This window comes from Virgibacillus ainsalahensis (genome assembly GCF_055380755.1).
Genome location: NZ_AP043943.1, coordinates 1,787,811 through 1,845,481 on the forward strand (window position 1 = coordinate 1,787,811; position 57,671 = coordinate 1,845,481).

Genomic DNA, 57,671 nt, shown 5'->3' on the forward strand with positions numbered 1-57,671 from the left:
GAAGCTTGCCAACGACATCAACGGCACTGAACCCCTCAATATCGTGGCGTTCCAACATGGTGACAATTTTACCATCTTTTAAAAATGCAAAGGAAGGTGAAGAAGGCGGATACCCTTCAAAATACGTTCTTGCTTTCTCTGTTGCATCACGGTCCTGGCCTGCGAATACAGTGACCAAGTGATCAGGACGTTTATCATAATGAATGGAGTTCGCAGCTGCAGGACGTGCAATACCTCCTGCACAACCGCAAGTTGAATTAATCATTACTAAAGTTGTACCATCACGGGTTAAAGCTTTATCTACATCTTCGGAGCTTGAGAGCTCTTCGTAACCGGCTTCACGTATATCTTTTCGCGCAGCATCTACAACATCATTCATGAATAAATTAAAATCCATCGAATATCTATCCCCTTTATTAATATAAGATTTGAATACTTATTAAATAGCTTATCAACTTTTTTTTATTATTTCAATTCTTAATAACTATAACAGGAGTTATTAATATACATTTGTGTTATCTGCGCTAATATTTTCTAAGATTTCCTTGACTCTTGCCAGAAACTTTCCACAAATAAGGCCATCTAAAATTCGGTGGTCTAATGATAAGGATAAGTTAACCATTTCCCTTGCAGCAAACATATCGTTTATAATAACAGGGCGTTTTACAATGGACTCAATTTGCAGAATTGCAGCCTGTGGGTGGTTAATTACACCCATGGAGTGTATGGATCCGAATGACCCCGTGTTATTCACGGTAAATGTACCGCCTTGCATGTCATCAGAAGTGAGCTTCCCTGTACGTGCTTTCATAGCCAGTTCATTTATATCTTTTGCAATACCTTTGATGCTCTTCTCATCTGCGTGCTTAATTACTGGTACGAAAAGTTCCTCATCTTTTGCAACAGCTATGGATAGGTTAATATCTTTCCGCTGTATTATTTTATCTTCTGCCCATGTACTGTTAAGCTTTGGATATTCCTTTAATGCCTGTGCCACTGCTTTTACAAAGAAAGCAAAAAAAGTGAGGCTAAAGCCTTCCTTGTGTTTAAAATCATCTTTAATCTTGTTTCTGTAACCAACAAGATTTGTTACGTCAGCTTCCACCGTCATCCAGGCATGTGGTATTTCCTGAGTTGACCTTACCATATTTTGAGCGATTGCTTTTCGTACACCGGTAACAGGGATTTCAATATCTCCCGATTGAGTTGCTGAATTGGATGCAGTTTGTTCCATGACCGCATCTTTTTGGCTTTCTTCAGTTTCTTTTGGAATATCACCCGAAGCAAGGATTTTTTCTATATCCTTACGAGTAATTCGTCCTCCAAGACCAGTTCCGTTAACAAGTGTTAAATCAATCTCATTTTCCTGTGCCATTCGAAGTACCGCAGGAGAATATCGTTTTTTCATCGGTTGATTTTCTTCTGCTGGTTCTTTTGATTCGGTTTTTTCCATGGTTTGTTCTTTGTTATTTGAATTAGCTGCTTCAACGGGAGAGGCGTTCTCATCGTCTGTCTCGATATAACACATCAGTTCACCAACAGCTATTGTTTCACCTTCTTGTGCAATTATTTCTTTTATAACACCGGTAAACGAGGATGGGACTTCTGCGTTAACCTTATCTGTCATTACTTCTGCTATTGGATCATATTTATTAACATAATCCCCCGCCTTAACAAGCCATGAACTAATAGTGCCTTCTGTGACACTTTCACCTAACTGCGGCATATTAATTTTTTCGGCAGCCATATTGGATCCCTCCCTGATTTAAAACTTTGCTAATTCCCGCATTGCGTTTTCCACTTTATCCGGATTTATCAAAAAGAATTTTTCCATATTTGGTGCATATGGCATGGAAGGAATATCAGGTCCTGCCAGGCGCTGGATTGGTGCATCCAAGTCAAATAAGCAGTTCTCTGCAATTATTGCAGCCACTTCACCGATGATACTTCCTTCTTTATTATCTTCCGTGATTAATAACACTTTTCCTGTCTTTTTCGCTGCTTCGATAATTGCTTCTTTATCCATTGGGTACACTGTTCTTAAGTCAAGAATATGTGCGTCGATTTCTTCTTCTGCGAGTTTCTCAGCAGCTTGAAGAGCAAAGTGGACAGCCAGACCATACGTAATAATTGTGATGTCGGAACCTTCACGTTTCACATCTGCTTTTCCAATCGGTAAAACATAGTCATCCTCTGGAACTTCATCTTTAAGTAGACGATAAGCACGTTTATGCTCGAAGAAAAGGACCGGGTCATTATCACGAATTGCAGCCTTCAGTAGTCCTTTTGCATCGTAGGGGGTTGATGGCATAACTATTTTCAACCCTGGTTGATTGGCAAAAACCGCCTCTACCGATTGCGAATGGTACAGTGCGCCATGGACTCCTCCACCATATGGTGCACGTATCGTTATAGGAGCATTCCAATCATTGTTCGAACGATAACGTATTTTTGCTGCTTCTGAAATGATTTGGTTTACAGCAGGCATAATAAAATCAGCAAATTGCATTTCGGCAACCGGACGCATCCCGTACATAGCTGCGCCAATTCCAACCCCGGCAATTGCAGATTCAGCAAGTGGTGTATCCAACACACGGTCTTCACCAAACTCCTCATACAATCCAACGGTAGCTTGAAAAACTCCACCCTTTTTACCGACATCTTCTCCTAGAATAAAAACCTTTTCATCCCGTTGCATTTCTTCTCTCAATCCGGCTGTTATTGCTTGTATATATGTCAATACTGGCATTTTTCTCCCTCCCTACTCTTCATAAACATATTTTAATGCATCTTCAGCCTTTGCATATGCAGCATTTTCGGCGTAATCGGTTGCCTCATTTACAATCGTTGCAGTTTCATCGTTTAATGTTTTCTCTATTTCGTCCGTTAAAATTCCATTCTCTTTCAAATAAGCTGCAAACGTAATAATGGAATCCTTTTTCTTCGCTTCTTCTACCTCATCGCTCTTGCGATACTGCCGATCGTCATCATCACTGGAATGTGCAGTAAATCGATAGGTGACCGCTTCAATCAACGTCGGACCGTCTCCATTTACAGCTCGTTCTCTAGCAGCTTTTACAACTTCATAAACGGCCAGCGGGTCATTCCCATCAACTTTGTATCCCGGCATGCCATAGCTCGTCGCACGATCCGCAACAGTTTCACTTGCCAATTGTTTTTCCACATGAACTGAGATCGCATACTTATTATTCTCAACCATTGTAATAACAGGTAACTTATGAACACCCGCAAAATTCAAGCCTTCATGAAAATCACCCTGGTTTGATGACCCTTCGCCTAAAGTAGTCAGTGAAACAAAGTCTTTTCTTTCCATCTTAGCAGCTAGTGCTATACCTACAGCGTGAGGCAGTTGCGTAGTAACCGGTGAAGAACCAGTAAGTATCCTGTTTTTCTTTTGCCCAAAATGTCCAGGCATCTGCCTTCCACCGGAATTAGGATCTTCTGCTTTTGCAAAACTTGAAAGCATCAGTTCTTTTGCTGTCATACCAAATGCCAGAACAACTCCCATATCACGATAATATGGAGCAACATAATCTTTCTCCAGGTTCATAGCGAATGATGCTCCCACTTGAGCGGCTTCCTGGCCTTGACATGAAATAACAAACGGTATCTTCCCAGCGCGGTTTAACAGCCACATTCTTTCATCTAACTTTCTTGCCAAGAACATCGTTTTGAACATTTTCAGAGCCTGCTCATCTGATAACCCAAGTGTTTCATGACGATTTGTTGGCATAACAAAGTCCCTCCCTTTTCTTATCCATGAATCTGTTTACCTTCCACAGCCAGCGCTGCTTCACCCATTATTTCTGATATTGTGGGGTGTGGATGAATGGTTTCCGCTAATTCCCACGGTGTAGCATCAAGCACTTTTGCAAGTCCTGCTTCAGATATCATATCTGTGACATGAGGCCCGACCATATGAACACCGAGTAAATCTTCTGTTTTTTTATCAGCTATTATTTTTACAAATCCGTCCGTTTCACCATAGACAAGCGCTTTTCCAATTGCTTTGAATGGAAAAATACCAATTTTAACTTCAAACTCCTTTTCTCTTGCTTGTTTCTCAGTTAAACCTACGCTGGCAACTTCAGGATTTGAATAGATACATGATGGAACATTCGCATAATCGATTGGTTCTGGATTTTTATCAGCCATATGTTCGACTGCCACAATCCCCTCGTGGGAGGCAACATGAGCCAGTTGCATACCTCCAATCACATCACCTATCGCATAAATATGAGTTTCTTTTGTCTGGAAGAACTGATTTGTCAGAATAAAGTTTTTCTCGACGACAATATCCGTGTTCTCTATTCCGATATTTGTTGTATTTGCTTCACGACCAACGGATACTAACAGTTTTTCAGCATGGAATGTTTCATTCTTTCCATTTATTACAGCTTCAATCGTTACATTATTTTCTGTAGAAAGTGTTTCCGTTAAGAGTTTTGCCTTTTTAACAAAGGTAATCCCTTTCTTCACCAACAGTTTTTCAACTTCAGTTGCTACTGCTTCATCTTCTGATGGCAAAATTCGATCCAAATATTCTACCACAGTTACTTCCACACCAAAATCAGCCAACATGGAGGCCCATTCGATTCCAATTACTCCACCTCCGATGATTAGCATGGATGTTGGTAATTCTTCCATATTTAAAGCTTCGTCAGAGTTCATTACGTTTATTCCATCAATTTCCAATCCCGGGAGTGACTTCGGTCTGGAACCGGTAGCGATCAATACATTCTTAGGAACAAGCATTGTATTTTCATCACCATTATCGTACTCGATCGAAATTGTACCAGGCATTGGAGAAAAGATACTTGGCCCGAGGATACGTCCGAATCCATAATAAACATCTATTTTTCCTTTTTTCATTAATCCTTGAACACCTTGATGTAGTGTATGGACAATGTCTTCTTTTCTTTTCTGTACCTTGCTAAAATTTAATACAGCACCTTCCGTATCTATGCCAAAATGACTTGACTCTTTTGTTTGCCGGTAGACCTCTGCACTTCTTAACAAGGCTTTTGATGGAATGCACCCTCGATGCAGACAGGTACCCCCGAGATCTTCTTTTTCAACAATAGCAACCTGCATTCCCAATTGCGTGGCACGAATTGCAGCGACATAACCCCCGGTACCACCACCGAGTATTACCAGATCATAGTCTTTTGTCATATGTAATAAGCTCCTTTATGAATTAATATTACGGGTATATTTTAACTTTTTCTTGATCACGTAATACCCTTAAAGCCCCTTCATTCAATGCCTGTAATTCATCTTCACCTGGATAGACAAGTATATCAGCTATCCATTTTACACGTTTGGTTATCTTATCAACAAATGATTTAGAGTAAGCAAGTTCCCCAGTTAATACAATCGCATCTACTTTTCCCGATAACACCGAACTCATTGAGCCAATTTCTTTAGCAATCTGATAGGCCATTGCATCATATACAATTGCTGCATTAGGATTTCCTTTTTTGTTTCTTCCCTCTATTTCACTACCATCATTTGTATGAAGATATGCACTTAAACCGCCACGGCCAACTATCTTTCTCATGATTTCCTTCTGAGAGTACAAACCGGAAAAGCAGAGTGAAACTAAATCCCCGGCCGGGACAGTTCCTGCACGTTCCAGAGAGAAAGGACCGTCTCCATGAAGACCGTTGTTCACATCAATCACTTTTCCGTGTTTGTGAGCACCAACTGTAATCCCATCACCCATATGTGTAATAATCATGTTTAAATGATTGTATTCTTCTTTTAATTCATGTGCAGCTTTTCTTGCAGCTGCTTTTTGATTTAAGGTATGAAAAATACTTTTTCGAGGGATTTCTGGGAATCCTGAAAATCTGGCTAACTCCTCCAGTTCATCCACCACAACTGGATCAGTGATATATGCAGGAATATTCAAGCTATAGGCAATCTCATATGCTAAAATACCTCCTAGATTGGAAGGATGTTCCCCATTATGATTGCTACTTTTTAAATCGTTCAGCATTGATTGATTTACCTCATACGTTCCACCTTCAATCGGTTTTAACAGTCCACCCCTGGCGCAGACTGCACTTAGTTTGGAGATATTAATACCTACGTAATTCAAATATTCCAGAATTACGTTTTTACGAAAATGGTTTTGGTCTACAATTCGCTTAAAAGGCTCTAAATCATCCAAATGGTGTTGGATTGTTTTCTCGAATATACATACTTCTTCATTATAGATCCCAATTTCAGTCGTTGTCCTCCCGGGATTAATAACCAGAATACGATGGTACTGCAATTTACTGACCTCCGTTGTAAATGTCGACTATTTTCTTCTGCTTAGGATATGATGGCCATTTAGAAGAAATTGATTTCTGGATTTTCTTACAGACTCAATTCTTTCCTCTGCCATCCGATTAGCTGCAACATATGAAGGAATTTGGTCACGCCGGGAAATTTCAAATACTCTATTTAAACTGTCATAAATTGTTTCAACTTTTCTCATAGCCCTCTCCTGATTATAACCATCTAATTCATCAGCAACATTTATTACACCACCAGAATTAATGACATAATCCGGTGCGTAGACAATCCCTTTTTCATGGATAATATCACCATGTTCAGATGATTTTAGCTGGTTGTTTGCTGACCCTGCAATCACTTTCGCCTTCAATCTTGAAATGGTATCATGATTTATCGTAGCTCCGAGTGCACATGGGGAATAAATGTCACAATCAACATCATAGATCGCATCCGGCTCGCAAGCCTTTGCTCCAAAAGCTTCCACAGCACGATTTACTGCTTCTTTATTGATATCTGAAACAATTAGGTTCGCCCCCTCTTGATTCAAATACTCACATAGTTTATAAGCCACACTCCCGACACCTTGAATAGCAATTGTTTTCCCCTCCAACGAATCGTCACCATATGCTTCTTTTGCAGCTGCTTTCATCCCGCGGTAAACACCATAGGCCGTCACAGGAGAAGGGTCACCAGATGAACCGGAATCTGCTGAAACGCCCGTCACGAAATCTGTTTCCATATGAATCAACCCCATGTCATTTACGGTAGTTCCTACATCTTCTGCAGTGATATAGCGGCCATTAAGCCCTTGTATATATCGGCCGAATGCTCGGAACATTTCTGGATTTTTATCTTTTTTAGGGTCTCCCATAATCACCGTTTTTCCCCCGCCTAAGTTCAGCCCTGCAGCCGCATTTTTATATGTCATTCCCTTCGCTAACCGTAACGCATCTTCAATTGCTTCTTCCTCCGTATCGTATGTCCACATTCTTGTACCGCCTAAAGCTGGCCCTAAAGTTGTGTCATGAATTGCAATAATTGCTTTTAATCCTGAATTTTTATCTTGACATATTACCATCTGTTCATAATCATATTCTTCCATATAAGTAAAAATTTCCATATCTATTCCTCCTTGTTATTTATCTTAATCTTTCGATGAAATCTGGAATTAATTGACGATCCAGACGCCCCACTAATTAATAATTGAACCAAAAGGAAAAAATCAGCCAATATAATATAGAACATAAAACGTCCCCGATAAAAATTCCTTTCGTTAATTATATAGCAAAACCCATGCCAATTCCCACATCATGAAAGCGCTTTATTATATTGTGGTTCCCCTATGCAAATTGTTGCAATCATGCAGATTATTGCATGCTATTCTTATCTATATTGTACTTCTGCATCTTATAGTAAAGATTTCGTATCGATATATTCAATACGTGAGCAGTTTTGGTTTTATTGAAGTTGTTTTTTTGGTATACATCAGAGATAAATTCTTTCTCATATTTTTCCACTGCATTTTGCAGGTTTGTTTCTGTATTTGGCGATGGATTATCACAGGTCTTTTTAGCAGTTGAATAATATTTGAGATCAGGTAGATGCTTTTTCCTAATCATTTCTTCATTCATATCCATGTATATCATCGCACGGCCAATAACGTTTTCCAATTCTCTAATATTACCAGGCCAATGATATGTCTGAAGATAATTTAAAGCCTCGTCATCAATAAAATGGACATTTCTTCCATAGTCTTCATTGATTTTTGGAATAATATGGCCAATCAAATCAGACAAATCAATCAAACGTTCCTGTAAAGGCGGTATAAAAATTGGCAAACGATTTAACCGGTAATACAAATCTTCCCGGAAAGTCTTATTCATTATAGCTTTTTCCAAGTTAATATTTGTAGCTGCAATAATACGCACATCTAACGAAACAGGCTCTGTACCACCGACGCGGACAATTTCATTTTCCTGTAAAACACGAAGCAATTTTGCCTGCATTTTTAAAGAGAGTTCGCCGATTTCATCCAAAAAGACACTCCCCATATTCGCTTCTTCAAACAGCCCTCTTTTTCCTCCATGCTTTGCTCCTGTGAATGCACCTTCCTCATAGCCAAAAAGTTCACTTTCTAAAATGGATTCTGCAATAGCTGCACAATTAACCCTAATAAATTTATTGTGTTTCCGGTCACTTTCATTATGAATTGCATGGGCAAAAAGCTCTTTTCCTGTTCCGGAACCCCCTCGCAAAAGGACTGTGGCTGGAGTTCTGGCACCTACTTTAGCTTGTCCCAATGCTAATTTCATCTCAGGGGAGGATCCAATAATATCATTGAATGTATATTTCGCTTCCAAATTACGAATAATTTGCCTGGCTTGTTTTAGTTCATTGGTCAGGGATTGTATTTCGGAAACATCATGTAATACACCCACACTCCCTTTTAATCTTCCATCAACGATGACAGGTGCCACATTGACAACTACTTCTTTTCTCCCTCTTCCCAGTTTCATACGCACACCACGAACTGGTCTTCGAGTCTGCAACACCTTCATATGCATGCTTTCGCCTTCGGAAATATCTGTGGTAGCAGGACGCCCAATGATGTCACTTTCTTTAAGCCCGGTTATTCGAGTATAAGCAGGGTTGATTATAAGACCATTTCCATTTTCGTCAGCAACACTTATAGCATCATCAGAAGAGTGGATAATGGCTTCCAGCATTGTCTTTATTTCTTTTAAATCCGTATTTTCTTCTGCCAAATTCATGACTTCTGTTATATCTTTAAAAACAGCAAATGCGCCAACTAAATGATTTTCCGAATCGATTATAGGAATTCTTGTTGTTATCACTTTTTTTCCATTTTCCAGAAATAATTTTTGATTTATTTCTTTTCTTTCACTACGAAGAACATGTGGCAATCTTGTATCCGGGATGACTTCTTTAATGTTTTTCCCTTCAAACTCTTTTTTTGCACGGCCAACAATTCTTTCAGCACTTTTATTGACAAATTGAACCATATCCTGATGGTTGATTACAATCATACCGTCACGAATGTTATTTAAAACCAGATGCTGATTATTCATTTGGTGTTTAATTTGACTCAATAAGTTTTCTTTCTCCTCAATTAATTCGGAAATGATGTATGCCACGGAGCCGGGGATAATAACTGTACTTCTGTTCCTTTTTTTAATCAAATCGCTCAGAACATCCTCACTTCCGGTTGCTTCAACAATTATGTCCGTACCATCTATCCACTCCCGCCAATCGGTATCTGTTGGAATACCGTATTTTTCCGCTATACCTAAGCCGGCTGCCTCTTTATTATGATCAATAACAGCAATAATTTTCATTCGTTTTGTAGCATATAAAATCCTCAAAAGTGCTGTTCCGCCTCTACCTGCTCCGACAATCAGTACGCGTTTCATTCCATCCCACCTTGCACTTTTTTGCATGCTTTTATCATACGATATTGTGCATTTATTAGCAAACGCCTGATTCGTTCCTATTTAAAATATTTTTTGTTATAATTAAAGAACCTTTATACAGTAAGAGAGGATAGACTATGATCAGAATTATTGCCGTATCACTATTATTAATTCCCGGAATCATTGCAGCAATTGGAATTAAGCTCATGCGCGATACATTATTCGATGACTTTCACCCAATTTTTCTGCATGAAGGCATTCAGTTTATTGCCGGCGGGTTACTTTTCCTCGGAGGAGTTGCATTTATAGCTGGTTTCATCGTATATCGTGACAGAAAAAAGCAACAATACAGAAAACAAAATAATCAACTTAAAAAAAAGATGGAAAATTAAATTCCATCTTTTTTTCGCCCCCTTTAATGAAGGAATTAAATAATAAAGGAATTTTCAAGTGGCAGATAAGGCAGGTTTTCTTGCTATCGCTTAAACTAGATTGAAATGTATGTTATGATGTAAAAATAAAAATGTAAAAATAAAAATATTCAGGGGGATTTTTGATGAAAGTAGCAAAATTTGGAGGTAGTTCGGTTGCTAATGCAATCCAGTTAAGAAAAGTTGGAGATATTATTCAATCAGATGAAAGGCGTAAATTTATAGTCGTTTCCGCTCCAGGTAAAAGACACAAGGAGGATTTTAAAGTTACAGATAGCCTGATACAGTTAGGGGACGCTTTTAAAAACAATAAGCCCTACGACGCATATTTAAAAGTTGTATTGGAGCGATTTGAAGAAATTATTAACGACCTGGAACTTTCTCATTCTATTTTAGAAGATATTGAAGGTTCCATTCATTCAACCTTAAAAAGTGAGCGTTCATTGGAATTAAAACTGGATGCATTAAAAGCTGTCGGAGAGGATAGTTCCGCTAAGATACTGAGCGCACATTTAAATTCAATTGGAGTAGATGCAAGTTACATAAATCCACAAGATGCTGGAATCATTGTCAGTAATGAACCTGGCAACGCACATATCCTACCCGAAAGTTTCCAGAAAATTTATGCGTTGCGTGAACAACAAGGGATTCTTGTTATTCCAGGTTTCTTTGGATATACCGAGGCTGGTGAGTTGATGACTTTTTCCAGAGGAGGTTCAGATATAACCGGATCAATTATTGCGGCAGGAATTGAAGCTGATTTGTATGAAAACTTTACAGATGTGGATTCTGTATTTACGGTTAACCCGACCCTTGTGGAAAATCCTAAAGAAATAACCACATTAACATATGAAGAAATGCGCGAATTGTCCTATGCTGGATTTTCGGTGTTTCACGATGAAGCCTTAATACCTGCTTTTAAACAAGGTATACCAGTCCAAATCAAAAACACAAATAATCCAAAAGCTACGGGCACAAATATCGTAGCGGATAAGCAGGAAAGTGAAAAATGCGTAGTCGGGATTGCAAGTGACACCGGTTTCTGCAGTATATATGTCAGTAAATATTTAATGAACAGGGAAGTTGGTTTTGGACGAAAATTATTTCAGATTCTTGAGGATGAAGGGATATCATTTGAGCATGCTCCATCTGGAATAGATGATATGTCCATTATTATCCGTGAGGAATTCTTAACACCTGAAAAAGAAAATCATATCATTGAACGGATTAAAAATGAACTAAATCCGGAGAAAGTAGATATACACCGTGATTTAGCGATGATTATGGTGGTCGGTGAAGGGTTAGTAAGCACGATCGGTATAGCTCAAAGAGCGGCTACAGCAATTTCTACCGCAAATGTAAATATTGAAATGATTAATCAGGGATCATCTGAAGTTTCGATGATGTTTGGTATCGAAGCAGAAGGGCTACAGCGTGCGCTTCAGTCATTATATACTGCTTTCTTTGAATAAAATCAAAAGCGCATGGAAGCTGTGTCAGATAATCTAATTTAATTATTTCATGCCATAATTATAGACTTTCTTATTTTGTACCAAATAATATACCTGTATACGTAAAACTTTCGTATACAGGTATATTATTTTATTTTTGGTTACGTATTAGCTCGCTCTGTGTTCAAGCCTTAGTCTGTCAGCGACCATCGCTATGAACTCACTGTTAGTTGGCTTCGCTTTTGATATATTTACGGTGTAGCCGAATAACGCTGAAATGGAATCGATGTTTCCTCTGCTCCACGCAACCTCTATCGCATGTCGAATTGCCCTTTCTACACGAGATGCTGTTGTATTAAATTTTTTGGCAATATCAGGATAAAGCACTTTTGTTACAGATCCTAAAAGTTCGATATCATTATATACCATTGTAATTGCCTCCCGCAGATACATATATCCTTTTATATGGGCGGGCACGCCAATCTCATGAATGATATTTGTAATGCTTGCCTCAATATCTTTTACTTGCTTTTCTTTTCGGCCGACATTTCTTGTGCCCGTAGATATTGCATTACTTCCTTTTACCTGACGGATCTGATCAGCAAGGTTATCTAAATCAAACGGTTTAAGAATAAAATAGGAAGCCCCTAAAGCAACCGCCTTTTTCATGACCTCTTCCTGTCCGAAAGCGGTCAGCATAATAACATTTGGAACACTTTTTCTTTCAGTTGATCTCAATGTATTTAAAACCGCCAGCCCATCAATATGAGGCATTATAATATCTACTACTAATACATCAGGTTCCAAATCCTCCATCATGGTTAAACAATCTCTGCCATTATATGCTGTTCCAATAACTTCAATGTCCTCTTGATCATCAAAGTAGTCCTCCATTAATTGTACCAATTCCTTATTGTCATCGACTAAACAAACTGAGATTTTATCCAATAAAAAAATCCTCCTTTTATGTAATATTGTCAATTATCCACTTTACCTATTCAACAAAAGTTTGGTATATCCTTCTTTTTTTGAAAAAACTTTATGTTTTTCAAGGATATCGTTATTTTCCTCCTTAATCCGCCTAATTTCGATAATGTTTGAAAAAACAAAAGTTGTTTTGTCGAAAAATATTTCTAATTAGATTGTATCACAATTTTTCGATAATTAAACATTGAAATTTTATATTTTTTTGACAAATTTAAGTATTGATTATTTTAAATCATAAAGTAGAATCAAAGCTCGAGGCGCCTTGACCCTAATGCAAGAGGAAGCTCGACTAAGAATCACATCCGTTGCAACGCCGAACTGCGATAAAGTTATGGCGCATTTTACATCTTTTGTGTAAAAGCAACAAGTCTTTTCGATGGGACGAGTAATCGCAGTCCCAAGTCTTTTCGATGGGACGAGTAATCACAGTCCCAAATCTTTTCGGTGGGACGAGTAATCGCAGTCCCCCAAATCTTTTCTGTGGTGAAAGCTGATGCCGGCATGCTCTTAGCCGCCATATTGGTTTCTTAACTGCTAAAAAAGACTTGCAATGGAAAATCTATCCATAGCAAGTCTTCTTGTTAGCCAGCTTTATTTTCTTCATAAATATCTATTCCGGCCTCTTGCAACATCCACTCAATGTGAACACCATATCCTGATGTTGGATCATTAACAAATACATGTGTAACTGCTCCAATAATTTTCCCATTTTGAATAATCGGACTTCCGCTCATTCCTTGAACAATACCGCCTGTTTCCTCGAGCAATTCAGGGTCTGTTATTTGAACCACCATACCTTTTGTAGCCGGGAATTTTTGCGGAACACTACTCACTACTTCGACTTCAAATTCCTCCACTTCTTCGTCATTCACCACAGTTAAAATTTTTGCCGGCCCTTCCTCTACTTCATGCGACATTGCAATAGGTAAAGGCTCATCATAGCTTCCATTGTTAATGGGATTGTTTAATTTTCCGAAGATACCAAACGGACTGTTTTTTGTAATCGTTCCAATCTCATTTTCAGCTAACGAAAAATCCGCTTGTTTTTCTCCAGGTGTTCCATTGTTTCCCTTTTCTATAGATGTTACAGAAGATTTAACGATTGTTCCGTCGTTGATTTCAATTGGCTTCTTTGTATCCATATCTGAAATAACATGCCCCAACGCTCCGTAATTATTTGATTCAGGGTCATGAAAAGTCATCGTTCCAATTCCAGCAGCCGAGTCCCTGATATAGATTCCGATTTTATAATCCTTTTCTTTCTTATCCAACACTGGCTGAAGCACTGTTTCAATCGTCTCTTCTCCTCTTTTAATTGTTACTTGTAATTTTTCACCTTGTTCCCCTGCCTCTTCTACTAAGGGTTTGACTTCCTCCAGCTCTTTTATTTCTTCACCATTTATTTTTTCGATAATATCTCCAACCTTTATCTCTGCATCTTCGCCTGGTGATTCAGCTCCATTTTCACCATTAACACGATGATGACCAACTACTAGAACTCCCATTGTATTCAGTTGAACACCGATGGATTGCCCTCCAGGAATTACTTTTACGTCATCCAATACAGATAAGTTCACTTTTTTTACTGGAAGACCGGCTAATTCATAAATCAATTCGCTTTCACCGGGCTCATTTGCATAAAATGAAGAAGAATCGATTGCCTGAATATTTTCATCTGTCGTATTGATTTCTACACTCTTCCCTAAAGCTGGTACCTCTATTGGGGTTTGATTATCAAAGGTTACAATGTCAGTAGGAATGGAGATGTACTTTTGAATCGGGGCAAAAAAAGGAACAGCCAATAACACCATCAAGAGTAAAACACCTGTATAAATACGCAGGTTATTATTTTGTCTCTTTTTCACTCATTTCACTCTCCTCGTTCCTTACCCATACCAATTTTTATTTCTGTATTTCTAATTTGACCTAATGCATGGTGTTTTAAACTGGTGAAACTTAAGAAAGATGTGTAACATTTCCTTTTATAAAATGATTATAGAAGGTATAATCACCGATATAATAAGAACAAGGACATAAAATATGTTCTCAAATAAAAAAAACCAGATATACTATATTCTGGCTTTTTACATTATTTTATCCATGTATTTTGTACTTAAATGTTGAGGCTAAATCAAGAAGTTCTTTTGCATGGTCTTTTGCAGTTTCAGTTAACTTCGTCCCAGTTATCATTCTGCTTAGTTCTTCGATCTGTTCAACCTCTGATAATTCTGAAACGATGGTAGCTGTTCGTTTATTTTTTTCTTTTTTCTCAATAAATTTATGAATGTCGGCCATTGCCGCAACTTGTGGTAAATGGGTAATACATAACACCTGCGACCCACTGGATATTTGAACGATTTTTTCGGCAATTGCTTGTGCTACACGTCCACTGACGCCAGTATCAACTTCATCAAAAATAACACTGGTAATGCCTTGATGTTGTGCGAAGATTTTTTTTAAAACCAGCATGATTCTGGAGAGTTCCCCGCCGGAAGCTATTTTATTTAATTCTTTCAATGGCTCTCCTGGGTTTGTGGAAATTAAAAAGCGAATGCGATCCATCCCGTTTTTGTGCAGATCGGTTATGGCGTTTTCAAAATCCGGCTCATTATTAAAAGAAATAGAGAAAGTGGCTTTTTCCAAATATAGCGTTTGTAATTCACGGTGAACATCTTCTGTTAATGACTCCGCCGCTTTTATTCGGATATCATGTAGTTGTTTCGCTTCAAGGTATGCGTCTTTGCTTAGTTCATTTATCTGGTCGGTTAAATTTGTTAAGTGTGAATCTTTATTCTTAATTTCATCTATCTCTTCTTCGATTTTCGCCATATATTCAAGTATTTCATTTACGGTGGGGCCATATTTTTTCTTTAATCTGTTTATTTCATTCAGACGGGCTTCTACTTCATTTAGACGTTCCGGATTATATTGCAGGGTTTCAATCTGGTTACGTAACTCATAGGATAGTTCTTCCAGCGCAAAGTAATTATTTGAGACTTCCTCTGCTTTTTGAGCAATAAAATCATCATAATTCTTATTATCCTGTAATGCCAACTGTGCTTTATTTAACCAATCAAGCCCTTTTTGTTCCCCATATAAGGAATTGTAGGCATCGTACAAACCTTTATATATCCGTTCATAATTAGCTAAAGAATTTCTCTCCTCTTCCAGGATTACATCTTCATCGGGAACTAAATTAGCCTGTTCTAATTCATTCATTTGAAATTCCAATAAATCCAAGCGATGTGCCATTTCCTGTTCATTTTCGCTTAATTTTTTATATCGGCTTTTAAGCGTGGATAATTTATTAAATAAATATGTAAATTCACCTTTGGCTTTTGGGATTAATTTTGGTTCATAAAGATCCAATAATTCTATATGGCTTTCCGGATCCATGAGTGACTGCGTTTCATGCTGACTGTGTATATCAATTAATGTCTTTCCAAATTCCCGTAAAATAGCCAGTGTCACTAATTTGCTGTTTACTCTGCAAATACTTTTTCCATTTCCGGTTATTACGCGTTGTAAAACAACCTGTTCATCTTGTATTTCGATACCGTACTGTTCGCATTTTTCGTAAATCGGATGGTCTCCGCGTTCAATCGAAAATAATCCTTCGATTTCTGCTTTTTTGGCTCCATGTCTGACAAACTCTACAGACCCGCGGCCGCCTGCCAAAAGCTGAACTGCATCGATAATAATCGATTTCCCAGCTCCTGTTTCACCGGTTAAAACGGTCAGTCCTTCATTAAAAGTAATTGCTATCTCATCAATAATAGCAAAATCGCGAATAGACAATTCTGTTAGCATGTTAGCATTCACCTCTAAACGTTGAAAAGTTACAGCATTTGCAAAAAGCGGTCTTTAATTTCCTGTGTATCTTCTTCTGTTCTACAAATAATTAAACAAGTGTCATCCCCACATATTGTCCCCATTATTTCTTCCCAATTTAAGTTATCGATTAATGCACCTACCGCATGTGCGTTTCCAGGTAAGGTATTTAAAACAATAAAGTGACTGGCATGATCAATTTTCACAAATGCATCCATAATTAACCGTTTCAGTTTTTCTAAAGGATTAAATCGCTGATCTGCTGGCAGGCTATACTTATATTTTCCATTTGTAGTAGAAGGGACTTTAACGAGGTGCAACTCTTTTATATCACGGGAAACCGTTGCTTGTGTCACATTATAGCCAAGGTTTTTCAAAAGTTCCACAAGCTCATCTTGTGTATCAATTTCGTTATCTGTAATCAATTCACGTATTTTAATATGGCGCTGAATTTTACTCATAAGATCACCCCCGCTCTCTGCAAATTATCATTAAAGTAACCGTTGCTTGTGTTGTTCTAATTACTTAGCTGATTTCAACTCATCATGAGCTTCCTCAACTATTTTCTCCAATGCAGCCTTTGTAAACTTATCTCCCCTATTTTCCTTTTTCCAGCCAAGATGTGCAAGGAATTCAATATTTCCGTCTCCGCCGGTTATAGGGGAATGTGTTAGGCCAAATAGTTCATATCCTTCAATTTCTGCAAATGCAATAATTTGTTCCAACACATCATAATGAACAGTCTTGTCACGTATAATGCCTTTAGCACCAACTTGTTCCCGATTTGCTTCAAATTGTGGTTTAATTAAAACAATAACGTCACTATCAGAAGCTAATAAATGTTTTAGAACAGGAAGTATTTTTTTTAAGGAAATAAAAGATACATCAATGAATGCCATGTCAGGTATTCCGTGTAAAAGCATATCAGGCGTAACATAACGAAAGTTTGTACGTTCCATCACAATGACACGGTTATCATTTCTCAGTTTCCAATCCAGTTGATTATAACCGACATCTATCGCATAACTGAGCTTGGCACCATTTTTTAGAGCGCAATCAGTAAATCCGCCGGTTGATGAACCTATATCTACTACCGTTTTACCCTCTGCAGATACCGCAAATGTTTGTAAAGCCTTCTCCAGCTTCAGCCCCCCACGGCCCACATAAGGAATGCTTTTACCTTTAATGGAAAGAGGCATACTCTCATCTATTTTCATACCCGGTTTATCCATACGTGTTTGTTCTGAAAAAACCAACCCGGCCATTATAAAGCGCTTGGCTTTTTCATTTGTTTCTGCTAACTTTCGTTCGACTAAAAGCTCATCCAGACGTTTTTTACCCATTCTATCTTTTCCTTTGTGTCATCCTTTAGATGAATTTTTTGTATTCTCCATACGTTTTTTATTATACGTTGGAAAAATGCGTATTTTAAGTTTATTTTCTGTTAAAGCGATGATTTTACCAACAAAAAATATTATATTTGTTGAGGAATGAATTGCCAAAGTTTTACCGACTGCCTTTCCTCCAACTGTCAGCGCGGCAACAAAGCTCGTCAAGGCTGTAGACAGAACAAGCTGTAAAGAGGATCCTTCCCCATCACCGAATATATTTGCTATTTGCAAGACCACGATAGCACTGGCTGTACCACTGACAATACCCGATATATCTCCAATTACATCATTACAAAAACTGGCAAACCTATCTGCATTTCTTGTAATTATAACAGCTTCCCTGGCACCAGTAACTTTTTCCGCTGCCATTGCGTGGAATGGTTTTTCATCTGCAGCAGTAGCTGCTATTCCCAGCATATCAAATACAACGCCAATTAATACAATGATCAAAACTATAAATAAACCAACAATCCACATCACATCATTTAAGATAGATGAAGACACAACTGAAAAAATAGCCGCTAACACAAAAGTGATAACGGCAATGGTTAAACTAAATTTTAGTGATTTCTTAAGTTTGTTATCCATGATCAACCTCGAGTTAAAATTATGTAAGGGGGAATGGTCATTTAAATAGTTAAAACTGCGGCTTAGGTCCAGTAGGTTTTCCCAAACAGATACCCCATGTTGCCATGCAGGCGGTTCCCCTTTAAATCCATCTGAACTCCGTCTCCGGAAGCTCGACTGGATTACCACTTAGTCCACACTATAATCCCATTTAAATGTCATGGAACAGTCTAGGAGATTTCCTCCACAGCCTTTAACCGTCTCCTAGCCTCTTTTGCAGTGTTGATTTCATAGAGATAGAAATAGTCATTCCAGTGGCCACCTGAATCTGACATTTTTAGACTCTAATCCCCTCAACACCACTCAAGGCAGGCTACGCTGCCAACAAGGCTATCCCTTTCCTTGCTGCGCAGGTTCATACCCCATTCCATAATGTTTCCTAGGCTTAGTCAACACGACAGAGATGGGCCTCCGCGGAAATCGGGTCAACGCCCACATGCCTTTGTGGATCGCCCGATAACCTTAACTCCCAGCATAGACCCAAGGCTGGGCGCCTCAAGCCTACACAAGGAACTTCATCGATATGCCCTTTGGCGGATTTTTAGGCCCGCCTTCAGAAACGGAGGACTGACTAGAATACTGCACCATTCCCCTATTAATTATATTATAACATATTTCATGAAACAGTTCTATAAAACATTAATGATCCCGTTGACCGAAATATTCCGTCAATTCGCTAAGATAAGAATTTTGTGCATCTGCTTGAATTAATGCCTCTTTTGCAAACCTAACATATTTATTTTTTTGCTCTATTGCACCTTCCAAACCGAGTAATTTGGGATACGTGCTTTTCTCATTACTTTCATCACTGCCTATGGATTTACCAATTTTACTCTCATCGCCTGTAATATCAAGGATATCATCCTGAACCTGAAAAATTAAGCCTAAATAATAGGCAAATTGTTGCAGGTGCTTCAACTGTTCTTTTGATGCACCACCCAGAAAAGCACCTGCGAATACAGCAAATCTTAATAACCTGCCCGTTTTCAATGCATGGATGCTTTCCAGCTGTTTAATTGTAACCGGTTTGTTTTCCGCTTCCATATCTAATAGTTGTCCCCCGACCATTCCTGCAGGTCCACTCGAATGTGACAACATTTTAATCAGTTCTACTTTTTGTCTGTCCTCTAACATTGGGTCATTCGATATGATTTCAAAACTATATGTTAAAAGGGCGTCCCCTGCCAAAATAGCTGTTGCTTCATCAAAAACGATATGATTTGTCGGCTTTCCTCTGCGTAAGTCGTCATCATCCATTGCAGGAAGATCATCATGGATTAAGGAATATGTATGAACCATCTCTAAAGCGACTGCTGAGGAGAGAACTTTGCTGACATTCTCTGCATACGTTTCATAACTCGCCAATATTAATATCGGCCGGAGTCTTTTCCCACCTACATCCATTGAATAAAGCATAGATTTTTTTAGATTTTCAGGAATATCCAGTATCTGGAGATGTTTGCTTATCTCTTCGTGGATCAGATTTTTATGATTATTGATATATGTTGCAAGAGTTTCTTCCACTCTATTCTTCCTCCTGTATGTCAAACTGTTCCAAATCTCCTTGTTCATTCATAATTTTCGTCATTTTGGTTTGGACACTATTCAGTTTATCATTACACAATTTTGTAAGGACCATTCCTTCTTGATAATAATTAATCGCTTTCTCCAGCGGAACGTCTGCTTCTTCCAATTTCCCAACAATTTCCTCCAGTTTTCTCATCGCTTCTTCAAAACTCATTTCTTCTTCAGCCATTATTAACCTCCTCTACATCCAATACTCGGCAACTCAGATTACCATCGGTTAAACTGACAGTAATTACATCTTTTTCTTGCACTTGCTTTCTAGTTCGAATAATATCCCCATCTGATGTATAAGGTAAGGCAAAGCCCCGTTTCATCGTTTCCAGGGGGTTTAATAAATTTAATTTATCTACGGCTTGAGCCAGGCGCATTGTATTTCGTTCAACAGTTTGTGCCATATAGTTATTTTGTTGTTTTGTCAGTTGAATTAGCTGTCTTTTTGATTCGTGTAATTGTTTTTTGGGGTGCTGCGTTAATAATCGCTTATGCAGATTAGCATATGCTTTATCCTTTTGATCTGCATGGTTCATAACCGCTCTTTGGAGACTCTCCACATGTTTATCCAGTTCCTGTTCTTTTTGTTTAACAAGCTGTTCAGGATAACGAAAGGCATAAGAATGTTTAATCTGTTGAAGGTTCTGATTGAATTTTGTGATTAATGTATTCAATTCTTTCGTTAATGTACGATTAAGTGAATTGACTCTTTCTGTCAGTTCCATTTGTGAAGGTACAGCAAGTTCCGCTGCTCCGGTCGGTGTAGGCGCTCTGAGGTCTGCAATATAATCGCTTATGGTAGTATCTGTTTCATGCCCAACTGCAGAAATGACAGGAATATGGGAGTGAAAAATAGCACGTGCTACCCGCTCATCATTAAACCCCCATAATTCCTCGATCGATCCACCCCCACGCCCCAATATTAGAACATCAAAACTTCCATTTTCATTCGCTATTTCAATTGCATTCTTTATTGATACCGGTGCATTTTCCCCTTGTACGAGAACAGGTATTACTGTCCGATCCACAATCGGATATCTCCTTTTTATTGTCGTCAGGATATCACGTACCGCAGCACCAGTCGGGGAAGTGATGATACCTATGTGTTTTGGATATAAAGGGATTTCTTTTTTATGGATATCATCGAATAATCCCTGTTTACTCAACTTCTCTTTTAACTGTTCAAATGCTAAATAAAGAGAGCCAATTCCATCAGGTTCCATTTGTTGAACATATAATTGGTATTGGCCATATGGCTCAAAAACACTAATTTCTCCTCTAATCAACACATTCATCCCGTTTTCGGGGATGAATTTAAGATATCGATTACTACCGGCGAACATTACTGCCTGGATTCGGGAATGTTTATCTTTTATCGTCATATACATATGACCACGGCTGTGGTGTTTAAAATTGGAAATTTCCCCTTTAAGCCATATTGTTCGTAAATGAGGGTCTGTATCAAATTTGCGTTTAATATATTTTGTCAATGCAGTGACAGTCAGATAATTATCCTTCACTTTTCAGACAGTCCTTTGGCAGCCTTTATCGTATTTTTTAATAACATGGTTATCGTCATAGGACCTACCCCTCTTGGAACCGGAGTAATATAAGCTACTTTTTCTTTGGCACGATCGAAATCTACATCTCCAGTTAACGATCCATCTTCCAGGCGGTTAATTCCCACATCAACCACGACTGCCCCTTGTTTAAGATAGCTCTCGTCAAGCGCGTTCGGTTTACCAACAGCTGCAATCAGAATATCAGCATCTAATGTGAATTTTTTTAAATCTTCTGTCTTGGAATGACAATATGTAACAGTGGCATTTTCATTAAGCAATAATTGTCCCACTGGCTTTCCGACTATGTTACTCCTGCCAATAATGACAGCATGCTTTCCTTCGATTTCGATATCTTTTGATTTAAGCATGGTGATGATGCCATAAGGAGTACATGGAAGAAATGTATCTTCCCCAGTCATCATTCGTCCGATATTAACCGGATGAAACCCATCCACATCCTTTTCTGGATCAATTGCAACGATAACATGCTCTTCTTTGATATGATCCGGCAGGGGTAGCTGAACAAGAATACCATGAACAGAAGAATTATGATTAAGTTCTTCAATTAATTGAAGCAGCTGATCTTCAGATGTTGAAGCTGGTAACTCAATAAGTTCAGAAGAAATTCCAACTTCATCGGACGCCTTTTGCTTTCCCTTAACATAAGACTTTGATGCTGGGTTGTCCCCTACGATTACAACAGTTAAATGTGGTATTAAACCACTATTATTTTTTAACTGCAGTACTTCCTCCTTCATCTCTTGCTTTAGTGTATGTGCTAATTCCTTACCATTAATGATTTCAGCCGACAAAATGATCAAACTCCTTTAGTCTATAATTCTTGATAAGACGCCATTGATGAATTTACCTGATTTCTCGTCCCCATACAAATTTCCCAATTCAATCGCTTCATTTATTGAAACATTTGTCGGGATATCCTCTTTATATTTTATTTCATACGTGGCAATACGTAATATCGTTTTTTCAACTGAAGCAATACGGTCCAGTGACCAATTTTCCAGTTTCTCCGAAATAATATTGTCAATTTGAGATTTAAAATTGGTTACATCTTTCACCAGTTTGGTTAAAAACGGATCATTTTCCTCTGTTTCAAGGAATTCTTCAATTGCCGTCATCGGATCATTATCATTTATATCCAATTGAAAAAGGATTTGAAATGCCTTCTCTCTTGCTGTATGTCGATTCATCTGCCATAACTCCTCTTTAGCTCATCTGCTACACATGATACCATGATTTTTCGACCAATGCTAGAAAATAAAGTGAGGTCAAAAGACGGACTCTTTTGACCTCCAGTTTATTCGTTTAAATCTTCTACACCCTCGTTGTCATCCATCTGGATACCTACAACATGGATATTAATTTCATCAATCTCGAGGGCAGTCATGGTTTTTAATGTTTGCCTGATAGTTGATTGAATGTCTTGTGCTACCTGCGGGATAGAAACACCAAAATTTAATATGACATACAGGTCAATCACTATTCCATTATCGGACAATTCTACCTTTACCCCTTTGTTATGGGCTGTTTTCCCAAAGCGTTCAGCGACACCTGAAGCAAAATTCCCCCGCATTGCAAACAAACCTTCCACTTCAGAAGAAGCCAGCCCTGCAATAATTTCAATTACTTCTGGTGCTATTTCGACGGTTCCTAAACTTGTATCATCACTTACATTTAGTAATGGCTGTTCACTCATGTCTTCACTCCTCGTATTTGTACTTTATTAAAATACGAACCTAAATCATTGAAACCAGTGAAAATGATCTAATCATTCATCTCCATAATAGGATTGTCTTTGAGAAAGTTTGTATTGAAATCTCCTTTTTTAAATACTTCATTCTCCATAATTAATCGCTGAAAAGGAATCGTTGTGTGTACACCCTCCACTATAAATTCCCCCAGTGAACGTTTCATTCGTTTTATTGCTTCTTCACGGGTAGCACCATACGTAATCAGTTTGGCAACCATTGAATCGTAATAAGGAGGTATCCTATATCCAGGATATGCCGCAGAATCCACTCTTACTCCCAATCCTCCAGGGGGCAGATACATTTCTATCTCCCCGGCAGAAGGCATGAAATTTTTAAAGGGATTTTCTGCATTAATTCTGCACTCAATCGCCCAACCATCAAATTCGATATCCTCTTGTGTAAATGAAAGTTTTTCGTTGTTTGCAATTTTAATTTGCTCTTTAATTAAATCAACACCTGTAACCATTTCAGTAACTGGATGTTCCACCTGAATCCTTGTATTCATTTCCATAAAATAGAATTCCTTGCTTCTTCTGTCAAAAATATATTCGATTGTACCAGCACCTTCATAGCCAACTGCTTCTGCGGCCTTAACCGATGCTTTCCCCATTTCTTTTCTTATATCAGGTGTTAATGCTGGAGAAGGGCTTTCTTCAATTAGTTTTTGCAGTCTCCTTTGGATTGTGCAATCCCTCTCTCCTAAATGTATTACATTTCCATGTTTATCTGCTAAAACCTGGATTTCAACATGGCGAAAGTCTTCAATGTATTTTTCAATATATACACCTGGATTTCCAAATGCTGTTTCCGCCTCTTTTTGGGTTATCCTAATTCCTTTTATTAGTTCTTCTTCCGTTTTGGCGACACGAATACCTTTGCCACCGCCACCGGCTGTAGCTTTTATAATCACCGGATAACCTATTGATTCCGCTATTTCAATTGCCTGCTCTTCATTTTCAACAATACCATCAGAACCAGGAACAATAGGTACATTTGCTTCCTTCATCGTATCTCTTGCAACATCTTTTATCCCCATTTTCTGTATTGCATCGGATGTAGGACCAACGAAGATTATATTGCAGGCTTTGCATATTTCAGCAAAATCGGCATTTTCAGCAAGGAACCCATAGCCCGGATGTATCGCATCAACTCCCGTTAATGTTGCAACACTCATGATATTAGTAAAATTAAGGTAGCTGTCCTTACTATTTACAGGACCGATACAATAGGCTTCATCAGCTAATTGTACATGCAGCGCTTCTTTATCTGCTTCAGAATATACACCTACTGTTTCAATACCAAGTTCATTACATGCTCTTATAATTCGAACCGCTATTTCTCCTCTGTTAGCAATTAACAGTTTTTTCATCACCCGTTCCATCCCCTTACTGCTTTTTCACTCTAAATAATGGCTGTCCGTATTCAACCAGTTCTCCATCTTCAGCCATTATTTCAACAATTTCACCAGTGACTTCTGCTTCAATTTCATTAAACAATTTCATAGCTTCAACGATACAAACGACAGTATCATTTTCTACCTTGCTTCCCTGCTCGACATACGAATCACTTTCAGGATTTGGAGCTATGTAGAGTGTACCAACCATCGGTGACACAATTTCATAATCATAATCTGTATTCGGTGTTTCCTGTTTCGGTTCAGATTCTGGTTTTGCGGGTTGTGATACCGTTGTTGGTTGAGGTTCTTCTCTAGCAACCAACGGTGTTCGGTCCTCTATCGCATTAGCAGCTTTTTCCTGCACTTGCACCCCATTATTCGCTGTTGTTTTTTTCATTGAGACGGTTGTTCCATCCGTTTCATAAGTAAATTCGTCAATAGATGATTGATCAATTAATTTAATTATTTCCCTTAATTCCTGTACTTTTAACATTTTTTGCACCCCTTCTTTATACAAAAATAATAAATACGTACGAATTGCTTCTCCTAACATTTTACGATAAACATAAGCAATATATCAACAAAAATTCAATAAACAACGTTTGCATGATGTATATCATTTTAGTTCAATATTTCAATCATTAATTATACCAATGTTTCAGCAGAAATGCGAATAGATGTAATAGAAGTGCGAACAAAGGATCGGGACGCCTTGAACACCCGGGGCAGACCTGAAGCTGGACGCAGCTTATATTGCAACCAAAATATATACTGCCACATTTATATGCTTTCTTTCCTTTTAAAAAAAATAAACCCGGACGAATATGAGCGTCCGGATTGACCTGAATTTATTCACTTTCGACCGGTTGAAAATTCACATCAACGGTTACCTCTCCAAATTCATCTCTAACCAGTTGCATGATATTAACGACTTCAGTTCTTGACAGCTCATTAACTTTCACATGTACGTGTACGGTATCATCACTTGCTCGTACTAACACATCCTGGTACTCAGCATCATCAGCCTGTATCATTTCCTCTAAAACACTCTCTTTTGTATCTGCTTCTTCGATTACATCAATATCCTGTAATGCTTGGTCTTTTTCTTCTGGCGATGCCGTACTGGATGCTACTATTTCGTTTAAGCGTTCTTTTTCCATACTCCTGTCATCTTGAAGTTCCATTCGTAATGTCGTGAATAATTCATCTTTTCCTAAATTAGCTATTTCGTCAACTTCAGCATCCCCTGTTGCCTCTGATTGATCTGTAGCTACCGTTTCATCTGCGCTATTTTCACCAGTATCGATATAGGCCAAATCTTCACTGTCTGAAGTCATATAATAAACACTCAACACAATCATTAAACTAAGCATTGTTAACAGCCAAACCGTTTGCTTTTTTAACATATTTATCCTCCTTAATTCTTTGGCATTACAGAAACTTTATGTGTCGGAACATCAAGTACACGGGATACTGCTTCAACAATCCACTTTTTTACCGAAGCGTGGTCAGCGCCATTTGCCACGACAAACACCCCTCTCACTTCAGGTTTTTCCGTTTGTGTTAATAATGGAACTTCCTTATCCCCCTGTCTGACCAAAACGATTTGAGATTCTTCCGTAACGTCCTCTACTTTTCGTGTCCCCCCATTTCTATCATTTTCATCTGTTGTCTGTTGCCCTTTTATTAAATTTTTTTCATAAACTTTAACATTTGACGAGTCCAGGTTAATCATCACTTCTGCTTCGGAGACCCCTTGTATTTTATTTAGCATTTTTTCCATGTCTGTTTTAAAACTTTTTTCCAGCTCATCTACATCCATAGTGGAGGATACTTCTTCTACAGCGGTTTCCTCTGTGTCGGGTTCCATTTGTTGTTCAAAATCTGTTTCTGTATCGGATTCATCCGATGATGGAGAAAATACATTTCCCAGCACAAGCAGCAGAAGTCCTACAAGAGCAAGAACAATAATATACCCTGTTTTATTGGATGGAGTTTTCTTTTTATCTTCATTCGATTTTTTTTGGAACAATTTTTCTAATTTTTGTTTCAAGATCTCCCTCCCTCCCAAATTATCGTGATTTTTTTGTTATCAAGCTCCCACACTTCTCTTAGCAGCCTTTGTATTTCCTCCGTGTCTTGTCCTTCTTCATCCGTTGCTTGTTCATCCGTATTAATTACGACATCGTCAACTAAACTCACTGCTCCCTCCCCATCTTCTATTTCTTGCAAATAAACAATGACTTCTTCCAAACTGTCAAAGGTGTAATCCTCTTCTGATGAAAATAGAAAGTTAATATTCATGATTTCTGCATGATATTCTTCCATTAAGGGGTCTTTTGCTATATCTGTTAGTTGGACAGCCATTTGTTCTAAAATATATGCATCTTGTGAGCCTTCTATTTCACTTTTTTGCATTTCTATCAAATTTTCCACCGATTCGTTGTCTGTATCAGCTTCCGTAAGACGTGAAATGGAGGTTTTCAGTGTTTGTTCAATATTTATATTGAATACATAAAAAATCGGTTGTAATAACAGTAGAATCAAAATTAAACCAACAACTAATTTTATATATTTTTTCATGTCTGTAGCAGGGATTAATAAATCAATAATGGCGGCCAGCAATAAAAACAGTATAATTTGTGTAACCCATTGGATAAGCATATCCATCATAATCATCCTATCGTAAGAGCAGTGTAATATTACTCGCTGCAACAATAATCACTATGGCCAGGAAAAACATGAAGGAGACAGCCAACAAGCATGCCAATATATAGACAATATATTTACTGATTGTATTTAAACTCGAAATGACCGGCCCATCTCCAATTGGCTGTAATACCGCAGCTGCTATTTTATAAATAACAGCAATCGCAAAAATTTTAATCGCGGGAAATAAGGCGATAAAGAAAATAATGATGAGTCCAACGATTCCTACAGCATTTTTCAACAATAACGTTGCGCTTAAGATCGTATCTGCTGCATCGGTAAATGTCCTGCCGACAATTGGGATGAAATTGCCTGTAATAAACTTTGCTGTTTTCATCGCCACACCGTCCTGGACGGCACTTGCCGCCCCCTGTACGGACATCACACCAAGGAAAATTGTTAAAAAGACTCCTAGCGTCCCCATACCGACTGTCTTAAATAAATCGGCTAAATGGGTGACTTTATAATTATCATTTAGACTGCTGACAATTAATAATAATGCTGATAAAAATAAGAGTGGTAAGATAAAACCGGAAACCAGAAGTCCACTAAGGTGTATTAGAAATATGATAATCGGGTGAAAAAAAGACACTGCTATAACATTTCCAAAAGTAGCCATCAATCCCAGAACCAGTGGTATGAGAGAAATCATGAAGCTGCTCATTGCATCTATTGCTTCTTTTGCGTAGGAAACAGCCAGATAAAAGCTGTTTAAAGCAATAAACAAAAGAACAATATATACAACAAAGTAAGCAATTTTACTGACTGCACTGCGTTCAAATGCATTATGCATTGTTTGCAGAACAATCGAAAATAATGTCAACATTACCAGCAGACCAAGTAATCTTCCATTTTGAATAAGTTCATGAAACAAAAATTCTACAAGCCCAATAAAGGTATTTTCTAATGATAATGACCCTCTGTCTTTTATAAAATCAAAGAGACTAGTTTTTTCCAGTTCAGGCAAGTAGCCTCCATAATCATCTATTAACGTATTCCAATAACCTTGTACTCCTTCTAACGAAATTTCTTCGAGTAAATCTTCCTCGATCTCATCTGATTGAGATTCAGCAGATACAAAAGGTTGTCCAAAAAAGAAGGAAAAAGTGAAAAAAATGATGAACAGCATTTTATTGGTATTTGTTTTCATTCACTATAATTTCCCCCTTTGGTTAAGCAGCAGGCAAAAAGGTTATTATTGCTTCGATAACAGCAGTAATAATCGGAACAGCCAGTAATAATATAAAAATTTTACCCGCAAGTTCAATTTTCACTGCTACCGAACCTAGTCCTGCATCCTTCGTTATACTGGCACCAATCTCTGCAATGTAAGCTATTCCGATAATTTTTAAAATGGTTTCCATGTACATTCCTTCAATATTAGCTTTTTGTCCCAGTGATTCAATTAATTGGAAAATAGTTGCTATATGCTGGATGATAACCAAAAATATTATAATTACTGTTATAACAATCAAAAAAAATGCAAAGGAAGAATTAATATCTTTCAAAACAATATATAAAATACTTGCAATAATCCCCAACGTGACAATCTGTAAAATATCCATCTATACTACCCCTGGAAAAGAAATACTGATCGAATCTGTTGAAATAAATCAGCAAGCCCATTTATGACAACAGCAAGAACGATAATAAAGCCTAATAATGTAACGAACTGGGCAATTTCTTCTTTACCCATCTGTTTCAGGATGGTGTGAATAATTGCCACAATAATTCCAATTCCAGCAATTTGAAATAAAAGGCCTGCATCGGTAAACATTGATGTACCCCTTTCCAGCTAAAGCTAAATGAACAACAATACAATAAATAAACCACTTAATAGTCCTAAACTTTTTGCCATTTTGCTATATTTATATTGGTTATCCCGGGCTTCTTCTAATTCCCTTTCAAGGTGGGTGACTGTTAATTGAATATGTTTCTGCTGTTGGGAAAAATCATGCTGCCCAAGTGTTTGTCCAAATTGCTTCAGAATTTCCCCTTCGTTAAGTTCTAAGCATGATTCTTTCAGAAGCTCATCAACATTTTTATTCCACAGGTTTGCCAATTGATCATCTTCTTCCCGCATGCTAGTACTAAGTTTCCTAAAAAAAGACTTCATAGGTTGGGGGATCTGCTTTGCAATTACTGTAAATGCATCCTGTAGTGGTAGTTGACTGTACACCATCTCTGCTTCCAATATTTGTAGCGCATTTTTTAATTGTCTGATATGTTTTGGTCTTTTGCTTAATCTTTGACTCCAGTCAAATCCTGCCCACGTCGTTGTACCGATGAAAAGAAGTGCTCCAATCCACTTCATCCGGTTTGCCCCCCGATTTTTGAAAAATCTTATCGCCATTCTGATTGTATACCTGCTTTATTTGTCCAGGACTCCTTTGCTTCTCCAAAAGTATAATTCTCTCAAAGACCTTATGCTGAAATAAGGGTTGTAAGGAGGGCCTTTTTTTAAGTTCCTCGATGGTTCTTCCATGTATCGTACAGATAACTATAACTCCTGCATTGACTGCCTCCATTAATGCTTCAACGTCATCTTTACTTCCTATCTCGTCTACGATAAGCACATCGGGCGACATCGAACGAATCATCATCATCATGCCTTCCGCTTTCGGACAAGCGTCCATTACATCCGTTCTAAGTCCCAAATCATGCTGTGGCATTCCATTTAGAGACCCCCCTATCTCAGATCGCTCATCAATAACTGCAACCTTCTGAGCTCCTATATTTCTCCAACCTGTAGCTATTAGTCTTGTAACATCTCTTATTATTGTTGTTTTTCCTGTCTGCGGGGGCCCGACAAAAAGGGTATTGACATACTTCCTTGTTTGATGCAGATATGGAATAAACGCTAGGCCAGCTCCTATTTTTTCTTTGGCAATTCGTATATTTAAAAAAGTAATATATTGAATCGCCTTGACTGAACCGTTGAGTGTATTGACTTTGCCTGCCAATCCTACTCGATGACCGCCTTCAATTGTAATATAGCCTTTTTGTAATTCATCTTCCATCCGATATAGAGAGAATTCACTTAACTGATTAATCATATAGATGGCATCTTTCTTAGCTGGTCTGATTTTTTCCAGCCATTGGGTTTGTTTATCAAAAATCAGCTCTACAGGACGGGACAATCGAAAGCGTATCTCCTGTAAAAGTTCCCATCGATCTGCTATTTCCAATTCAATGGCTTGTCTCATTTCAGCAGGAAATAATCGTAATATTTCTTTCATAACATACCCTCACTTCTACGTAACCTCACTAGTAAATGTATGTATGATTGGAAATAATATGACTGAAGGAATTTCTCGAACAAAAGCTCAGGTTGCGGCTTGAACACCTTAAGGCAAGAGGAAATTTGAGTAAGAGCACTACTAATACGTGAGCAACGCTGAACTGATCCACGTCGTGTGGATTATCTTCCTAACCCATGAAAAAAAACAGTTCTCAAACGAGAACTGTTTTTTCTGCTATTTATTCAGCTGATTAATTACGCACGTGATATATATTTACCATCCGTTGTATTTATTACCAATACCTCACCCTGATTTATGAAAAATGGAACTTGCACCGTGTGGCCGGTTTCTAATGTTGCTGGTTTTGAACCACCGCTTGCAGTATCTCCTTTGATGCCTGGTTCTGTTTCCACTACTTCAAGCTCAACATTTTTTGGCAGATCCACACCAAGAATTTCTCCTTCATATGTGATAACGTTGAGTTCCATACTTTCTTTCATGAATTTTAATTCGTTTTCAATCTGCTGTGTCGTTAACTCAATTTGTTCATATGTGTTAGTATCCATAAATGCATGCGTATCACCTGATGCGTATAAATATTGCATTTTTCTATTTTCAATATGTGCCTTACCTACTTTTTCTCCACCGCGAAAGGTTTTCTCCTGTATGTTTCCATTTCTTAAATTACGAAGTTTCGAGCGAACAAAAGCTGCACCCTTTCCGGGCTTGACATGCTGAAACTCCATAACCTGCCAAATATCATTGTCTACCTCGATTGTTAAACCTGTTTTAAAGTCATTAACTGAAATCATTTTTCTTATCCTCCCTTAACCTGAAACCATTTGTCTATAGTTGAATGAATTCCTTTGTGCAGGTTGTTAGACGTTCATTTCCCGCTTCTGTTAGTACAATGTCATCTTCAATTCTGCAGCCACCGACTCCCGGAACATAAATGCCTGGCTCAACGGTTACAACCATACCGGTTTCCAATTTCCTGTCGGACCTGAATGAGAGTCCGGGTCCTTCATGTACTTCCAATCCTAATCCATGTCCTGTGGAATGTCCGAATTTATCCCCATAGCCTTTTTCTTTAATATAATCTCGTGTTAAAGCATCCGCTTCTTTTCCAGTAATCCCTGGTTTAATTCCCTCTATACCTCGTAATTGTGCTTCTAGAACAGTATCGTATATCGTTCTCAATTTATTATCGATATCTCCAACAGCCAGGGTTCTTGTAATATCTGAACAATATCCATTATATAATGCACCATAATCAAGTGTCACCAATTCTCCAGACCTGATCTCTTTTTCGGAAGCAACACCATGAGGGAGAGCAGAACGATCACCAGAAGCAACGATTATATCAAAACTTGAAGATGTCGCACCTTGCTTTCTCATGAAAAATTCCAGTTCGTTAGAAACATCAATCTCCTTAATTCCCGGTTTAATGTATCCTTGAATATGTTCATATGCATCATCCGCTATTTTCGCCGCTTTTTTCATGATGTCTAATTCATCATTTGTTTTGATTAAACGGATTTCTTCTACCAGACCGCTTACCGGTACTAATTCTGCATCAATAACTTTATCGTATTTTTCATACTGGCTATAAGTAATATAATCCTTCTCAAATCCCAGGCGCTTCACGTTCATATCCTTTAGTTGTTCATTGATTTCTAATTCAAGCAACTGTTTATGTTCAATAACATCAAAACCCTGTGCTTGTGCTGTGGCCTGTTCCGTATACCGAAAATCAGTGATAAACCGAGTAGTGCTTTCACTGATAATTGCCGCACCCGCAGTTCCTGTGAAACCGGTAATATACCTTCTATTAATAGCACTGGTAATTAAAATTGCATCCACATTGTTAGCTGCAAGCCTATTTCTCAACGTATTTATTTTATCCATTTTTCCTCCCCCTTGTTTTCTATAGGAATCAGTACATGATACTCTATGTATCTTTACATTTTATCATAAACCACATGAATTTGAATTACAATATCGTACAAAGAGCATCGTTCAAACTAGTTGTTTTTTTCTTTTTCCTTGCTTGCCTTGACTTTTGTGTCATTGTAATCATAAGAGATTGAGTATCCAATAAAAGTTCCATATAAAATAAATAGACAAATCGTTGAGATAATTGTATTAAAACTTAACTCGGCCAATGGTGGTATATTGGTAAATATTGGCTGTAGCATAAAAAAGATAATCAGCCAAAGGATAATGCCATAAGCTGCCCCCATCCACATGGAGTTCACCTTTTTGAAGATACCATAGTAAATTAGCGCTGCTGCAATAGAGATCAGTCCGACCATCAGAATAGAAATGATATCACCCAACCACCCGTCTGTCCATTTTGCAGTATTCCATGATCGTAAGAGATAATGTTTGGGCCCAATTTCTGTGAAATTGAAGTAATACATAATTACCCCTAATACACTCCATAAAATCCCGCCAATAAACCCTGTCAATAACGATCGGGATAACAGCGATCCAATATGCTCTTTTTTATTTTGTTCTAATTGCTGACTATTTTCATTCATCTAGACACCTCCAGCCCATATTATTGCCAACTATCCCAAAAGCTATCAAATTTATATATATGATTGAATATTATAAATTCTTAGCTGGTTATTATTTGATTTCTCTAGTAAAATATAAGTAAGAAGGGTTATAATAAATTTATAATGATATTTCACTCAAGTAATAAGAACATGAATAATTTACGTAGAAAAGGAAATAATGCAAAATAGAGGTTCACAATAATTTAAGATTTTTAGGATAGAGTGATATAAATCTTGAATTTTGTGGTATATAAAGTAATAAGGTACTAATAAACCATTATAAATGAAAAGGAGGAAATCAGAATGGGGCGTAATAAAATTTCCATACTGGTTTATGTACTCATTGGCCTGGCTGTTATTGGGGTGGTCTCTCAACTTTTCACAAATACAGTCGACTTTTTCAAAAATATATTCATAATGCTTGTCATAGGGGCAGCGATTTTTACGTTATTCTATTTTCTCTTCCTCAAAAAGAGAGCACCATCGAATGAAATGAAAAAATATAAAAAGGCTGTTAAACAATCCAAAGCTAAATACAAACAGCATGAACCAGCAAATAAACCTGCAGTTAATAATAATAAGCAAAAGCCTCTGCAAACAAAGAAAAAAATAAACCGACGTGCATCACACCTACGTGTTATTGATGGAAATAAATCAAAAAAGAAACGACCGGGCTGATATCAGTCTCATGCACGGTCGTTTTTTGTTTGCGAGATATAATTTAAGAACTTTCTTATTGCAGTGAAGGCAGGCCAATGCGTGCGTCTTTAAGCTTGGTGATAAGCCTAATTTTCTATAGAACTCCAGATAAGTTTATTTTGGCCAGTATCTCAGAAAATGGTCCGTCCTCTCTTTTCCTGCTTGAACTAAATACTCCTTTGCTTTTTCACCAAGCTGAAAATCGGTTGTTCCGACATTCTCTACAGGAATGAAAATAATATTATTTTTCTGAGATTTCGAAATATACCTGGAATCATGTGCCTGTTTCATTGTTGAAAAGAGCGCATGAAACATATCAAAGGCATTATTGATATCACTGGGGATATTCTGCTTATCAATGGATTCAGTTAACTTTACACCTAAAATCGGTCTATCGTTTTTTGAATCTCCATTTCCAAACACCCATAAAGGAAAGTTACTCAGTAGTCCTCCATCAACAATAATACTTTTCTTTGATGTCTTACCAGGCATTTTTTTGGGCATAAAAAAATAAGGAAAGCCACAGCTCATCCGTACTGCTTTTGCTACAGGAAAGTGCTTGGGCTCAATATTATATATTCTTTTAAGATCATCCGGTATAACAACCAGTTTTCCTAATGAAAGATCACTTACTACCACTTTGAGATATCCTTCTTTAAGGTCGACAAATGTATTAATATTCTTTTTGGCCAATTGTATCTGTAACCATTTTTCCAGCTTATCTCCTTTATATAATCCTAATTGAAAATATAAAAAGAACCACTTGCTCATAGGGATAAATTTACTTAACCTTGGTGGATCCAAAAATTCTCTTAAGTCTAATTCATGTAGTAAGTTTCTTATTTCAACATAACTGTAATTTGCTGCCAGAAATGATGCTACAATGGCACCAGCGGAAGTACCTGCAAGACGTTCGAAATACAATCCTTTTTTATCGATACTTTCCAATGCACCTACAAATGCATAAGCTTTTACTCCTCCCCCGGAAAACACACCATCTATTATCATATGCTCTCTCCTTATGCTGTTTTTATATAACTAAGCATAAGAAATTTGATTTAGAACACATTAATAAATAAAATCACACAATATCATTTAATTGTGTGTGATGACACAATTTTTAATTTCTAATTATCTGTTCGGGTATCTCTCAATTGCTCAATCCGGGTTTTATCCGAGTTAAAATAGTTTACTAAGTCCCCAATCCGATCAATGGAATTCCAACTTAGGTGATGCTCTATGCCTTCCACATCTTCATAAATATTTTCTTCATCCACACCAATTATTTCAAGAAACTGTTCCAATAATTCATGACGGAATACTAGTCTTTCACCAATTTTTTTCCCATTAGCTGTTAGAACGAACCCTCTGTATTTTTCATAATTCAGATAGCCATCTTTATCCAGCTTTTGAACCATTTTTGTTACAGCGGATGGATGGACCTCCAGTGCTTCAGCAATATCTGAAACACGAGCATATCCTTTTGTTTCAATCAAGTTATAAATTAGTTCTATGTAGTCTTCCATACTAGGTGTAGGCATAAAATCTCCTCATTTCAACGAATAAATTTTTAATCAAGGAAACAATGTTTCTATATATGAGGATACCGTAAATTAAGAAGATAAACAAGTGAACAAAAGCGCAAGCGCCTTGATCACTCTTAGGTAAAAGCTTTTGACCTTGAAGGGTAGGTACTATAGCTGCTGAAGTATTTACTGATAAGGAATTAATATGCTGCTGTTTTTATTATAGATGATGGCGCATGGTCTTAACCGTAATGTTGGTTTCTTACCTATTTAGAAAAATTGGCATTCGCTATAGATTAGGCGAATTTGCCTTAGGCCGGACTTATACAGTAAGAAAGGTTTCTACTTTCTTACTGCTAAAAAAGAAGGACTGACAATTAAACTGTCAGTCCTTCAAAAACATTTTTCTATAACCCGCATTTCAACTGTGCATTACAGCTTGTACAAGTATTACATCCACCTATATCTTCTACCTTACCAGTTCTACATACTGGACAGGTGTCACCTACTTCTGAGCCGATGGTTACATCTGTCTTCTCCAACTCCTGGACCGTATCCATCAATACCACTTTAGGCTTTTCTGTTTCTAGATTATCATTAAATAGCTCCGTTTGTTCTCCAACCGGATTTTCTTCCGCTTTTAATGTCAGTACCTGCGAATCACGGCTTCCATCCACATATACCGTACCGCCTTTCGCACCACCTCTGTATAATCTTTGATAAACATTTTCCACCTGTTCTACTTTATATCCACGCGGGGCATTTACTGTTTTAGAAATGGAGCTGTCAACCCATCGCTGAATCACACATTGTGTATCGGCATGTGCTTCAGGTGTTAAGTCCATGGAAGTTACAAACCATTTAGGAAGATTCTCTTCATCAGCATCCGGGTTCCTGTCCAGATATTCCTGAACGATATCCGCTTTTACTTCGATAAACTTACCAAGTCTTCCACTTCTATAATAGGAAAATGAGAAGTAAGGTTCTAACCCTGTACTAACTCCAACCATTGTTCCGGTACTCCCAGTAGGAGCCACCGTCAATAGATGAGAGTTGCGGATTCCATATTCCAAGACGGATTCTCTGATATCTTCCGGCATTTTTTTCATATATCCTGTGTTAATAAATGCTTCACGTAATGCCCTTGTTTCCTCATCTGTTTTTCCAACAAGGAATGGAAAACTACCTTTTTCCTTTGCGAGCTCAATTGATTCGCGGTATGCAGTTGTTGCGATTACTTCAAAGATTTTATCTACTAATTGATTTCCTTCTTTTGATCCATATTCCGTTTCACAATAAATCAATAAATCATGCATACCCATAACACCAAGGCCTACACGGCGTTCGCCTAGTGCCTGCTTTTTATTCTCTTCCAAAAAGTATGGTGTAGCGTCAATAACGTTATCCTGCATGCGTACACCAGTTTTTACCGTCTGTGTTAATTGCTCAAAATTAACAGTTGCTGTATCTTTGTTGGCCATCTCTGCAAGGTTTACTGCTGCTAGATTACAAACGGAGTATGGTGCAAGCGGCTGTTCTCCACAAGGGTTTGTTGCAACGACCTGGTCCCCGTAGGCTTTGGCATTTGTCATATCATTTGCATTGTCGATAAAGAAAATTCCTGGTTCAGCGGAGTAAGTCGCACAGACATTAATTAAATTCCATAGTTCCTTCGCTTTTATACGGCGATAGACACGTACTCCATATCCCATTTCTTCCCATTTTCGAACATCTCCAACATCATGCCAATTCTCGTTATACTCTTTCATTTCCTCATTCGTATAGTTTTCAACATCTGGGAAACGAAGCTCATAATAATCATCGTTCTCTACAGCTTCCATGAATTCTTTCGTCAGACATACGGAGATATTTGCTCCTGTTAAAAATTCAGAATTATGAACCGTATATGTCCCACCAGTTTGCAGCTTTTCTTCAGCTTCTCTTATCGCCGCCTCTGAAAATCCACCAAGACCCGGCATATTTTTATAATTTAAGATACCTTGATATAAATCAATTTCTGTCTCTGTGAACGGTTTAAAATTTAATTTTTCCTGGGCAAGCTGTTTTATTTGCTGATCCTCGGTATTTTCTATTAAATACCTCAGGATTCGTGGGTTTTGCATTTTTGAGATGATAAATTCAATGATGTCAGGATGGGAATCGACTAACATAATCATTTGTGCTCCGCGTCTAGCTCCTCCCTGTTCTACCAGGTGGGTCAGTTTCGCAATGTCATCCAGCCAGGACACCGATCCGGATGACTTTCCATTAACCCCTCTTGCCAAGGTATTTCGTGGTCTTAGGGTGGAACCATTTGTACCAACACCGCCGCCTCTGCTCATAATTTCCATTACCTGTTTTCGGTGATCTGAGATACCTTCACGGGAATCCTTAATATACGGCATAACATAACAATTAAAATAGGTTACATCCGTTTCAGCACCAGCGCCATATAATACTCTTCCTGCAGGAATAAAATTCAGGTTGGATAATTCTTCATTAAATTTTTTAAACCATTTTTGTTGCGCTTCCTCTGTCTGCTCCACACCGGAAAGGCCTGCAGCATTTCTTTTGGCTATTTGCTCATAGTATAATTCCAACGGTTTATCAATTACATCCAAACCACGGTGTACAATCCCTGTGTTTGCTTCTTCCTCTTTATCTAATACTGATACAAACTCAGGGTTCACCTTAATTGCAGCTTCCTGGTTGTGCCAATCAATAGATTCTACCCTGCCTAAACCGCGTGCTGGGAATTTCGGGTCTGCTTTTACTGTCAGAACGACAAAATCGCCTTTTTTTAATGTTTTCTTTTCTGTATCCTTAAAAGCGTATCGATCCAACATTACTAAACGTGAAACCCCTTTATGTGTCAACTTCATATCGCTCGTTATCGGATGTACCTGCGGAAATAATTTGATGTCGTCATTTAATGTTGACACATCAATTTCTTCTCTGCTTTCCACAATAGTCGACATTATATCGCTCCTTCGCATGATTTTTTTAGAATCATTTATATATTAATTACAGTAATATAAATACAATACCACATATAAATATATTAAAACAATATATTGTATCGAAAATATAAAAAAACACTATATATAGTGTTTCATCCAAAAATAAATGGATTTGTCAAGAACAGATAAACAATAAATTCTGCAGAACATGAAAGGAAAACAAAGGATAGTTTGGTTTTTCATCTAAAAAACCATATGTTTACGGCTTGAAAAATAGTCAATTTTAGACGTATTCCAGCAAAATTCCTCATTTTCTTCAATTATCTTACGCGACATTTCTCATAAATGCAAAGGGAACGAAAAAAACTTTGAAAAATTAAGGGATGGAGCCTATAATAGAATATGAATAAAAAGAAGGATGAGGGAAAAAATAATGGAGTTCTTAATTATAGCCATCGTAATTCTGCTTGCCATTGGAATCTTTCGGCATTATAGACAGAAAACGTACTTGAAAGTTTTAACAGAAGATCAGTTTCGCGAAAATTATCGAAAAGCACAGTTGATTGACGTGAGAGAACCACAGGAATTTGATAAAGGGCATATCCTTGGTGCCAGAAATATCCCGGTATCCCAGATGCGTCAGCGACTTGTTGAAATTAGAAAAGACAAGCCAGTTTATCTATACTGCCAAAGTGGAGCACGCTCTTCACGAGCGGCACAACTTTTGCGTAAAAAAGGCTACACAGACCTTAATCAGCTTAAAGGCGGATTCAAAAAATGGACGGGAAAAATTAAAACCAAATAAAAATTTACAATTCCTTAACTGTACTTACTTTTACAGCAGCAGGCTTTATATTTTATATTTGCTAAAGAAGGCTCAGGATAGCTGAAATATCTATCCTGAGCCTTTCTGTTATTTATAATACCGTAGCACCGGTTTTCTCGCTGCAGTTGTTTCGTCCATACGTTTAACAATTGTATGATGTGGTGCATCCTGAACCAGCTCTGGTTCGTTCTTCGTTTCTTCTGCAATTTCCAGCATCGAATCAATAAATCCATCCAAAGTCTCTTTGGATTCCGTTTCTGTTGGCTCAACCATAAGTGCTTCTTCCACATTTAATGGAAAGTAAATGGTTGGCGGGTGATAGCCATAATCCAATAGGCGTTTGGCGACATCCAATGTACGGACACCCAATTTTTTCTGTCTCTTCCCGGATAATACAAATTCATGCATACAGTGACCGGTAAATGGCAAATCATATGCTTTCTCCAGTTTACGCATCATATAATTTGCATTTAAAACAGCGTATTCACTGACCTTTTTAAGTCCTTCCGCGCCCATTGTACGGATATACGTATAAGCTCGCAGATTAATACCAAAGTTTCCATAATACGGTTTTACCCGGCCGATGGAATTTGGTCTGTTATACTCAAATTCATATAAATCATCTTTTTTGACAAGCACCGGTTTTGGCAGGTAGGGTTCCAATTCCTTAGAAACACCAACCGGGCCTGATCCGGGGCCGCCACCCCCGTGTGGGCCTGTAAATGTTTTATGGAGATTCAAATGGACTGCATCAAATCCCATATCCCCAGGTCTTGTATAACCCATAATGGCATTCAGGTTGGCACCATCATAATAAAGCTTTCCACCCACACCGTGGATAATCTCTGCCATCTCCATGATTTCTGTTTCAAATAGACCTAATGTATTTGGATTAGTCAGCATTAATGCTGCAGTATCATCACCAACAACTTCTTTTAAATGCTCAATATCTACTAATCCGTTCTCGTTTGTTTTTACTGTAACAGCATCAAAACCTGCTACAGCGGCAGAAGCAGGATTTGTTCCATGTGCCGAATCAGGAACAATGACTTTTGTTCGGTTGTGGTCACCTCGCGCTTCATGAAATTTATTGATCATCATTAATGCTGTCCATTCTCCATGAGCTCCAGCGGCAGGTTGCAGGGAAACTTCATGCATCCCTGTAATTTCAACCAATGATCTTTGTAGATCATATAACATTTCAAGAGCTCCTTGGACGCTCTTAGGGTCCTGGTGTGGATGAATATGACTAAAACCTTCTAAACGAGCGATATCTTCATTAATCTTAGGATTATATTTCATTGTACAAGAGCCCAATGGATAGAATCCGGAATCGACTCCAAAGTTTCGATTGGAAAGTCCTGTGTAATGACGCATGATTTCCAATTCACTGACCTCTGGTAAATCAGGAGGGGTCTCTCTTATATACACATCTTCCAATTCCCCGTCCAAATCATATTCTGGTATATCCAACTCAGGTAAACTATACCCGGTCCTTCCTTCCTTACTGCGTTCAAAAATTAATGGAAAATCTTTATTAGCCATTGATATCCCTCAATTCTTTGACAAATGTATCTATTTCTTCTTTTGTACGGATTTCTGTTACAGCCACCAGCATCTTTCCTTTTTGTTCCGGATAGGTTTGCTCAAGGTCATATCCTCCAATAATTCCTTTATCCAATAACTTTTCATTAATCTCATAGACTGACTGCTGACAATCTATAACTAATTCGTTAAAGAAAACACCTTCTGTTGCAACCGGTATATTTGCTTCCTGCATCTTCTGCTTTAAATAACGTGCTTTCCGCATGTTTAATCCAGCCATTTTTTTAAGACCCTGTTTACCAATTGAACTCATTGCTACCGAACTGGCTAATGCATTTAAAGCCTGATTCGAACATATATTAGAAGTAGCCTTATTCCTTCGAATATGCTGCTCCCTTGCCTGAAGTGTTAACACAAAACCACGGGCACCGTCCTCATCAACAGTTTGCCCAACCAATCTTCCGGGAACTTTACGCATCAGCTTACTTGTTGTTGCAAAATAACCACAATGCGGCCCGCCAAACTGTGTAGGGATACCAAATACCTGTGTATCACCAACAACTACATCAGCTCCAAACTCCCCGGGAGGTGTTAAATAACCTAATGCCAATGGATTGCTGGATACAATGAACATTGTTTTCTTTTGTTGCTTAAGCAGTTCTTCAACCCTTTGTAATGGTTCAATCTGTCCGAAAAAATTTGGGTATTGGATAACAACACTTGCCGTATTTTCATCTAACTCTCTTTCTAACTGATCCAAATCTGTCAAACCGTTATTGTAATCAATCTCCACAATCTCCAAATTTGGTCCTTTTGCGTAAGATTCAATAACAGCTATTGACTCGGGATGGACTGCTTTTGACACAAGAATTTTTTTCTTTTTTGTTTGTGCTGCACTTAAATTCACAGCCTCTGCTAACGCAGTCCCCCCATCATACATGGACGAGTTTGATATCGGCATTCCGGTTAACTCAGAAATCATCGTTTGAAATTCAAAAATAGCCTGCAATTCCCCCTGGGAAATTTCCGGCTGGTAAGGGGTATACGCTGTGTAAAATTCAGATCTCGAAATAACATGGTCTACTACAGATGGAATAAAATGATCATAAACCCCTGCTCCTAAAAATGAAGTGTATTCCTTCAAATTGGCATTTTTATTTGACATCTCTGTAAGTTCTTTTTTTAATTGATATTCATTTGCAGGTTTTTTCAGGTTTAGTTCACCTTTAAAACGTATATCACTTGGTATATTAGAAAATAATTCATCTGTAGACTGCACGCCAATTGTATCCAGCATATCTTTTTTATCGGTTTCAGTCATAGGTAAATAACGAAATTCCATTATGATTCCCCTCCTGTTTCGCCTCTTTTATAAAATGGCGTTTGGACTACAACAGCTTTTAATTTTCGTTTTCTCACTAGAACATATAATTCTGTTCCTTCCGCTGCCACTTCTGTTTTCACTAAGGCCAACCCTACCTTTTTATTTAATGTAGGAGACTGTGTGCCAGAAGTAATAAAACCTGCCTTGTCATCATCATTGGTGTACACCTCATAACCATGGCGTGGTATTCCTTTATCGATCATTTCGATACCAACAAGCTTTCTATCCGGTCCATATTCTATTTGACTTTTCAGTTTCTGTTTGCCAATGAAATCTACTTCTTTATTTACTTTCACCGCAAATTTCAATCCTGCCTCTATTGGTGTAATATCCTCAGAAAGCTCCTGTCCATAAAGTGCCAGATTTGCTTCAAAACGTAATGTGTCCCTGGCCCCAAGCCCTATCGGCTCAACACCCTCATCTTTGCCGACTTCCAAAATTAAACGCCACAACTTTCTTCCGTGTGTCTTATCAAGATAGATCTCAAATCCATCTTCCCCTGTATAACCCGTTCGTGAAACAATAGCAGCCGAGTCGACGGAAGTGAAGTGTACATTACGGTCAAACCGGAAAAATTTAATTTCATTTAACTTCGTGTCTGTAATTGATTGCAAAATCTGTTCTGCTTTTGGACCTTGTAATGCTAATTGAACATACCTGTCTGATACATTTTCAATAGCTAGATCTTCATTATTATACGCATTGTTTTTTACAAGCCAGTCATAATCCTTTTCGGCATTCGCCGCATTAACAACTAATAAATAATCATCCGCTGCCAGCATGTAAATTAGGAAATCATCCACTGTTCCACCATCTTCATGACACATAAATGTATACTGAGCACGGTTTGGAGACAATTTCGATACATCATTTGTTGTCATTGTTTGCAAAAATTCTAAACTTTTTGTTCCTTTCACTGCAATTTCACCCATGTGTGACACATCGAATAAACCTGCTTTTGTTCTCGTTACTTCATGTTCGTGTTTAATCCCAGTATACTGCACAGGTAGATCCCAACCACCGAAATCAACCGTTTTGGCCCCATATTTCTCATACTCCGGAAATAAAGGGGTTCGTTTTAATTGATTCATCCAAATCACTCCCTCTTTTAAAAGATAATTTTCATCATCTAAAAAAGTACATAAAAATAGAGATTTCACCAATTATATGGGAAATCTCTGTCCTTAAACCAGAAAGTTGCATATTTATAATGAAAAGATATTTTTCATTATAAATACTTGCTTCGTGGGTGGTCTACCAGTGGTATACACTCTCCAGAGCCGCGTCCTGCAAGAGTCTTTTTGCCTGAGAGATTCACTGATCGTTTGCTCCTTCGGCGTTACCATCAAGAACCTGTTAAGCAAGTTTTGGATTATCCCAACGTTGCACAACATGTTCCTGTTCGTAAACTCTCCCCTTGCAATCATCCGCTTTTATGAAAATCATTATATTTGGTTATACTATGTAACAGTATCGTGAAAAATCTATTTCCATGATTATAGCATAAAAACATAATGGAATATAGCGATTTCAAAAAACTTATTCCATTTTAAATCTGCAAAAAAGGAAGTTTCTTATGAAATCCATCCCTATTCAAAAAGATTCAACATACATTGATGAATTACAAGCAACATTTGAAAAAGATGAAAAACTTTCAACATGGTCCCTTTTTTCCATGGCTTATCAAGCTGAACTTACAACAATGAGCCCAACTTTCTCGGGATTACGGGCATTGCACTATTTGCCGCATGTAGACTTTCTAAAGCACCAGATTTCCACTGCCGAACAAGTAATCGAAAATATGAATGGTAGAGCAATATTAGCGGACGAAGTTGGCTTGGGAAAAACAATAGAAGCGGGTTTAGTTTTAAAAGAATATATGGTCAGAGGGTTAGCAAAAAAAACGCTTATCCTTGTCCCTGCATCTCTCGTGAACCAGTGGGTAACAGAATTAAATGAAAAATTCTACATTCCTGCCATTGCATATCGAAAAAACTATTCATGGGACCAGCATGATGTAATCATATCATCAATTGATACAGCAAAACGTTCACCGCATAAAGAAAAGATTCTGGATATTGAGTATGATTTTCTTTTAATTGATGAAGCACATAAGTTAAAAAACCATAAAACAAAAAATTATGAGTTCGTTCGATTACTCAAAAAAAAATATTGTCTATTATTAAGCGCCACACCGGTACAAAATCGTCTGATTGAAATCTTTAATTTAGTTTCTATTCTACGTCCGGGACTCCTTGGGAATCATGATTCATTCCTTGAACAATTTGGAAAAGATAGAAAAAGAATTAAAGACGACTTTTATCTCAAACAATTAATTAAAAAAGTAATGATCCGAAACACACGAAAGGACACATCACTTAACACTACAAAACGTCATATTGAAACAATCTGGACCGATTTCAGCCCGGAAGAAATGGAAGTGTATAATAAGCTGGATACAGTAGCTGATCCCTTGCCCTCTTTCTCTAAGATTACATATTTAAGAGAACTATGCTCATCAAGAGAAGCCTGTTATTTATCTCTAAAAAAAATCTCAGAGGAAGAACACAATGAAAAAACTCTTCAACCGCTCTTAACAAAAATCGAACAATTGCCACATCATTCAAAAGCACAAAAGGCCGTTGATTTAATTCAATCATTCGGAAATGAAAAAGTGATTATTTTTACAGAATACAGAGCAACACAGCTTTACCTTCAATGGTATCTTCAGCAGCACGGCATCTCATCTGTTCCTTATCGTGGCGGATTCAAACGGGGAAAGAAGGATTGGATGCGGCAATTGTTTAAAAATCACGCACAGGTGCTGATTGCCACTGAAGCTGGCGGAGAAGGTATTAACCTGCAATTTTGTAATTATATGATTAACTATGACCTGCCATGGAATCCAATGCGTCTGGAACAAAGAATAGGAAGAATACATCGTTATGGGCAGGAAAAAGACGTTCATGTTTATAATTTTGCGATTCGAGACACGATTGAAGAACATATAATGGCTTTACTTTACGAAAAGATCAACATGTTCGAGCAAGTAATCGGACACTTGGATGACATTCTAAGTGAACTTCGAATACCTGATTTGGAATCAGAAATCCAAAATATCTATGCAGAATCTGCATCTGCAGGGGAAGCAAAAATTAAACTGGATAACCTTGCAGCAATTATTAAGCATACACACAAAAATACGGATGGTGAGGAACAGCAATATGGCAATTACTAATTTACATGCATTTTTACAGGACTATTTTCGAGCACATCATTGTGAACTCCTTAAAATTGAAGATGGTATGTTTACCATACAGCTGACCGAGGATATGGACAGGGCGCTAATGAACCGTCCATTTTACTGGCATTACGTAAAAAAAACTGGACACGAAGGAATGCCTATGCAACTTACACTCATATCAAACCCGGATAAAAGAGGAGAAAAAGGGGAATGGGTCCATTTTGGCAGTCCGCGACTGCAACAAATCTTAGAACATCTCAAACAACAGGAAAAACACACAAAGCTATTTCAAAAGGTGCAAACCAGTGCAAACACTCCTTTGTATCCCTGGCTAGTCATCAATATTAAAATCAGTTACACGGGGAAACAAAAAAGGGATGAAATTTTTTCAATCGGGCTTCATCTGGTTAATGGAATGATGAAACTGGAAATGATGGAGAAATTGAAACAGCTCCCACTGCAAATGAAGATATCCGATTATTGTTATACAATCTCACCGATGATAAAACTAAATAGCGGTTACCTTCGAATTCAATCTGTTATTGATAATTATATTGAAAATCAAACACATGAGTGGGCTGATCAATCGATAATTGAATTGGAAGAAGAAATTGAAATGCTTCACTATTTCTATGCACAAGAATCAAACAAAGAACAAATAGATAAAGAGTTAAACGAGATAAAAGAACGTTATGAGCCTTCAATTACCTATAAAATAATCAATGGAGGGATTTTTTATCTAACGGCAAATGCATTGGATGAACCAAAAGCGTAAGCGCCTTGTTGACGCTAAAGCAACAGGAAGCTATGAGTACCACATCCATGGAAAAGCCGAAGTGGCTGAAAGCTTGAACGCAACATTAGCGCTCATGCTCCTGCGGGAAGTCGCAGCTTATGACTTAGAGGGAGTTGAGCGCCGGAGTTGACCGAGGCATTACTTAGAAGGCATTGTACACTACCAAGTATTTATAAAAATTCTTACCTATTAAAAAAGCTAACTGTCTAGTTAGCTTTTTCTCTAATTTTTTAAGAGCCTGAGATTTCGGAAATAATGGTTGCAATTGAGAAGAAACCAAATGCAGCGGCTGTAAGAGCTGAGAATCCGAGAGCAAATAAATTTTTATATTTCATCTGACGAATTACGGACACTACAGCCAATAATGCCACTAATAAAAATAAAATTGCCAATACGATATGCATCTATTTTATCCTCCTTATTGACTTCCTGATTGTCATAACTGGTATAGGAATGACATTTGTATTATTATGTAATCAGACGATTATATTCTTTATTCTATAATATATTGTTGCTTTTGTCGAGATATTTCCTTTGTAATTCATTACAGCATATAAATAGCCCGATAGAAGCATATTTTTATACGAGGAGGTTTATTAATGAATGTCGAAAGTATGCCGTTGGGCCCGCTTGGAACAAATTGTTATATAGTCTATGAAGCCGAGGAAGCTTTAATTATTGACCCGGGTGGAGATGCGGATAAAGTAATTCATTTTTTACATGAAAAGAAGCTCACTGCTCAAGGCATTTTGCTGACACACGCACACTTCGATCATATTGGTGGCGTAGAGGAATTACGCACTTATTATAATTTAGATGTGTATATACATGAATATGAGGCAGAGTGGCTTGGGGATCCCCGTTTGAATGGTTCCGTCCTTTTTACAGGAGAAGAGATTGCAACAGGGCCTGCGGAGTTCCACTTGAAACCAGGAAAACTAAATATAGGCTCATTTCATTTTAAAGTAGTTCATACGCCCGGACATTCGCCGGGAAGTGTCAGTTTCATTTTTGAAGAGAAACAGATCGTTTTTGGCGGTGATGTTTTATTTCAACGTGGAATTGGTAGAACTGATTTACCAGGTGGAAGTTTAGAACAGCTTAAGGAAAGTGTATGGAATCATCTGTACCAATTGGAAGACAATTTTACTGTGTTTCCAGGACACGGACCAAGAACAACAATCAAGGAAGAAAAACGGGATAATCCTTTTATTTCAACCCCAGGCTAATGAAAAATTACTCTATTTAAGAAAAAAACCTGTCTAATTATAGACAGGTTTTTTTTCGTTCCTAGTGTCCGAAACCAGGTACAAGTATAAATTCAGAGTACCATGTAAAACCGACAAAAAATATTGTACAGTAAGCACCGAACATATACATATACATGCGTTCAGATAATCTTAAATAACCTAATGTAAGGAAAAATGCCGTTTGGACAAGGAATAATAATGCTGTTTTTTGCATATCTCCGACAAAAAACATGATTGTAAAAATACCTGTCCAAAAGGCAAGCATTCGAAAGACTCGATCCATGCTTACCCCTCCTTTTGATAACCTTATCATTGTTATTATATACGACGAATGAGAAGTTGTAAACGAATCTTGCTAAACAACTGTAAGTTTTCCCATATATTTGTAATACCTTTTTTCTCCTCTTAATATTTTCAAACCCTCACTATATCCTAGTCTGTCTTATCCTTTTCAACATAATTTGTAATGGAAACGACAAAATCTTTATTGGTTCTCATCGTAAAATAGAGTTGGTAGCTGTCCTCTGACATCGACTTTAACTCGATTTCAACACTTCCTTCAGGAAAACGGTAGAATACCTCACTTGCATGATCGAATGTTTCCATTTCCTCCTTGATTTTCGTATGTCCCATCTGGAATAAGGTCTCAGCTTTTATATTTTCCACCAGTCCTTCAGTTATATCGATTTCGCTTCTATATGCGTGAATATTCGATGTTATATAGATGAAAACCAATGTTATAGTAAATAGTACATACGGTAAAAAGAAGCCACGCTCACTATTGATAAAATATAATCTTTTTTTCATACGTTTCTCCTTCAACAGAGGTTATGAAAGCGTGAATTCCATATGGATGGGGAATGAACTCCACTTCTTTTATATCCCTGATATAAATTTCGTGACCTTTTCCATCCACTTGACGCCTTATATGGCTTCCATACTTTTCAATTTTAGCAGTTGTTCCATCGTTCTGGACTAAATGAAGAACTGTAGGTTCAATATCATATTCTCTTGCATTGATGACGTCATTTCTGAGAAACAGAAAAAATTGCTGGATGGAGAGCTCGTCCGTGTTTGCTGGTAAACTGGAAGATTTTATTAAATAACCTAACAAAGGTAAGGTGACTGCTATCATGGTGATCATCAAAAACATCGATATAAACGTAAATCCTTGTTCATTTTTCAGAAATGCCGTACAGACAGATTGTCTCTTTGGTTTTCTTAACATTTTCCCAGCGTGCACATCCTTTAATATATTCCTTCTCTTTTGTAAATGTAAATGTAACTTCCTTCATTCTTATGATTTCGGTAAATTGATCTGGTGTACTTTTTTCTTTGTCCCACAGATAATCCTGCAATTCATCATGAACTTTAGAAGTGAGTATTCTTCGATCACTTAAGTTATCTTTTTCATTTGTTAACAAGGTGATAATGGGAAATACCGTAGTCACCACTGTTATCAGCAGAGTGGATGCAATTAGAACTTCAATCAGTGTGAATCCATTAGTTTTCATAGATATAAAACCTGCCTTTTCCTGGTGGGAATACAGCTTTATATGTGGAATCTAAAGTGTTTATTGTAATATTTCCTGCTTTTCGAATGGAACCACTCTTGGTAAATGATATATTCTCCATTGTAGAATTAAATTCCAGGTTAGATGGATAGTATCTTACCGCCAAGGTTTTTGAAGGACTTACTATGGTATATCGATCATGGCGAATGATAAGACGTACATGGGATGAAGTTGTTGTGGCAAGGTTTTGAATATATAACACATCATATTCAAATGTTTCCAGGAACTGTTTGGTCTGATGCTTTTCCAAACTGGATATATTTAAAGGCGGACTAAGGAATAAAAGAATGGATAAAACGCCAAGTACCACCAGTACTTCCAATAGGGTAAATCCTTTTTGGTTTTTCATTTTAAGATGGTTCAGTTACTGATCCGTTCGTGCTATTGTAACCTAGTTCTTTGCCATCGGGGCATGTTTTTTGATCCTCTGTTATATATTCTCCCTCAGCTAACTCTTCTAAGCTTGTTGGGAAGCTTCCCTTGTCCAAATGGAAAAGGGCGACCTGGGATTCAACAACCGAAACCAAAGCTTCACATCCGGTTTCATGAAGGTCTTCACTTCTATTGCTTAAATTAGGTATGATCAGGATAATCAAAACGGATATAATCATTAATACAATCAGCATTTCAATGCATATAGGGGATTACCCATTATACAAAACAAGGAATCCGTAGCATAAAATGAAGCCAAAAAAGCCTTGAAAAGCAGAATCCATTTTGATCAATATTTTTCAAAATGGATTCTTCATGGCCAGATTTCAATTTGTTTTTTATAAAAAAGTTTAATCATTTTCTACCTATGTTGTTCCGCAATTGCACCCGATTGAAGAAGATTGTTTTTGGGCTAAAGCCTTTTCTATTAAAGGGGCTTATCTGACAACCAATCATTCCGGCAACATAACCTTCCTAAATTCTTCTATAAATGTTTCGTAATGAAGGTTGATGGCAATCCTTGTTTTTCCAGTCTTACTTGTTGGTCGCATATCAATATAGGACATTCCCTTTGCTTCTATACCCTCCACCACATTTGTATCATAGTATATGTAATCAACGATGGCAGGATTTTTAATAACCATGATGGTAAGAAGATCGTGAATAGGTGCACCTGGAATACCTGGTACAGTTTTCTTATAAAATTCGTAGTAATATTCAAAGACAGGCGCCATCATGGAGGCATAGATGTTTTTCTTGTTTTTAGAAATGGCGTCCACGATATCCGGGGTGAGAACGGCAAATTGAGTGGAATTTAACGGAGTTATCGTTAGGTTATGTGCAAACTTAAGAACGAAATTAGATGAAGTCGGATCACCAAAAAAATTTGCTTCTGCCAGTGCCGTTACGTTACCTGGAACAAAGAATGCACCACCCATCACATAAAAGGAGTGAACCATTTTTATTTGGTCAGGAAACAGGATAAATGCAGTTGCCAAGCTGGTCGAGCGGCCTGTGTCTACAATGATAAGCTCAGTTCTATATCTTTCTATGATGAGACGAATAGTGTCAAAAGGATACGTTTGATATTGCATATTACTAGGAGGCCGTATCGGACCGATTCCTTCACCGTGAATTTCGGGGTAAAACGTCACATCTTCCTGTTGCACTGGTTGGGAAGCACCAGGAATAATCGGAATGTCATTTCTCCCCGCTATTTGCACTAAATAAGCAGCATTGGCTGTAGCCTGCTCTTTTGTCACATTCCCATAACTGGTGACGATACCAACAAGCTCTATTTCAGGATCCAGCATGGTGTATATAATTGCCAAGGAATCATCTATTCCAGGATCACAGAATAAAAGAATTTTTTTCGTGATAGAAATCCCTCCTTCTATACTATATATATTCCAAAGTTCATGAATCATGTTTGAAACAGTGATGTGCTGTACGGTTTTTGTGTGTCATAAAAGGGTGTCACTAATTTAATTCAACAAAGAACGTTTGGACAAAGTTAGTTCCAAACGTTAATGTACATTTTTCTTATTTACTTAAGCACCCTTTAACTTAATACATTGTTATCTTAATTAAAGTCACTTAATTTCTTCTGTGAGAACCGTTTTTTGTTTAATCGATTGTTCAACTAATTATTGAACCCCATAAATTAAAATTGCCAAAACCATACCCATAAAAAACCACGTACGATGACTCATTTTTTTAAATCTAAATAATCCAACTTTTGAGAGATGGAGAAATAAGGGAAAGCATTAATCCTATCAAATACTATATTTGTAAGTATGAATTTCAGAATTTGCCGTTAGTTAGTTTAAATATCCACATTGTGCCAATTATCAGCATAAAAAGGCATAATATATTTGGTTTATTTAAAAGCAGCTATTGATCCGGAAAAACTGGAAAAATGTATCCTGCCGTGTGTACAGGAATACATATACAACGATTTAGATGAATTGAATGATTATATCTCTTTTACCAAACCGAATTAACGGATAATTCTGATCCAGTTCAAGTAAAGCTTGCGAAAGATTTCATATTTTGATACATCAAATAACACCACCCGTAGGCCCCTCTCTCAAACCAAAGTATCCGTTTGGTTCCCCATGAAAAAGCTTCCTTTAAGCCTGGGAGCTGGATACCGTATCGTTCGGTATAGCGTGTTTCAGAGGGCGCATTTTTACTCGACACCACTCACGTCATCGTTGAATGACCCATAAGTTTCCTTATGTTCAAACTTTAGACCCGCATGTTCGGAATTTTGTCAGTTCCCTTTCATGAGAACATTCTCACCTTATCTAGTTTTTCAGCCGTGCGGCATATCCGTTGGCATACCTTTTCCAAAGGGAATGGCTTCAGCCTTCGTTCTGCCGAATCACCTGTGCTTCATACCCCATAGCCTGTCAGCTTGACGCATGCAGGATTTGTTGACGGGATGGTTTCAGGAAACATGGTTCCGTCATTCCCATCCTCGGTTGTAAAGTTAGGATTATCTAAAATATAATCCTCTTCCTTTCACGCTTCAAAGCGCTTATAGCAGGGCTTGTCGATCGGCGCCCGATAACGGCATAAGAAAGCGCCCGTTTTGCATTGGGCGATAAAAGGATTTCCGATTATTTTGCAATATACCTTTTCGAGGCGTTGGGCAAAAACACCCTATTACAAATTTCCTCTCTTTTACCCCTATATTACCAATAAATAATAGAGACATTATTATGTCAAATGTTATGTCATAAAAAAAGAGTGCACTGGCACACTCTATTATTATACAAAAGTTTCACCTGTCATGACAGACATGAATCTATTAAAGAACTTAGGATAGTGTAATTGAAAAGCAATTCGATGTGTTTTTACCTCCGTTTGTGCTTCTTCTTCCTGACTTCCAAAAAGGCGGATATCTGCAATACTTTGTCCTCGTTCAGTTTCTTCCGTTGCTTGACCAATATGAACCGGTAATTCTTGATACGTAAACATATCATCATAGGTAACCGCCATTACTGTTAGCACATCATGCAATGGACTGCCTTGGATATTCGGATCTCTTTCTTTATAATAGTTATAATAATAATCCAGCAGTGTTTTTACGAGGGGCACCTCACCAACAGCATCAATATAATTTACCATTTCTGGTGTGGCAATGGCTCGTTCTGTAACGTTTAATGGAATAATCGTTACATTTTCAGCTTGTGTCAGCAAGATCTGAGCAGCAATAGGGTCGCCATGAAAATTTGCTTCCGATACTGCAGTGACATTGCCAGGCACCCAAAAAGCACCACCCATTATATAGTATCCTTTTACTTTTTTCATGGTATCTGGGTACAAAAGAAACAGGGTTGCAAGGGATGTTAACCTGCCAATATTGACAATAATTAAATCTTCGGGATTTTCCTCAATAATATCAAGTACCCCAAAAAAATTTTCAAAAACATCTTCTTCACCTGCTTGTTTTTCATCAGCAGTAGGAGGTGTAATTGGTCCAAGTCCATATTCTCCATGAATCTCTGGTACAATTTCAGGAACTTCACCGGTCATAGGGATTTCAGCTCCAGCAAAAACTTTAATCGGTTCACCATCCTCTGATTCAAACAAGCTGCGTAAATATTCCAGACTATCTATTGCATTTTCTCTTGTAATATTCCCATAGTCTGCAACAACACCTGCTATATCAATCTCATTCGTAAGTAAAGCATAAATAATGGCTATCGTATCATCTATACCAACATCTGCAAATAGCAACACTTTTTGAGGCAAAGTAATCTCTCCTATAGTTTGATTAATTATCCTACATTATATGAAGCGAGAAAGTTGTCCTGTGTATTTGCTGCCTACTATACAGGAGATGTGTCCTGTCATGACGGTCAAAGTTTTCAACTAAGACCTCTCATCTCATCCTGAATAAGCGAACTATATAAGTAAACTGCAAAACTTATGGTTATTGGGATAGAAATAAAAGTACGAATCAGTAATTTATTCTTTACTCTTTTATACTCATCATCAGAAATAGGATTACTAATATTCAAAACCCTCTCAATAAAGTATCTTTGTTAAACGTAGTATATGTGTTTTTTGATTCCCAGTTGCCTTTAATCCAACTCCGTATCAATTTACTCATACAGATAGGTAAGGGTTTGACGTTATCGCTCCCTTTTCCCCCTATTTGCACCGTATGTGCAACTTTCATCGCGTACGGCGCGCCAACTAATCCAATTTAAGCTATTCTATGTATTTAATGAAGTCTCTTTTGTTCCAGTCTTAGATTGTTTAAAGATTGCATTGTCTACGGAGTTTATTCACCATTTCTATTTCCTTATAATTCAATTGTATTTCTTTAAGTATCGCTTTAATCTTAATCTCATCTTTTAAATGGATAAGGCGCTGAACAGGTCCATATAACACAATTAAGTTCGAGAAACGATCATCTCTTATGAGATAGTAAGGCTCTTTATGATGACAATGCCAATCCGAAAGGTCTAGTAGCTCTCTACCTGTTATCGCACACCTGCCATACTGGGCAATAAACTTACTAATGCGATTATCGTTGTATTCAACCGTTCGATTTGGAATAAATTTTGTCATGACATGATAGAGTACATTTTGCTGAATCGCTTTTAGGTTTTAGTGAATTTTTGCTCTGCCAACGGCAGTGAAATTGCAGGTACCCTGCGAAAAACACAAATTCGTTTTATACCGTTGGGCATAGATGGGGGCATTTAATTTGAACCTGCGGTTTCCAGAGTTTCTTTTAATGTTTCGATAGGCAAGACGTATATTTTCATTCGAACGAATCACGTTCATTAAATCATAGAAATTGTGACCATCGACACTTTGAGAGTAAAGGTTGTCTAGACAGTATTGCATATTATAATACTCCGTGTGTCTCAGTTTCTTCCGTTTCAACAAGTCGGTGACTCTCTTGGGATTTGAACCTCTTTTAGTCTTACGAGAACCTTATTAACCGATAAAGAACTGCCGTACATGATTGAATGATCTTCATTAGTCTAGTGACTATCCCCCACGTGGATTAAACATTTCATCGGTACTGTGCCACCACTTTCCCTGATATTAAGAAAGGTTATATAGTAGCTATTCTCACTACGGTCTTTCCTACCGACGTTTCAAAAGGAGCAAGCCCTCTACGTTATCAGCTTACAACGTTGAATAACATCTACTGTAGAATGAATCTAGGTGTTTCCTGTAGACCTGTTTGCTTAGAAATGCCTTTAACATCACATGGACTTTCATAATTGTTATTCTTACTCATCCACAGCTAACCTCACATGAGTAATATACACATTTCTATGTATTGTCAGTTTAGGTCCGTACATTCAGAAATTCGTCAGCTTACCTTTCTATTCTCATAGGGGTATTCGCATTCTCACCATGTTCATTCAGCTCAAGTGCTATGATTTACATCGCCCCCTCAGGTAGAGTTTCGTCAGCCAAAACTGTTACGGTAAATTCTTACGCCTATTTGCCGAGCTTATAACACACTTTTTCTTACTAAACAGCGTGCTATTCGACGCAGGGGGAGCCTTTCAGAGCGTTACCTCATCATCCGACTCCTTGATAATATCCTTCAATTTAAATCATAAATTGCCTGACCTTTACCGAGATCGTGTTAGCCACATCTCACATTTGAGTCAGGAACGTGTCGCACCCATTAAAGCGCCCGATTGAAGAAGATTGTTTTTGGGCTAAAGCCTTTTCTATTAAAGGGGCTTATCTGACAACCAATCATTCCGACAACATAACCTTCCTAAATTCTTCTATAAATGTTTCGTAATGAAGGTTGATGGCAATCCTTGTTTTCCCAGTCTTACTTGTTGGTCGCATATCAATATAGGACATTCCCTTTGCTTCTATACCCTCCACCACATTTGTATCATAGTATAGCAGGATTTTTAATAACCATGATGGTAAGAAGATCGTGAATAGGTGCACCTGGAATACCTGGTACAGTTTTCTTATAAAATTCGTAGTAATATTCAAAGACAGGCGCCATCATGGAGGCATAGATGTTTTTCTTGTTTTTAGAAATGGCGTCCACGATATCCGGGGTGAGAACGGCAAATTGAGTGGAATTTAACGGAGTTATCGTTAGGTTATGTGCAAACTTAAGAACGAAATTAGATGAAGTCAGATCACCAAAAAAATTTGCTTCTGCCAGTGCCGTTACGTTACCTGGAACAAAGAATGCACCACCCATCACATAAAAGGAGTGAACCATTTTTATTTGGTCAGGAAACAGGATAAATGCAGTTGCCAAGCTGGTCGAGCGGCCTGTGTCTACTAACTATCCGGAAACTTATATTCACCGTTCTCACCGCCTTGTTAAAATTTTATTATTATAAGCTCCTTTATGTTACTCAATTTCAGATTCATGTTGTTGTAATTACGAAAAAGATGTTCTTGTTCTCATCTGGGTAAGTAAACCATGCAAGGACAAAATCACTTGCATAGGATAAATTGAACCAGCACTAATTTTTCAAGAGTTGCTTTGAGGTATTGTTTAGTAATAAGACGAGTGAAAAACCAAAAACTCTTTAAGTTTCATTCACAAAAGTCTTCTAATACTAAAAGGGGGTATAAGGTATAATGGTCATCAAAAAAAATGGTCGTAAGCCTGGGAATAAAAAAGCAAATAGAACATCAAATTTAGAATCATTTACCACTGCTGATTTATTAAGTGGACAGAGCATTGAGCTCGTAGTAGCAGCCTTACTCGTGACTGGAAAACTTCGATCTAGTTTCGTTACAATATATCGTGATGAGCCCACTGTTGAGGTACTCCTAACAGGAGAATTCATGCGGCCTTCCCCTGAAAATGCGAATAAGATGGCAGAGTTTATAAATGAAAACGGCGATATGACCATCGAAGAAATCATGGAAGGAATTAAACAGCAATTAAATAACTAAAGAAAGGAAGATCAAACTTGTTTGAGGATTTTGATGGGCTAATTTTTAATCGAGGGGTAATATTCATTGTATTAATCCTTTTTCTCATATTCGGAACTTTGGCTACTGGGGGAATGGGGAATGAAGAAAACGTACAACAAGTCCAATCTCAACAACAGGAAGCTGTTTAGGATAATAGACAGGTCTCCTGATTAATAAATGGACTGAGCGAGATTCTTTAATAAGGTAACTTTGTAGATTCAAAATAAATCCAGTTTTATAAGAACATACACAAAAAGACCAATTTGCAGAAAGTCTTTTTGTGTATGAGTGTTGTCTGAATCAAGATAAATATCAGCAAGGCCACCGCCATATCCAAATCCTTCTAAGACACGAGAAAAGCGAAACAACACAAATTTATGCTCAATTAAGTGGAAGACTTCGGCAAGAGTTTTACATTCATATCTCTTATACCGTTTCTGTAAGGATTTTGAAAAGTCCTGAAACGCAGTCTCTTTTCTCATTTCATTTAAACGATTATATAATGTTTTATTAAGACGATTGTTCAGCTTACTTAAGTCTATCGTTATTCGTGAGGCTGCAGAATAATAATTTTGTATACCCATTATGACCGCATTGAATCACCAAACAATCTCAGCTGTTTGGTGTTTCTGAATTGCTTTTACAGCTTGTTTTATCTTTATTTGTGCGTTTCTAAGTGCCTTTTTGATTATATGTGAACGAGCTACATAACGTATCCCCATATTCGTCTTTTTACGATGTGCTTAATGCGAAAACCTAAAAACTCTGATGGATTTTTCTTTAGATTGATCACTTTTGATTTTTCTTCACTAGTTTCAAGGCGAAGCCTTGTTTGAAGGAAATCTTTAACGGCATAATACATTTTAATCGATTGTGAACGAGTACGACAAAGGATTTTAAGTAGAGTAGAGAACAGGCGCCGTATAGTTTCTTCGTCCTCGGGTTTCAGGGTTTTCCACCTTACTAAGCCAGACAAAGGAACTACCGATTTCCAGCTCCCCCTCGTCAAACCGTGCGAGAGGTTTTCCCTCACACGGCTTTCCGACAGTCTTCATCCTAGGCATTCAGAGCAGTAATCTCTTCACATTACCAGATAAGAAGAAAATACCTATCCCCCTAAAGAAATGAGCGTGATAATCTCGGTTCGCATTACTTCGTTTCTGCCTCTTCTTCCGCAGGAGCCTTGTAATCCGCTCTTGTACATAGCGATCT

Annotated in this window: 62 protein-coding genes and 1 riboswitch (2 of these 63 cut by a window edge); of the genes, 10 read left to right on the forward strand and 52 right to left on the reverse strand. The window is 37.7% G+C overall.

The features are described 5' to 3' along the window. The 8 genes from ACZ427_RS08605 to ACZ427_RS08640 form a co-directional block, all read right to left on the reverse strand. A protein-coding gene (locus tag ACZ427_RS08605) for a BrxA/BrxB family bacilliredoxin (RefSeq protein WP_461177793.1) crosses the window boundary here: on the reverse strand, window positions 1-397 show its 5' portion. Its footprint begins 35 nt before the window's first position; only the first 397 of its 432 coding nucleotides appear in the window; its start codon is at window positions 395-397; its stop codon lies beyond the left edge, outside the window. 102 nt (window positions 398-499) lie between these two features. Then, on the reverse strand, window positions 500-1,747 hold the full coding sequence (locus ACZ427_RS08610) for a dihydrolipoamide acetyltransferase family protein (RefSeq protein WP_461177792.1): 1,248 nt from the start codon (window positions 1,745-1,747) through the stop codon (window positions 500-502). Window positions 1,748-1,765: 18 nt separating this feature from the next. Further along, entirely contained in the window at window positions 1,766-2,749 is a 984-nt protein-coding gene (locus tag ACZ427_RS08615; RefSeq protein ID WP_461177791.1) for an alpha-ketoacid dehydrogenase subunit beta, read from the reverse strand. A gap of 12 nt (window positions 2,750-2,761) precedes the next feature. Then, a complete protein-coding gene (locus ACZ427_RS08620) occupies window positions 2,762-3,754 on the reverse strand; it encodes a thiamine pyrophosphate-dependent dehydrogenase E1 component subunit alpha (protein WP_461177790.1) in 993 nt (330 codons plus the stop codon). Between the two features lie 20 nt (window positions 3,755-3,774). Continuing rightward, a complete protein-coding gene (lpdA, locus tag ACZ427_RS08625; protein WP_461177789.1) occupies window positions 3,775-5,196 on the reverse strand; it encodes a dihydrolipoyl dehydrogenase in 1,422 nt (473 codons plus the stop codon). Window positions 5,197-5,224: 28 nt separating this feature from the next. Beyond that, the gene (gene buk, locus ACZ427_RS08630; RefSeq protein ID WP_461177788.1) at window positions 5,225-6,301 is read right to left on the reverse strand and encodes a butyrate kinase; all 1,077 of its coding nucleotides are present in this window, start codon (window positions 6,299-6,301) and stop codon (window positions 5,225-5,227) included. A gap of 27 nt (window positions 6,302-6,328) precedes the next feature. Next, complete coding sequence (locus ACZ427_RS08635; protein WP_461177787.1) at window positions 6,329-7,426, reverse strand: Glu/Leu/Phe/Val family dehydrogenase; 1,098 nt, start codon at window positions 7,424-7,426, stop codon at window positions 6,329-6,331. Window positions 7,427-7,673: 247 nt separating this feature from the next. Further along, window positions 7,674-9,737, reverse strand: coding sequence for a sigma-54 interaction domain-containing protein (locus tag ACZ427_RS08640; RefSeq protein WP_461177786.1), 2,064 nt, complete (start codon window positions 9,735-9,737; stop codon window positions 7,674-7,676). Window positions 9,738-9,874: 137 nt separating this feature from the next. On the opposite strand from ACZ427_RS08640, the gene ACZ427_RS08645 reads away from it, so the two are divergent. Together ACZ427_RS08645 and ACZ427_RS08650 are read left to right on the forward strand one after the other, a co-directional pair. After that, window positions 9,875-10,129, forward strand: coding sequence for a DUF2627 family protein (locus ACZ427_RS08645; protein WP_461177785.1), 255 nt, complete (start codon window positions 9,875-9,877; stop codon window positions 10,127-10,129). 164 nt (window positions 10,130-10,293) lie between these two features. Continuing rightward, a complete protein-coding gene (locus tag ACZ427_RS08650; protein ID WP_461177784.1) occupies window positions 10,294-11,640 on the forward strand; it encodes an aspartate kinase in 1,347 nt (448 codons plus the stop codon). A 147-nt stretch (window positions 11,641-11,787) separates the two neighbouring features. Here ACZ427_RS08650 and spo0A read toward each other — a convergent pair whose 3' ends face one another. From spo0A to ACZ427_RS08775, 25 genes are all read right to left on the reverse strand, one after another. Continuing rightward, window positions 11,788-12,567 (reverse strand): sporulation transcription factor Spo0A, encoded by a 780-nt coding sequence (spo0A, locus tag ACZ427_RS08655; protein WP_461177783.1) that lies wholly within the window; start codon window positions 12,565-12,567, stop codon window positions 11,788-11,790. A gap of 620 nt (window positions 12,568-13,187) precedes the next feature. Beyond that, window positions 13,188-14,471 (reverse strand): SpoIVB peptidase, encoded by a 1,284-nt coding sequence (spoIVB, locus tag ACZ427_RS08660; RefSeq protein WP_461177782.1) that lies wholly within the window; start codon window positions 14,469-14,471, stop codon window positions 13,188-13,190. 229 nt (window positions 14,472-14,700) lie between these two features. After that, entirely contained in the window at window positions 14,701-16,416 is a 1,716-nt protein-coding gene (recN, locus tag ACZ427_RS08665) for a DNA repair protein RecN (RefSeq protein ID WP_461177781.1), read from the reverse strand. Window positions 16,417-16,445: 29 nt separating this feature from the next. Further along, a complete protein-coding gene (gene ahrC / locus ACZ427_RS08670) occupies window positions 16,446-16,898 on the reverse strand; it encodes a transcriptional regulator AhrC/ArgR (RefSeq protein WP_461177780.1) in 453 nt (150 codons plus the stop codon). A gap of 60 nt (window positions 16,899-16,958) precedes the next feature. Further along, on the reverse strand, window positions 16,959-17,780 hold the full coding sequence (locus tag ACZ427_RS08675) for a TlyA family RNA methyltransferase (RefSeq protein ID WP_461177779.1): 822 nt from the start codon (window positions 17,778-17,780) through the stop codon (window positions 16,959-16,961). Window positions 17,781-17,798: 18 nt separating this feature from the next. Further along, window positions 17,799-18,416 (reverse strand): CNNM metal transporter family protein, encoded by a 618-nt coding sequence (locus tag ACZ427_RS08680; RefSeq protein WP_461177778.1) that lies wholly within the window; start codon window positions 18,414-18,416, stop codon window positions 17,799-17,801. A 678-nt stretch (window positions 18,417-19,094) separates the two neighbouring features. Beyond that, on the reverse strand, window positions 19,095-19,979 hold the full coding sequence (locus ACZ427_RS08685; RefSeq protein ID WP_461177777.1) for a polyprenyl synthetase family protein: 885 nt from the start codon (window positions 19,977-19,979) through the stop codon (window positions 19,095-19,097). Window position 19,980: 1 nt separating this feature from the next. Then, on the reverse strand, window positions 19,981-20,211 hold the full coding sequence (xseB, locus tag ACZ427_RS08690; RefSeq protein ID WP_461177776.1) for an exodeoxyribonuclease VII small subunit: 231 nt from the start codon (window positions 20,209-20,211) through the stop codon (window positions 19,981-19,983). Next, the gene (xseA, locus tag ACZ427_RS08695; RefSeq protein ID WP_461177775.1) at window positions 20,204-21,553 is read right to left on the reverse strand and encodes an exodeoxyribonuclease VII large subunit; all 1,350 of its coding nucleotides are present in this window, start codon (window positions 21,551-21,553) and stop codon (window positions 20,204-20,206) included. Before xseA ends, xseB begins: the two co-directional genes overlap by 8 nt. Next, window positions 21,550-22,407, reverse strand: coding sequence for a bifunctional methylenetetrahydrofolate dehydrogenase/methenyltetrahydrofolate cyclohydrolase FolD (gene folD / locus ACZ427_RS08700; protein WP_461177774.1), 858 nt, complete (start codon window positions 22,405-22,407; stop codon window positions 21,550-21,552). The genes xseA and folD overlap by 4 nt, the downstream gene beginning before the upstream one ends. Window positions 22,408-22,422: 15 nt before the next feature. Further along, complete coding sequence (gene nusB / locus ACZ427_RS08705) at window positions 22,423-22,803, reverse strand: transcription antitermination factor NusB (protein WP_461177773.1); 381 nt, start codon at window positions 22,801-22,803, stop codon at window positions 22,423-22,425. Between the two features lie 107 nt (window positions 22,804-22,910). Further along, entirely contained in the window at window positions 22,911-23,309 is a 399-nt protein-coding gene (locus tag ACZ427_RS08710; protein ID WP_461177772.1) for an Asp23/Gls24 family envelope stress response protein, read from the reverse strand. 68 nt (window positions 23,310-23,377) lie between these two features. Further along, on the reverse strand, window positions 23,378-24,736 hold the full coding sequence (accC, locus tag ACZ427_RS08715; protein ID WP_461177771.1) for an acetyl-CoA carboxylase biotin carboxylase subunit: 1,359 nt from the start codon (window positions 24,734-24,736) through the stop codon (window positions 23,378-23,380). A gap of 13 nt (window positions 24,737-24,749) precedes the next feature. Then, window positions 24,750-25,253, reverse strand: a complete 504-nt coding sequence (accB, locus tag ACZ427_RS08720) for an acetyl-CoA carboxylase biotin carboxyl carrier protein (protein WP_461177770.1) — start codon at window positions 25,251-25,253, stop codon at window positions 24,750-24,752. Between the two features lie 355 nt (window positions 25,254-25,608). Next, window positions 25,609-26,166, reverse strand: coding sequence for a SpoIIIAH-like family protein (locus ACZ427_RS08725; RefSeq protein WP_461177769.1), 558 nt, complete (start codon window positions 26,164-26,166; stop codon window positions 25,609-25,611). Between the two features lie 11 nt (window positions 26,167-26,177). Then, window positions 26,178-26,813 carry a stage III sporulation protein AG gene (gene spoIIIAG, locus ACZ427_RS08730; RefSeq protein ID WP_461177768.1) on the reverse strand — a complete coding sequence of 212 codons (636 nt, stop codon included), beginning with the start codon at window positions 26,811-26,813 and terminating at the stop codon, window positions 26,178-26,180. After that, a complete protein-coding gene (spoIIIAF, locus tag ACZ427_RS08735; RefSeq protein WP_464883558.1) occupies window positions 26,810-27,433 on the reverse strand; it encodes a stage III sporulation protein AF in 624 nt (207 codons plus the stop codon). The genes spoIIIAG and spoIIIAF overlap by 4 nt, the downstream gene beginning before the upstream one ends. 7 nt (window positions 27,434-27,440) lie before the next feature. Further along, window positions 27,441-28,619 (reverse strand): stage III sporulation protein AE, encoded by a 1,179-nt coding sequence (gene spoIIIAE, locus ACZ427_RS08740; protein ID WP_461177766.1) that lies wholly within the window; start codon window positions 28,617-28,619, stop codon window positions 27,441-27,443. Window positions 28,620-28,641: 22 nt separating this feature from the next. Beyond that, on the reverse strand, window positions 28,642-29,034 hold the full coding sequence (gene spoIIIAD / locus ACZ427_RS08745; protein WP_461177765.1) for a stage III sporulation protein AD: 393 nt from the start codon (window positions 29,032-29,034) through the stop codon (window positions 28,642-28,644). A gap of 5 nt (window positions 29,035-29,039) precedes the next feature. After that, a complete protein-coding gene (spoIIIAC, locus tag ACZ427_RS08750) occupies window positions 29,040-29,246 on the reverse strand; it encodes a stage III sporulation protein AC (protein ID WP_461177764.1) in 207 nt (68 codons plus the stop codon). Between the two features lie 24 nt (window positions 29,247-29,270). After that, complete coding sequence (spoIIIAB, locus tag ACZ427_RS08755) at window positions 29,271-29,783, reverse strand: stage III sporulation protein SpoIIIAB (protein WP_461177763.1); 513 nt, start codon at window positions 29,781-29,783, stop codon at window positions 29,271-29,273. Beyond that, complete coding sequence (spoIIIAA, locus tag ACZ427_RS08760; protein WP_461177762.1) at window positions 29,728-30,708, reverse strand: stage III sporulation protein AA; 981 nt, start codon at window positions 30,706-30,708, stop codon at window positions 29,728-29,730. Before spoIIIAA ends, spoIIIAB begins: the two co-directional genes overlap by 56 nt. 257 nt (window positions 30,709-30,965) lie before the next feature. Beyond that, window positions 30,966-31,523 (reverse strand): elongation factor P, encoded by a 558-nt coding sequence (efp, locus tag ACZ427_RS08765; protein ID WP_461177761.1) that lies wholly within the window; start codon window positions 31,521-31,523, stop codon window positions 30,966-30,968. A 34-nt stretch (window positions 31,524-31,557) separates the two neighbouring features. Beyond that, complete coding sequence (locus tag ACZ427_RS08770; protein WP_461177760.1) at window positions 31,558-32,619, reverse strand: M24 family metallopeptidase; 1,062 nt, start codon at window positions 32,617-32,619, stop codon at window positions 31,558-31,560. A 116-nt stretch (window positions 32,620-32,735) separates the two neighbouring features. Continuing rightward, window positions 32,736-33,254 (reverse strand): YqhR family membrane protein, encoded by a 519-nt coding sequence (locus tag ACZ427_RS08775; protein WP_461177759.1) that lies wholly within the window; start codon window positions 33,252-33,254, stop codon window positions 32,736-32,738. 324 nt (window positions 33,255-33,578) lie between these two features. Here ACZ427_RS08775 and ACZ427_RS08780 point away from each other — a divergent pair, with 324 nt between their 5' ends. Next, the gene (locus ACZ427_RS08780) at window positions 33,579-33,953 is read left to right on the forward strand and encodes an SA1362 family protein (protein WP_461177758.1); all 375 of its coding nucleotides are present in this window, start codon (window positions 33,579-33,581) and stop codon (window positions 33,951-33,953) included. Window positions 33,954-34,088: 135 nt separating this feature from the next. Here the strand turns inward: ACZ427_RS08780 and ACZ427_RS08785 are convergent, their stop codons facing one another. The 3 genes from ACZ427_RS08785 to ACZ427_RS08795 all read right to left on the reverse strand — a co-directional run bounded on the left by ACZ427_RS08785 (window position 34,089) and on the right by ACZ427_RS08795 (window position 38,478). Beyond that, window positions 34,089-34,982 (reverse strand): patatin-like phospholipase family protein, encoded by an 894-nt coding sequence (locus ACZ427_RS08785; protein WP_461177757.1) that lies wholly within the window; start codon window positions 34,980-34,982, stop codon window positions 34,089-34,091. Window positions 34,983-35,101: 119 nt separating this feature from the next. Continuing rightward, window positions 35,102-35,515: a transcriptional regulator MntR gene (gene mntR / locus ACZ427_RS08790; protein ID WP_461177756.1), complete on the reverse strand. Its 414-nt coding sequence runs from the start codon at window positions 35,513-35,515 to the stop codon at window positions 35,102-35,104. Between the two features lie 392 nt (window positions 35,516-35,907). Next, window positions 35,908-38,478 carry a vitamin B12-dependent ribonucleotide reductase gene (locus ACZ427_RS08795; protein WP_461177755.1) on the reverse strand — a complete coding sequence of 857 codons (2,571 nt, stop codon included), beginning with the start codon at window positions 38,476-38,478 and terminating at the stop codon, window positions 35,908-35,910. 415 nt (window positions 38,479-38,893) lie between these two features. Between ACZ427_RS08795 and ACZ427_RS08800 the strand changes: the two genes are divergently transcribed. Further along, the gene (locus ACZ427_RS08800) at window positions 38,894-39,265 is read left to right on the forward strand and encodes a rhodanese-like domain-containing protein (RefSeq protein WP_461177869.1); all 372 of its coding nucleotides are present in this window, start codon (window positions 38,894-38,896) and stop codon (window positions 39,263-39,265) included. Between the two features lie 108 nt (window positions 39,266-39,373). Here the strand turns inward: ACZ427_RS08800 and gcvPB are convergent, their stop codons facing one another. Genes gcvPB through gcvT form a run of 3 tightly spaced genes read right to left on the reverse strand, consistent with a single transcriptional unit; the run spans window position 39,374 to window position 43,306 of the window. Then, on the reverse strand, window positions 39,374-40,831 hold the full coding sequence (gene gcvPB, locus ACZ427_RS08805; protein WP_461177754.1) for an aminomethyl-transferring glycine dehydrogenase subunit GcvPB: 1,458 nt from the start codon (window positions 40,829-40,831) through the stop codon (window positions 39,374-39,376). Continuing rightward, window positions 40,824-42,173 (reverse strand): aminomethyl-transferring glycine dehydrogenase subunit GcvPA, encoded by a 1,350-nt coding sequence (gcvPA, locus tag ACZ427_RS08810; RefSeq protein WP_461177753.1) that lies wholly within the window; start codon window positions 42,171-42,173, stop codon window positions 40,824-40,826. The genes gcvPB and gcvPA overlap by 8 nt, the downstream gene beginning before the upstream one ends. Then, a complete protein-coding gene (gcvT, locus tag ACZ427_RS08815; protein WP_461177752.1) occupies window positions 42,173-43,306 on the reverse strand; it encodes a glycine cleavage system aminomethyltransferase GcvT in 1,134 nt (377 codons plus the stop codon). Before gcvT ends, gcvPA begins: the two co-directional genes overlap by 1 nt. 192 nt (window positions 43,307-43,498) lie before the next feature. Further along, window positions 43,499-43,642: riboswitch (glycine riboswitch) on the reverse strand. Between the two features lie 149 nt (window positions 43,643-43,791). Between gcvT and ACZ427_RS08820 the strand changes: the two genes are divergently transcribed. The 3 genes from ACZ427_RS08820 to ACZ427_RS08830 are packed head-to-tail and all read left to right on the forward strand — an operon-like array spanning window position 43,792 to window position 46,385. After that, the gene (locus ACZ427_RS08820; protein WP_461177751.1) at window positions 43,792-45,453 is read left to right on the forward strand and encodes a DEAD/DEAH box helicase; all 1,662 of its coding nucleotides are present in this window, start codon (window positions 43,792-43,794) and stop codon (window positions 45,451-45,453) included. After that, window positions 45,440-46,234, forward strand: a complete 795-nt coding sequence (locus ACZ427_RS08825) for a YqhG family protein (protein ID WP_461177750.1) — start codon at window positions 45,440-45,442, stop codon at window positions 46,232-46,234. Before ACZ427_RS08820 ends, ACZ427_RS08825 begins: the two co-directional genes overlap by 14 nt. Beyond that, window positions 46,218-46,385 (forward strand): hypothetical protein, encoded by a 168-nt coding sequence (locus ACZ427_RS08830; RefSeq protein WP_461177749.1) that lies wholly within the window; start codon window positions 46,218-46,220, stop codon window positions 46,383-46,385. Before ACZ427_RS08825 ends, ACZ427_RS08830 begins: the two co-directional genes overlap by 17 nt. A gap of 100 nt (window positions 46,386-46,485) precedes the next feature. On the opposite strand, the gene ACZ427_RS08835 is transcribed toward ACZ427_RS08830, so the two are convergent. Further along, on the reverse strand, window positions 46,486-46,659 hold the full coding sequence (locus ACZ427_RS08835; protein WP_461177748.1) for a DUF2759 family protein: 174 nt from the start codon (window positions 46,657-46,659) through the stop codon (window positions 46,486-46,488). Between the two features lie 195 nt (window positions 46,660-46,854). On the opposite strand from ACZ427_RS08835, the gene ACZ427_RS08840 reads away from it, so the two are divergent. Next, window positions 46,855-47,484: an MBL fold metallo-hydrolase gene (locus ACZ427_RS08840; RefSeq protein ID WP_461177747.1), complete on the forward strand. Its 630-nt coding sequence runs from the start codon at window positions 46,855-46,857 to the stop codon at window positions 47,482-47,484. A 61-nt stretch (window positions 47,485-47,545) separates the two neighbouring features. Here ACZ427_RS08840 and ACZ427_RS08845 read toward each other — a convergent pair whose 3' ends face one another. From ACZ427_RS08845 to ACZ427_RS08890, 10 genes are all read right to left on the reverse strand, one after another. Next, complete coding sequence (locus ACZ427_RS08845) at window positions 47,546-47,788, reverse strand: DUF2626 domain-containing protein (RefSeq protein ID WP_461177746.1); 243 nt, start codon at window positions 47,786-47,788, stop codon at window positions 47,546-47,548. Between the two features lie 149 nt (window positions 47,789-47,937). After that, a complete protein-coding gene (locus ACZ427_RS08850; RefSeq protein ID WP_461177745.1) occupies window positions 47,938-48,312 on the reverse strand; it encodes a hypothetical protein in 375 nt (124 codons plus the stop codon). Beyond that, window positions 48,284-48,733 (reverse strand): competence type IV pilus minor pilin ComGF, encoded by a 450-nt coding sequence (locus ACZ427_RS08855; RefSeq protein ID WP_461177744.1) that lies wholly within the window; start codon window positions 48,731-48,733, stop codon window positions 48,284-48,286. The genes ACZ427_RS08850 and ACZ427_RS08855 overlap by 29 nt, the downstream gene beginning before the upstream one ends. Next, window positions 48,681-49,019 carry a prepilin-type N-terminal cleavage/methylation domain-containing protein gene (locus ACZ427_RS08860; RefSeq protein WP_461177743.1) on the reverse strand — a complete coding sequence of 113 codons (339 nt, stop codon included), beginning with the start codon at window positions 49,017-49,019 and terminating at the stop codon, window positions 48,681-48,683. The genes ACZ427_RS08855 and ACZ427_RS08860 overlap by 53 nt, the downstream gene beginning before the upstream one ends. Next, window positions 49,009-49,428: a competence type IV pilus minor pilin ComGD gene (gene comGD, locus ACZ427_RS08865; protein ID WP_461177742.1), complete on the reverse strand. Its 420-nt coding sequence runs from the start codon at window positions 49,426-49,428 to the stop codon at window positions 49,009-49,011. Before comGD ends, ACZ427_RS08860 begins: the two co-directional genes overlap by 11 nt. A gap of 1 nt (window position 49,429) precedes the next feature. After that, a complete protein-coding gene (gene comGC / locus ACZ427_RS08870; protein ID WP_461177741.1) occupies window positions 49,430-49,705 on the reverse strand; it encodes a competence type IV pilus major pilin ComGC in 276 nt (91 codons plus the stop codon). Window positions 49,706-49,963: 258 nt separating this feature from the next. Beyond that, a complete protein-coding gene (locus tag ACZ427_RS08875; RefSeq protein ID WP_461177740.1) occupies window positions 49,964-50,938 on the reverse strand; it encodes a nucleoside hydrolase in 975 nt (324 codons plus the stop codon). A gap of 1,348 nt (window positions 50,939-52,286) precedes the next feature. After that, window positions 52,287-53,273 carry a nucleoside hydrolase gene (locus tag ACZ427_RS08880; protein WP_461177738.1) on the reverse strand — a complete coding sequence of 329 codons (987 nt, stop codon included), beginning with the start codon at window positions 53,271-53,273 and terminating at the stop codon, window positions 52,287-52,289. 510 nt (window positions 53,274-53,783) lie between these two features. Continuing rightward, window positions 53,784-54,098 carry a hypothetical protein gene (locus ACZ427_RS08885; RefSeq protein ID WP_461177737.1) on the reverse strand — a complete coding sequence of 105 codons (315 nt, stop codon included), beginning with the start codon at window positions 54,096-54,098 and terminating at the stop codon, window positions 53,784-53,786. Window positions 54,099-55,404: 1,306 nt separating this feature from the next. Then, the gene (locus ACZ427_RS08890) at window positions 55,405-55,788 is read right to left on the reverse strand and encodes a nucleoside hydrolase (protein ID WP_461177736.1); all 384 of its coding nucleotides are present in this window, start codon (window positions 55,786-55,788) and stop codon (window positions 55,405-55,407) included. 329 nt (window positions 55,789-56,117) lie between these two features. Here ACZ427_RS08890 and ACZ427_RS08895 point away from each other — a divergent pair, with 329 nt between their 5' ends. Both ACZ427_RS08895 and ACZ427_RS08900 read left to right on the forward strand, forming a co-directional pair. After that, on the forward strand, window positions 56,118-56,438 hold the full coding sequence (locus tag ACZ427_RS08895) for a hypothetical protein (protein ID WP_461177735.1): 321 nt from the start codon (window positions 56,118-56,120) through the stop codon (window positions 56,436-56,438). A gap of 17 nt (window positions 56,439-56,455) precedes the next feature. Then, window positions 56,456-56,608, forward strand: a complete 153-nt coding sequence (locus tag ACZ427_RS08900; RefSeq protein WP_461177734.1) for a hypothetical protein — start codon at window positions 56,456-56,458, stop codon at window positions 56,606-56,608. Between the two features lie 69 nt (window positions 56,609-56,677). On the opposite strand, the gene ACZ427_RS08905 is transcribed toward ACZ427_RS08900, so the two are convergent. Together ACZ427_RS08905 and ACZ427_RS08910 are read right to left on the reverse strand one after the other, a co-directional pair. Then, window positions 56,678-57,043: a hypothetical protein gene (locus ACZ427_RS08905; protein ID WP_461177733.1), complete on the reverse strand. Its 366-nt coding sequence runs from the start codon at window positions 57,041-57,043 to the stop codon at window positions 56,678-56,680. A gap of 480 nt (window positions 57,044-57,523) precedes the next feature. After that, window positions 57,524-57,671, reverse strand: the 3' portion of a protein-coding gene (locus ACZ427_RS08910) for a group II intron maturase-specific domain-containing protein (RefSeq protein WP_464883581.1). 110 nt of this gene lie beyond the right edge of the window; 148 of the gene's 258 nt are visible here — the last part of the coding sequence; its start codon lies beyond the right edge, outside the window — the gene reads right to left on this strand; it ends in the stop codon at window positions 57,524-57,526.

What these genes read in the sequence shown, in the direction of transcription:
- ACZ427_RS08610 (WP_461177792.1), bottom strand. Translation starts at nt 1,747, where the DNA reads ATGGCTGCCGAAAAAATTAATATGCCGCAGTTAGGTGAAAGTGTCACA.
- ACZ427_RS08615 (WP_461177791.1), bottom strand. Translation starts at nt 2,749, where the DNA reads ATGCCAGTATTGACATATATACAAGCAATAACAGCCGGATTGAGAGAA.
- ACZ427_RS08620 (WP_461177790.1), bottom strand. Translation starts at nt 3,754, where the DNA reads ATGCCAACAAATCGTCATGAAACACTTGGGTTATCAGATGAGCAGGCT.
- lpdA (WP_461177789.1), bottom strand. Translation starts at nt 5,196, where the DNA reads ATGACAAAAGACTATGATCTGGTAATACTCGGTGGTGGTACCGGGGGT.
- ACZ427_RS08635 (WP_461177787.1), bottom strand. Translation starts at nt 7,426, where the DNA reads ATGGAAATTTTTACTTATATGGAAGAATATGATTATGAACAGATGGTA.
- ACZ427_RS08640 (WP_461177786.1), bottom strand. Translation starts at nt 9,737, where the DNA reads ATGAAACGCGTACTGATTGTCGGAGCAGGTAGAGGCGGAACAGCACTT.
- ACZ427_RS08645 (WP_461177785.1), top strand. Translation starts at nt 9,875, where the DNA reads ATGATCAGAATTATTGCCGTATCACTATTATTAATTCCCGGAATCATT.
- ACZ427_RS08650 (WP_461177784.1), top strand. Translation starts at nt 10,294, where the DNA reads ATGAAAGTAGCAAAATTTGGAGGTAGTTCGGTTGCTAATGCAATCCAG.
- recN (WP_461177781.1), bottom strand. Translation starts at nt 16,416, where the DNA reads ATGCTAACAGAATTGTCTATTCGCGATTTTGCTATTATTGATGAGATA.
- ahrC (WP_461177780.1), bottom strand. Translation starts at nt 16,898, where the DNA reads ATGAGTAAAATTCAGCGCCATATTAAAATACGTGAATTGATTACAGAT.
- ACZ427_RS08675 (WP_461177779.1), bottom strand. Translation starts at nt 17,780, where the DNA reads ATGGGTAAAAAACGTCTGGATGAGCTTTTAGTCGAACGAAAGTTAGCA.
- ACZ427_RS08680 (WP_461177778.1), bottom strand. Translation starts at nt 18,416, where the DNA reads ATGGATAACAAACTTAAGAAATCACTAAAATTTAGTTTAACCATTGCC.
- xseB (WP_461177776.1), bottom strand. Translation starts at nt 20,211, where the DNA reads ATGGCTGAAGAAGAAATGAGTTTTGAAGAAGCGATGAGAAAACTGGAG.
- nusB (WP_461177773.1), bottom strand. Translation starts at nt 22,803, where the DNA reads ATGAATCGACATACAGCAAGAGAGAAGGCATTTCAAATCCTTTTTCAA.
- ACZ427_RS08710 (WP_461177772.1), bottom strand. Translation starts at nt 23,309, where the DNA reads ATGAGTGAACAGCCATTACTAAATGTAAGTGATGATACAAGTTTAGGA.
- accB (WP_461177770.1), bottom strand. Translation starts at nt 25,253, where the DNA reads ATGTTAAAAGTACAGGAATTAAGGGAAATAATTAAATTAATTGATCAA.
- ACZ427_RS08725 (WP_461177769.1), bottom strand. Translation starts at nt 26,166, where the DNA reads ATGTTAAAAAAGCAAACGGTTTGGCTGTTAACAATGCTTAGTTTAATG.
- spoIIIAF (WP_464883558.1), bottom strand. Translation starts at nt 27,433, where the DNA reads ATGATGGATATGCTTATCCAATGGGTTACACAAATTATACTGTTTTTA.
- spoIIIAE (WP_461177766.1), bottom strand. Translation starts at nt 28,619, where the DNA reads ATGAAAACAAATACCAATAAAATGCTGTTCATCATTTTTTTCACTTTT.
- spoIIIAD (WP_461177765.1), bottom strand. Translation starts at nt 29,034, where the DNA reads ATGGATATTTTACAGATTGTCACGTTGGGGATTATTGCAAGTATTTTA.
- spoIIIAC (WP_461177764.1), bottom strand. Translation starts at nt 29,246, where the DNA reads ATGTTTACCGATGCAGGCCTTTTATTTCAAATTGCTGGAATTGGAATT.
- spoIIIAB (WP_461177763.1), bottom strand. Translation starts at nt 29,783, where the DNA reads ATGAAGTGGATTGGAGCACTTCTTTTCATCGGTACAACGACGTGGGCA.
- spoIIIAA (WP_461177762.1), bottom strand. Translation starts at nt 30,708, where the DNA reads ATGAAAGAAATATTACGATTATTTCCTGCTGAAATGAGACAAGCCATT.
- efp (WP_461177761.1), bottom strand. Translation starts at nt 31,523, where the DNA reads ATGATTTCAGTTAATGACTTTAAAACAGGTTTAACAATCGAGGTAGAC.
- ACZ427_RS08770 (WP_461177760.1), bottom strand. Translation starts at nt 32,619, where the DNA reads ATGGATAAAATAAATACGTTGAGAAATAGGCTTGCAGCTAACAATGTG.
- ACZ427_RS08775 (WP_461177759.1), bottom strand. Translation starts at nt 33,254, where the DNA reads ATGAATGAAAATAGTCAGCAATTAGAACAAAATAAAAAAGAGCATATT.
- ACZ427_RS08780 (WP_461177758.1), top strand. Translation starts at nt 33,579, where the DNA reads ATGGGGCGTAATAAAATTTCCATACTGGTTTATGTACTCATTGGCCTG.
- ACZ427_RS08785 (WP_461177757.1), bottom strand. Translation starts at nt 34,982, where the DNA reads ATGATAATAGATGGTGTGTTTTCCGGGGGAGGAGTAAAAGCTTATGCA.
- mntR (WP_461177756.1), bottom strand. Translation starts at nt 35,515, where the DNA reads ATGCCTACACCTAGTATGGAAGACTACATAGAACTAATTTATAACTTG.
- ACZ427_RS08795 (WP_461177755.1), bottom strand. Translation starts at nt 38,478, where the DNA reads ATGTCGACTATTGTGGAAAGCAGAGAAGAAATTGATGTGTCAACATTA.
- ACZ427_RS08800 (WP_461177869.1), top strand. Translation starts at nt 38,894, where the DNA reads ATGGAGTTCTTAATTATAGCCATCGTAATTCTGCTTGCCATTGGAATC.
- gcvPB (WP_461177754.1), bottom strand. Translation starts at nt 40,831, where the DNA reads ATGGCTAATAAAGATTTTCCATTAATTTTTGAACGCAGTAAGGAAGGA.
- gcvPA (WP_461177753.1), bottom strand. Translation starts at nt 42,173, where the DNA reads ATGGAATTTCGTTATTTACCTATGACTGAAACCGATAAAAAAGATATG.
- gcvT (WP_461177752.1), bottom strand. Translation starts at nt 43,306, where the DNA reads ATGAATCAATTAAAACGAACCCCTTTATTTCCGGAGTATGAGAAATAT.
- ACZ427_RS08820 (WP_461177751.1), top strand. Translation starts at nt 43,792, where the DNA reads ATGAAATCCATCCCTATTCAAAAAGATTCAACATACATTGATGAATTA.
- ACZ427_RS08825 (WP_461177750.1), top strand. Translation starts at nt 45,440, where the DNA reads ATGGCAATTACTAATTTACATGCATTTTTACAGGACTATTTTCGAGCA.
- ACZ427_RS08830 (WP_461177749.1), top strand. Translation starts at nt 46,218, where the DNA reads ATGAACCAAAAGCGTAAGCGCCTTGTTGACGCTAAAGCAACAGGAAGC.
- ACZ427_RS08835 (WP_461177748.1), bottom strand. Translation starts at nt 46,659, where the DNA reads ATGCATATCGTATTGGCAATTTTATTTTTATTAGTGGCATTATTGGCT.
- ACZ427_RS08840 (WP_461177747.1), top strand. Translation starts at nt 46,855, where the DNA reads ATGAATGTCGAAAGTATGCCGTTGGGCCCGCTTGGAACAAATTGTTAT.
- ACZ427_RS08845 (WP_461177746.1), bottom strand. Translation starts at nt 47,788, where the DNA reads ATGGATCGAGTCTTTCGAATGCTTGCCTTTTGGACAGGTATTTTTACA.
- ACZ427_RS08850 (WP_461177745.1), bottom strand. Translation starts at nt 48,312, where the DNA reads ATGAAAAAAAGATTATATTTTATCAATAGTGAGCGTGGCTTCTTTTTA.
- ACZ427_RS08855 (WP_461177744.1), bottom strand. Translation starts at nt 48,733, where the DNA reads ATGTTAAGAAAACCAAAGAGACAATCTGTCTGTACGGCATTTCTGAAA.
- ACZ427_RS08860 (WP_461177743.1), bottom strand. Translation starts at nt 49,019, where the DNA reads ATGAAAACTAATGGATTCACACTGATTGAAGTTCTAATTGCATCCACT.
- comGD (WP_461177742.1), bottom strand. Translation starts at nt 49,428, where the DNA reads ATGAAAAACCAAAAAGGATTTACCCTATTGGAAGTACTGGTGGTACTT.
- comGC (WP_461177741.1), bottom strand. Translation starts at nt 49,705, where the DNA reads ATGCTGATTGTATTAATGATTATATCCGTTTTGATTATCCTGATCATA.
- ACZ427_RS08875 (WP_461177740.1), bottom strand. Translation starts at nt 50,938, where the DNA reads ATGATTCATGAACTTTGGAATATATATAGTATAGAAGGAGGGATTTCT.
- ACZ427_RS08885 (WP_461177737.1), bottom strand. Translation starts at nt 54,098, where the DNA reads ATGACAAAATTTATTCCAAATCGAACGGTTGAATACAACGATAATCGC.
- ACZ427_RS08895 (WP_461177735.1), top strand. Translation starts at nt 56,118, where the DNA reads ATGGTCATCAAAAAAAATGGTCGTAAGCCTGGGAATAAAAAAGCAAAT.
- ACZ427_RS08905 (WP_461177733.1), bottom strand. Translation starts at nt 57,043, where the DNA reads ATGGGTATACAAAATTATTATTCTGCAGCCTCACGAATAACGATAGAC.